This window comes from Paraburkholderia sp. NMBU_R16 (genome assembly GCF_013282575.1).
In the GTDB taxonomy this organism is placed as follows: Bacteria; Pseudomonadota; Gammaproteobacteria; order Burkholderiales; family Burkholderiaceae; genus Trinickia.
This window is the reverse complement of the sequence record NZ_JAAAYE010000016.1, coordinates 1-55,940: the sequence shown is the minus strand read 5'-3', so window position 1 is coordinate 55,940 and position 55,940 is coordinate 1. Positions and strand designations below refer to the sequence as shown.

The window sequence follows — 55,940 nt, the reverse complement described above, 5'->3', positions numbered from 1 at the left end:
TCGCAGCCCGGCGCCGCGCCCACCGCGGGGCCCGCCGACGAAGGGCAGCGCGTCATGAATCTGCTGGACGGCCACTGATACGGGCGTCGACAAGACAATGCCGCCACGACTCACCGCCCCTAACCGCTGAGCGGTCCGCGCGAGCGGCGGGACCGCCATTCGTCGCGCTCAGCGGGCGGCGAACCTGACCGGCTCGCCGGCCTGCTGCGTCGCATAGTCGGAAAGCGCGGCATAGAACTCCGTGCCGTTGCGCGTATCGCGCCACTCGCCGTCGATATACCTGAAGTGAAAACCGCCGGCTTTGGCCGCGATCCAGACTTCTTGCATCGGCGGCTGCAGGTTGACGATGATCTTCGAGCCGTTCTCGAATTCGAGCGTGAGGACGTTGCCGTTGCGCTCGGCCTCGATGTCGGCGTCGATATCGTCGAGTGCCGCTTCGACGGCGGCCAGCACGGCCTCCGCGCGGCTCAGGTAGTCACTGTCGCTCATGCTAAACTCCGGCGCTTAAACCTATTTCACAGGCCAATTCAAAGACAGTCATGCGAGTCGTCTTCAGGATGAGCGCGATTGTAGCGGCTTTGGCCGTTGCGACAAGCGTGTCGATAGCGGGATGCGGGCAGCGCGGGCCGCTTTATTTGCCGACCGTCCCCCCGCTGCCGGCGAAACCCGTCGAGCATACCGAGCCGTACTCCGAACGCTCGCCCGACGCGCAGCCGGCACCGGACGATTGCGGATCGAAACCGTTGATGCTCGCACCGGCCGACCAACTCGGCGGCGCGGCTTCGGGCGCGCGCGCCCCGTCGCCCGCAAGCGCCGCCTCGGATACTGCCCCAGGCGCCAACCAGTAATACACCGATCCCACTCGTCGCATGTCAGATTCCGCCTTCCATTACGTCGATGGCGTGTTGCACGCCGAAGGCGTCAGCGCCGTCTCGCTCGCCGAGCAGTTCGGCACGCCGCTTTACGTCTATTCGCGCGCCGCGCTGACCTCGTCTTACGAAGCCTATGCCCGCGCCTGCGTCGGCCGTCGTGCCGCGATTCATGTGGCGGTCAAGGCCAACAGCAATCTGGCCGTACTGAATGTCTTCGCGCGGCTCGGCGCAGGCTTCGACATCGTCTCGGGCGGCGAGTTGGCCCGCGTGCTCGCCGCCGGCGGCGATGCCGCAAACGTCGTTTTTTCGGGTGTCGGCAAAAGTGTCGGAGAAATCCGCGAAGCGCTGGCCGCCGGCGTGAAGTGCTTCAACGTCGAATCGATCCCGGAACTCGATCGTCTCGATGCGGTCGCGGGCGAACTCGGCATGAAGGCACCGGTGTCGCTGCGCGTGAATCCCGATGTCGATCCGAAGACGCATCCGTACATCTCGACGGGGCTCAAGGCGAACAAGTTCGGTGTGGCGTTCGACGACGCCGTCGCAACCTACCGACGCGCCGCGGCCATGCCGAACCTCGAAGTGGTCGGCATCGATTGCCACATCGGTTCGCAGATCACCGAAATCGCGCCGTATCTGGATGCGCTCGACAAGCTGCTGGAACTCGTCGCGGCGATCGAAGCCGATGGCATTGTGATTCGTCATATCGACGTCGGGGGCGGCCTCGGGATCCGGTACGACGATGAGACACCGCCCGATACGACCGTTTTCGTGCGCACGCTGCTCGATCGGATCGATGCGCGCGGACACGGACATCGCGAGGTGTTCTTCGAGCCTGGCCGCTCGGTGACAGGCAACGCGGGGGTATTGCTCACGCGGGTGGAATTTCTGAAATCAGGCGCTGAAAAGAACTTCGCGATCGTCGATGCCGCGATGAACGACTTGGCGCGCCCCGCGATGTATCAGGCGTTTCACGCAATCGAACCTGTCGTTCGGCGCAGCGACGCGCCATGCGTCTACGATGTCGTCGGCCCCGTGTGCGAAAGCGGCGACTGGCTCGGGCGCGACCGTGCACTGGCTGTTGCGCCGGGCGATTTGCTCGCGATTCGCTCGGCCGGGGCATATGGTTTCGTGATGAGTTCGAATTACAACACGCGACCACGCGCGGCAGAAGTGATGGTGGATGCCGGCAATGCGTATCTGGTTCGCGCACGCGAGACCGTCCAGGCGCTTTTCAGCTCCGAGACGGTGCTTCCGCGTTAAAGGCTGAACGCGCAAAGACGGGCACGCGCACTGCATGGGTGCGAAACTCGCGCGGCCCGCTCAACGCGTACCGTGTCGCGCCACCCACTGCGCTCTCATCCAGGCAAGCAACCGCCAGCCCAGCAGCGCGAGCATGATCGCACCGTAAAGTTTCGGCAGCGCCAGATCGTGCTTGCCGGCCTTCATCCACCAAAAGTGCAGGATCGCGAGTGCGCCGATGACGTACACGGCGCGATGCAGTGTCTGCCAGCGCCGCCCCAGCTTGCGCACGGCGGCGCGCGGCGAGGTCGCCGCCAATAAGATCAACAGCACGAACGCGGCGAAGCCGACGGTGATGAACGGCCGCTTGCCGATATCCTTCGCCACCTCGGCAAGATCGAACCACTTGTCGAACCAGATATAGGTAATGAAGTGCAGGGTCGCGTAAAAGAACGCATAGAGCCCAAGCATGCGGCGAAACCGCTGTAGCGCATTGATGCCCGACAACTTGCGCAGCGGCGTCACGGCGAGCGTGATGCAAAGAAAAACGAGCGTCCATAATCCGGTCGACCATGTGATGAACCGGATCGGATCGGCTCCGAGCCCGTCGGTGAATCCCAAGAACATGAGTCGCAAGAGCGGATACCAGGCAGCGATGAACACTGCCGCTTTCGCGGGTGCGATCCAACGCTCGCCCTTGCGCGGCGATGCCGCGGCGCGTCGCGTCGCGCGCGTTGCCGTGGCGTCGGCGCGGCGGTTCAAGGTCGGAGTCTCGGTCGTCATGATGGTGGCATTCAGAAGTATTTGCGCAGGTCCATGCCCTGGTACATCGACGCGACGAGACTGCCGTAGCCGTTGAACATCAGCGTCTTGCGCTTCGGCGTGAAGAAACCATCCTCGCCGATGCGCCGCTCCGTGGCCTGACTCCAGCGCGGGTGATCGACGGTGGGATTCACGTTCGAGTAGAAGCCGTATTCGTTCGGCGCGTAGGTGTTCCAACTCGTCGGCGGCTGTTTCTCGACGAAACGGATCTTGACGATCGATTTTGCGCTCTTGAATCCATATTTCCAGGGCACGACAACGCGTATCGGTGCGCCGTTCTGGTTCGGCAGCACTTGCCCGTAAAGCCCAACGGTCAAAAGCGTGAGCGGATTCATCGCCTCGTCCATGCGCAGCCCCTCCGAATAGGGCCACTCGAGAATCGGATCAGCCAGCCCCGGCATCTGCGAGGCATCCGAAAGCGTGATGAATTGCACGTACTTCGCATTGCCCGTAGGCTGCGCCCGCTTCACGAGTTCGGCGAGCGGATAGCCGATCCAAGGAATCACCATCGACCACCCTTCCACACACCTGAGCCGGTACACGCGCTCTTCGAGCGGCGCGAGCTTGAGTAGCTCGTCGATGTCGTACACCTTGGCGTTCTTGACTTCGCCCTCGACGCTGACACGCCACGGATGGGGTCGCAGCGTACCGGCATTGCGCGAGGGATCGGCTTTATCCGTGCCGAACTCATAGAAATTGTTATAGGTCGTGATGTCTTTGTAGGACGTCGCTTTGTCCGGGACGACGAACTTTGCGTTCGTGACGGCCGCGAGCTTTCGGGCGCGGGCGTCAGGCGACGTATAGGCGGCGAGCGCATCCGCACTGATGCCGAGCAGACCGCCGGCCCCTGCCACACCCGCCGCCATGCCGGTCGCCGCCCGCAGGATCCGGCGCCGATTCTCAAACACGGCGCGCGGCGTAATCTCGCTCGGTGAAATGTCCTGACCGGCGACGAGAATGCGTTGCTGTCGTTTGATCCACACGATGACTGCTCCATGAAAGCGTCGGTCCGTCCGATCGGCCCGTCGCTTCTATATACCGTTCGCGCGCGCAACCGGATGCATCGAAATAAACGGACGATTTGCGCCGCATGAGCGCGAAGCGCCCGCCGAAGCACCCGCTCGGGGTCGAAAAAAAACCGCCGGTGAGCCACTCGGCGGTTTTTTCGAACCCAGCGGCGCACGCGCTTACACGCCTACAGTTTGCCGTAACTATGCAGCCCCGACAGGAACATATTGACGCCAAGAAATGCGAACGTCGTCACGATGAGGCCCGTCAACGCCCACCAGGCGGCAACCGAGCCCCGCAGCCCTTTCATTAGACGCATATGGAGCCAGGCGGCGTAGTTGAGCCAGACGATGAGTGCCCAGGTCTCCTTCGGGTCCCAACTCCAGTACCCGCCCCATGCCTCGGCGGCCCACAGCGCGCCGAGAATCGTCGCAATCGTGAAAAATGCGAAGCCGACCGCGATCGACTTGTACATGACGTCATCGAGCACCTCGAGCGCAGGCAGGCGATCGGCCAGCACGCCGCGCTCCTTGGCGAGATAAGCCACGCCGACCATGGCGGACAGCGCGAAGCTGCCATAACCGATGAAATTCGCCGGCACATGGATCTTCATCCACCAGCTTTGCAGCGCGGGCACGAGCGGCTGAATCTGCTGAGCGTCGCGCGCGATCGAATACCACATGAGAAATCCGACCGCGGCGCTGATGACGAGCAGCACGAACGAGCCGAGCGCTCGCGTGCCGTAATGCTGTTCGTAATACAGATAAAAGAGCGCGGTGATCAGACAAAACAGCACGAACACTTCATAGAGGTTCGAAATAGGAATGTGCCCGACGTCCGCACCGATCAGGTAGGACTCGTACCAGCGCACCATCATGCCGGTAAAGCCCATCAGCACCGCGAACCAGGTGAGCTTCGAGCCGATCGCCGCACCGGACGGCGAGCGCGAAAGCAGGCCGATCCAATAGAACAGCGTGGCGAGCACGAAAAGCGCGCTCATCCAGAGAATGGCGGACTGGCTCGATAGAAAATATTTGAGAAGGAACGCCCCCTCGGCACGTGTGAGATCGCCGTGATAGAGCGAGATCGACGACACCGCGAACACTGCGATGGCTGCCATCAAAAGCCGAGCGGGCTTCCAGCGCCACCCCAATACGACGAGTGCCGGCACCGCGCCGACGAGGACGAGCTTGTCGTAGTAGTTCATGAACGCGTGATAGCGCGAGAGCGCAAGTCCCGCGCCCGCGACGAGCGCGGCAGCGAACAACCAGTCGATGGCGGTGAGCCGTCGCAAAAACGAACGCTCGTCCAAGACATTGCCGGCAGGGCGAGCCGTTGCGGGCCGGGAGCGGGAAGCGTTGGTCAGATCCATGATGTTACCGAGTAAGATCGTCGGCACCGGGAGGCGGTGCGCTTGCTATATCGTGAGCGGCCGCGCCGAGCGTGGCGCCCACCGTATCGCGCGTTTGCGCGAATTCCTTGTCGAAGTCGAGCGTCTTGCGCGCGGTCGACATCGCCATGACCACGGACACGCCCGTGGACGTTTCCTTGAGCCAAAGCCAGAGCCGTCGCTCGCGGACATAGAACATCGAAAAGATGCCCACCACGAGCAACAGGCTGCCAAGATATACCACTTTCTTGCCCGGCGCGCGCGTCAGCTGGAACACCGACGCCTGCACCTGCTTGAACGAATCGAGCTGCAAATAGACCGGGGCGCCGTACAGGAAGCTGTCCGACAGCGCGTTGATGGAGCTTTGCACGAAGCGGCTCGCGGCGGCATCGGCGCTCGCATCGGGCTCGCCCGCACCTTCGCGCGCCAATTGCCAGAGCTCCCACATCGATCCCTCGAGCATGCGCAGCAACAGCGATGCGGCCTTTTCCTGCTCGCCTTTCGGCACCGACTGATCGATGAAAGTCGCGATGGCCTGAAAGCCCGCGTTCGCTTGACCTGCGGGCGTCTTGCCCCCGCCCTCGCCGGGCCCGGCAAACAGTGACAACACGCGCTGCGCGCTTTCCTGCAAGTGCTGGCGCAGTTCCGGGTTCTGATCCGCCACGGCCCGGCGCGCGAACCGTTCGGCTGCCTGGGTCCGCAGCGCAGGATTCTCGAGCGCGGCGCGCAGCATCATCCATTCCTTGACCGTGCCCGCCTGATCGGCCGGAATGCGCAAATAGCGGAACGGATCGTCGGGAGCGAGGCGCACCCCGGCAAGAAACATCCGCTCGCCGTCGACGTCCACCGGCAGCATGTAGTTGTTGAATTCACGCGCCTGACCATCGCTGCCCCGGACCTTGTACTGCACCGATGGGCCGACGTTGCGCAAGTTCACCGGCTTCGAGCTCTTTGCACCCGAGCCCAGCCGGTTCTCGAGAAACTGCTCGACCGGATGCTGAGCGGCGACACCGCGCACGTCCGTCTTGCCGGAGCCGTTGGTGACGTTTTCGACGTTGATCGCCCGAAAGTCGGAGAATTCGATCGTCTGGCCGGCCGCGTCGGGCATCGACGCAGGAAGCGGGGCCGAGCCCCCGATCGCGCCGTGCACCGGGACCGTCGCGACGGTTGCGCCGACCATCGGCCACGCCGTCATCGTCATCTGCGAGCCGCCGTCCTGGAAGCTCGACTGGTAGATCGAGACACCGTCGTACGCGAACGGCTTGTTGACTTCGATACGCGCCGGCACGCGTGCGCCGGTCTTATGGTCGATGATGACGATGTCGCTCGCGAACAGCTTCGGCATGCCGGTCGAGTAGTAATCGACGATGAACTTGTCGAGCTGGATCGAGAACGGCAGGTCCTGAATCAGCGAACCGTTGGGTTGGTTCAGGATCGCTGTGGACACATGTTGCCCCTCGGGCACCCACGCATAGCCGCGAAACGTGGGATTGCCGGTCGAGAGTCGATGCTCCGGTCCAATCTCGCTGATGGTGCTGTTGCTCGTGACCGGCGTCTTGCCGAAGAGCCACATCTGGAATTTGATCGGCAAGTTGCTGTCGAGCAATCCTCCGATACAGATCACGACGATCGCGAGGTGCGCAAAGATGTAGCCGATCTTCGCGAGCGAGCCTCGCTTGGCCGCAATCAGCGTGGCCTCGCCGCTCTCGCGTACGACGTACTTGTAGCCGATTCTGCCGAGCAACGCACCGAGAAGCCCGGCCGCTTCGGCGCGCGTACCGCCGCACGCGTATTCCGCCTTGTGATGAAACGCGCGCAGGCTACCCTCGCGCACTTTGTCTTTCCAGCTCTTCGCATCGGCAATCATCTTCGGCGCGTTGCGCACCACGCAAAGCGAAATCGAGACGATCAGAAAGCCCAGAATGAGCATGAACCACCACGCGCTATAGACCGTGTAGAGGCTCAGCCCGCGGAAGATATCGGCCCAGAACGGGCCGAACTGATTGACGTAGTTCGGGTAAGGGTCATCCTGCGTGAGCACCGTGCCGACGATGCTCGCGATCGCGAGCACGACAAGCAGCGCGATCGCGAAACGCATCGAGCTCACGAGCTCCACGGCGCTTCGCAGCGTGCGCCGTTCCGATTTCAATTCATAACCCGACGTGGTGACGCTCATTCCAACTCCAACTGCCAGCAAAAAAGGGTAGGGCCGCCGACGACACGACGCCCCCACCCTTTTTTTGTTCTTGCCGCGTCCCGCCGCGCGTGTCGCACAGCGGAGCGTCAAATGTAATGCGGCGCGTACGCGTCAATGCAGGCCGGCCATGTAATCCGCCACCGCTTTCATTTCGGTGTCGGTCAGCCGCGAGGCGATCGGCTGCATGACATCGTTCTTGCGCGTTCCTTGCTCGAACGCGGTGAGCTGCGCATGTGTGTAATCGGCCCATTGTCCCGACACGCGCGGAAATTGCACGGGAATGCCCTGCCCGGTGGGCCCATGGCAACTCGCGCAAGCGGGTACGCCCTTGTCTGCAACGCCGCCCCGGTAAATCTTCTGCCCCAACGCCACCGTCGCGGCGTCGCGCGCCGCGCCGCCCTTCGGCGTTTGCGAGGCGAAATACGCGGCGACGTTCGCCATATCCTGGTCCGACAGCGATGCGACGATGCCCGCCATCACCGGGTTTTGCCGCACCGCGGCTTTTTCGCCCGGCTTGACCTTGAAGTCCTTCAACTCCTTCAACAGGTACTGCTCGTGCTGCCCGGCCAGCTTCGGAAACGCCGCGCTGGCACTGTTACCGTCCGCTCCATGGCACGCTACGCACACGCTCGTTGCGATCGCCTGCCCCTTGTTGGCATCGGGCTTGAGCGCTTCCGCCGCGCTTGCTCCGGTCGCCACACCCATCAAACCTGCCGCTACGACTTCAAGGACCACCAAAGACTTGCACAGTCGATTCATTCGCACACCCGGTTTCGTCTTTTGAGAATTGAGTGTCCCGAAGCCCATTCGCGGCGCAAGCAAGCAATCTCCCCTTGGGGCTGCAAGCGGTTGCCCAGCGGCCCGGTCAGTTCCTCGAGAGGTTTCGGAAAAACGACGGCGACCGTCATTTCCGCCGCAAAAAAACGCCTGCAGCGTCATGTCCATACGGGCTCGAAAGGCCGTGCGAAGCGCGTGCTGGCGGCCTCGTCCGGTCTTCGGCCAAACCGTCGTATTGTACAATACCTCGCTATGCGCCAAGACGCCAGTCGGCTGCACCCTGGGCGCTTGCCCCCACTTTTCGGTCTCGCTCGACCGCCCACCTCTTCCGCCATGGCCTTTTTGCTGCATCAAGCCCGCTTTTTCACGACCGTCAACCATCTGCGCGACCTGCCCAGCACAGTCACGCCGGAGATCGCGTTCGCCGGCCGCTCCAACGCCGGCAAGTCGACGGCCATCAACGTCCTTTGCAACCAGAAGCGGCTTGCCTTCGCGAGCAAGACGCCCGGGCGGACGCAGCATATCAATTATTTCGGCGTCGGGCCCGCCGACGAACCCGTGGGCTATCTCGTCGATCTGCCCGGCTACGGCTACGCCGAAGTGCCCGGAGCCGCGAAGGCCCATTGGGAGGCGCTGCTCGCCAGCTACTTGCAAAGCCGCGCCCAGTTGCGCGGCATGATCCTCATGATGGATTCGCGGCGTCCGCTGACCGAGCTCGATCGCCGCATGATCGAGTGGTTCGCGCCGACCGGCAAACCGATTCACACGCTGCTCACGAAGTGCGACAAATTGACGCGCCAAGAGGGCACCAATGCGCTGAGGGCCACGCAAAAAGGGCTCGCCGAATATCGCGACGCGGGCTATCGCGGTGAGCTCACCGCGCAACTCTTTTCGGCGCTGAAACGGACGGGGCTCGAAGACGCTCATGTCGTCATCGAGGGTTGGCTGGCGGCATCCGAACGAAGTTCGTAGAAGTTCGTAGAAGCCGCCTTGCGCGGCGCTATCTCAAAACCAGAAAAAAACCCGCCGGACCTCGGCGGGTTAAACAGCCTAATCGAAAAACGACAGGCACCCGCTCAGGGAGGAGAAGCGGGGAGCTCCGCGCCAGGCGCGTTACTCGATCGCTATCATATACCATCGTGCAAAGACTAGCGTCCGGGCAGGCTCGCGCTCCCTGCAAACTGTCCGAAAAACGATTGGGGCCGGTTTTCCCGGGATTTAGACGAACTTCGAAGCGGTTCTCGACAAACACCATGAGCTTTTATCCGCATCATCGTCCGCGCCGGATGCGACGGGACGACTTCTCGCGCCGCCTCATACGCGAGACCGTATTGACGACCAACGATCTCATTTACCCGGTATTCATCGTCGAAGGTTCGAACGTCAGGCAGGCGGTGCCATCGATGCCGGGCGTCGAACGCCTATCGGTCGATCTGCTGCTCGATGTGGCGCACCGGTGCGTCGAACTGGGCGTGCCCGTGCTGTCGCTTTTTCCGGCCATCGAGCCTTCGCTCAAAACGCCGGACGGCCGCGAAGCGGCGAATCCGGAAGGATTGGTTCCGCGCGCGGTGCGGGAGATCAAGGCCCGCTTCCCCGAACTCGGCGTGCTGACCGATGTCGCGCTCGATCCGTACACGAGCCACGGCCAAGACGGCGTACTCGACGAAGCGGGTTACGTGCTCAACGATGAGACGGTCGAAATCCTCGTCGAACAGGCCCGCACCCAGGCCGAGGCCGGTGTGGACATCCTTGCACCGTCCGACATGATGGACGGCCGCATCGGCGCACTGCGCGAGATGCTCGAAAGCGAGGGTCGCATCCACACTCGGATCATGGCCTACGCGGCGAAGTACGCATCGGCCTTCTACGGGCCGTTCCGCGACGCCGTCGGCTCGGCGACCAACCTCGGCAAGAGCAACAAGATGACGTACCAGATGGACCCGGCGAACTCGGACGAAGCGTTGCGCGAAGTCCGCCTCGATATCGAGGAAGGTGCCGATATGGTGATGGTGAAACCCGGTATGCCTTATCTGGACATCGTGCGGCGTGTGAAAGACGAGTTTCGCTTCCCCACCTATGTCTATCAAGTGAGCGGTGAATACGCGATGCTGAAAGCCGCTGCACAAAACGGCTGGCTCGATCACGACAAGGTGATGATGGAGTCGCTGCTCGCATTCAAGCGCGCAGGCGCCGACGGTGTGCTGACTTACTTCGCGCTGGACGCCGCTCGGTTGCTGCGGGATCAGCGCTAGCCGATCCGAGTTGCGCTACCGGATCGTCAGCGCGACTGACGATCCGCTCACCGGGAACGCCCGGTCCAGGCTGCGCAGAAATTTGTCGGCCGACTCATAGCCGACGACCCGCAAAACTTCCTTGCCGCCCGCATCGAAGAAAATGATCCCGGGCGGCCCGAATAGCGAAAAGCGCTTGAGAAGGGCCTGATCGTCGGCGTTATTGGCTGTCACGTCGGCGCGCAGCAGTTGCAACTGAGCAAGGCGCGCGCGGACCCGGGGATCGGCGAAGGTGAAGCGCTCCATTTCCTTGCAGCTGACGCACCAATCCGCATAGAAATCGAGCATCGCGGGACGTCCCGCCGCCTTGATCGATCGATCGAGCTCGGCCGAGCTTCGCACGGCTTGAAACGAGCGATCCAATGGCTGCTCCGTCGCCGCGGCAGAAGCACCGACACGCGCGGCGAGTACCGCAAGCGGGCGCAATGGGTCGGTGGATCCTGCGGCGAGCCCGACGATGAGCGCGGCCGCCCAGATGGCAAATGCGGCGCCGATGCCGCGTCCAAGACGCCGCCAGATCGAGACGGCGCTCGCATGCGGCGAAAAAAGACCGAGCGTCGCCGCGGCAAACAGCAGCCAGAGCGCGCCAAGCAGCATCTGCGCCGTCGCCGGCAAAACGGGCCAGACGATCCACAGCGCGGCCGCCAGCAATACGACACCGAAGAAGACCTTGATGCCCTCCATCCATCCGCCCGCGCGCGGCAGGAGTGCGCCGGCACCCAGGCCGACGATCAAAAGCGGCACGCCGAGCCCGATCCCCATCGAAAAGAGCGCCACCCCGCCAAGCAACGCGTTGCCTGTGTGGGCTATGAATGCGAGCACCGCAAACAGCGGCGCCGTCATACACGCACCCACTACCAGGGCCGACAAGGCGCCCATTGCGGCGACGGCGGCCAACTTGCCTCCCGGTCGCCGGTTCGATGTTTCGGATATCCGGTCATGCCAGCGCTGCGGCAACGCAATGTCGAGGCCGGCGATCAACGACAAGGCGAACAATGTCAGCAGCAGCGCAAAGGCGCCGAGGACCCACGGATTTTGCAACCACGCTCCAAGGCTCTGCCCGACGAGCGCCGCGGCGATACCGAGCGCCGTATAAACGAGCGCCATGCCGATCACATATGACAGCGACAGCGCAAATCCGCGCGCGTGCGTGACGCGATGCCCCTCCCCGATGATGATCGCCGAGAGGATCGGGATCATGGGATACGAGCAAGGCAGCAGACTCAGCACGAGACCCGCGAGAAAGTAGAGGCCGACCGTTGCCGCGAAGCCACCGCCTTGCAGCAGCGAGTCCGCATAGTCCGCGCTCGTGAGCCGGTCATACCAGGAAGACGACCCGCCGTTTCCAGCGGTGCCCACGGGCGCGGGTGCGACCGTTGTGCCCGCGCCCGGTGCGCCCGACTGCAAGGCTGCGCCGCTCACCCGATAGACGTGCGTATCGGGCGGATAGCAGATCCCGGCGTCCGCACAGCCCTGCGAGGTCACTGCCAATTCGAACGGCCCACTCGCCGCTTTCACCGGCACATGAACGACGACGCTTTGCCGATAGGTTTCGACGTTCTTCTGGAAGGTCTGGTCGAATTTGACATGGCCGGCGGGCAATTGCGGTTCGCCGAGCGTCGCGGTTCCGCTCTTCACCGCAAACGCGAAGCGCTCCCGGTACAGGTAGTAGCCATCGGCAATCTGGAAACGAACGTCGACTGCGCCCGGTACCTCCGATGCGCTGAAACGAAACGCGGCCGACGGATCGAGAAAATCATCGGCGTGCACCGACGTGCCGAAGCTTGCCATCAAGCAAGCGGCCAGCGCGAGCGGAATCAGGAAGAGGAAGCGCGCGAGCGATCGTGCATGCGCGCCGGGCGATCTAAACATGGATTGGTCGATGAGTTTCGGCCACCACCCATTGCCCGTAAGCCGTCGAGGCGCTTGCCGGCCACGATACGATCTCGGGCGTCTCATAGGGATGGTGCTCCGCAATGAATTGCTCGAGCTCGAGCGCACGCGCGACGCTGGTCTTGAAGAGCAACTGGATTTCTTGAGCCGATTCCTTCTGCCCCTTCCAGCGATAACGCGAACGCAGCGGAGCCGATTCGGCAACGCACGCAGCCAACCGCGCATCGAGGACGGCATCCGCCAGCGCCTGCGCCGATGCGGCGTCTGGCAGCGTGGTCAGCATCAGAACGATTTCGACAGACACGGTCTCTCCAACAACGGCATACATGCTCGCATAATCGTACCACTGGCCGCTGTTCACCCGTCGATCGGCGCCGCACGCTCAGCCTTCGCACCGGGCGCGCGATAAAAAAAGGGCCAAGCTTCGCTTGACCCCTTTTTATCGCTGCCGCAATAGCTTCGCGGCGAAGCGTTGACGGACGGTTTATTCCGCGTCTTGCACTTCTTCGGCTTCCACCGGTTCCGGACGGTCGAGCAGCTCGACGAGCGCCATCGGCGCATTGTCGCCGACGCGGAACCCGAACTTCAGGATGCGCAGATAGCCGCCCGGGCGGTTCGCGAAGCGCGGACCGAGCACGTCGAACAGCTTCGTGACCGAATCGCGGTCGCGCAGGCGGTTGAACGCGAGGCGGCGGTTGGCGAGCGAAGGCTTCTTGCCGAGCGTGATGAGGGGCTCGACGACCTTGCGCAGTTCTTTTGCTTTCGGCAGCGTCGTCTTGATGACTTCGTGCTCGATCAGCGAGTTGGACATGTTACGGAGCATTGCCAAACGGTGGCTGCTCGTGCGGTTCAGTTTCCGCAGACCATGACGGTGACGCATCTCAGTTTCCTTGATTCGAAGTTTTGATCCAGCTCTTCTATCGTCGCGGCTTTCTCGAAGAAAAAGCCTGAGACACGGGCCGGTATGAAAAAGCAAGACGCGGATTTTAAAGGAAAATCCGCGCCGTTGCCAGTCAGCTTACTTGTCGAGACCGGCCGGCGGCCAGTTTTCGAGCTTCATGCCGAGCGTGAGACCGCGCGACGCGAGTACTTCCTTGATCTCGTTGAGCGACTTGCGACCGAGGTTCGGGGTCTTGAGCAGCTCGTTTTCGGTGCGCTGGATCAGATCGCCGATGTAGTAGATGTTCTCGGCCTTCAGGCAGTTCGCGGAACGCACCGTCAGTTCGAGATCGTCCACCGGACGCAGCAGGATCGGATCGATCTGCGGCGCACGCGACGGCGCTTCGGCCGCAGCTTCCGTTCCTTCCAGTGCAGCGAAGACGGCAAGCTGGTCGACCAGAATGCGAGCCGATTGACGAATCGCTTCCTCGGGCGAGATCACGCCGTTGGTTTCGATGTTCATCACGAGCTTGTCGAGGTCCGTACGTTGTTCGACACGCGCGCTCTCGACCGCATAGCTCACACGGCGAACCGGGGAGAACGATGCGTCGAGCACGATGCGGCCGATGATCTTCGCCGTTTCCTCGCCATACCGGCGCACGTTGCCAGGCACATAGCCGCGGCCCTTTTCGACCTTGATCTGCACGTCGAGCTTGCCGCCCTTCGAGAGGTGGGCAACCACATGGTCGGGATTGATCACTTCGCAGTCGTGCGGCAATTCGATATCGCGCGCCGTCACGAGGCCTTCGCCTTCCTTGCGCAACGTGACCGTCACTTCATCCCGGTTGTGCAGCTTGAATACGACACCCTTCAAGTTCAGCAGCAGATTGACGACGTCCTCTTGCACACCATCGAGCGTCGAATACTCATGCACGACGCCTGCGATCGTCACTTCGGTCGGCGCGTAGCCGATCATCGACGACAGCAGCACGCGCCGAAGCGCGTTGCCCAAAGTGTGGCCATAACCGCGTTCAAACGGTTCCATGACCACTTTCGCGTGGTTCTCGCCAAGCGATTCCACGGCGATGATCTTGGGCTTCAACAAACTGGTTTGCATAGGTTTTCCTTTTCAATACCCTCGGCTCGTTACACCGATAAGGCTGACCGGTAACAACCTGAAAATGAACAGCCGAGGCGCCCCCTTGCCTGACGCAATCGGGGTACCCCGGCCGTAAATCCGATTAGCGCGAATACAATTCGACGATCAGGCTTTCGTTGATATCGCCACCAATGTCGGCGCGCTCGGGCATCTGCTTGAACGTACCTTCGTACTTCTTGGTATCGACCGCGACCCAGCTCGGCAGACCGCTTTGCTCGGCGAGCGAAACGGCTTCGAGAATGCGAGCCTGCTTCTTGGCCTGCTCACGCACCGCGACGATGTCACCGGCCTTCACTTGCAGCGAAGGGATGTTCGCGACCTGGCCATTGATCGTGATGGCCTTGTGGCTCACGAGCTGGCGCGCTTCCGCGCGCGTGGAGCCGAAGCCCATGCGGTAGACGACGTTATCGAGGCGCGACTCGAGCAATTGCAACAGGTTTTCGCCCGTGTTGCCCTTGCGGCGATCCGCTTCCGCGAAGTAGCGGCGGAATTGGCGCTCGAGCACACCGTACATGCGCTTCACTTTTTGCTTTTCGCGCAGCTGGGTGCCATAGTCCGACGTACGTGCGCCGGAGGTGCGGCCGTGCTGGCCGGGCTTGCTGTCCAGCTTGCACTTGTCGGCGAGCGAGCGACGCGCGCTCTTCAGGAAGAGATCGGTGCCTTCACGGCGAGACAGCTTGGCTTTGGGGCCGGTATAGCGTGCCACTTTGCGTTCCTTCTGGGTTTGATCACGCGGACATGAAACTTTCCGCGCTAGTCCGGACTCGTCGGTCCGAACGGTGGACTTAGGATATCGAGATGCAAACAGCCTGCTGGCGCGATGAAGCGCCAACAGGCGTCGTACTTTCGCTCGCCTTAGATACGGCGGCGCTTCGGCGGACGGCAGCCGTTGTGCGGAACCGGCGTCACGTCCGAGATCGCGGTGATCTTGATGCCAAGACCATGCAGTGCGCGCACTGCCGACTCGCGACCCGGGCCGGGACCCTTGATCCGCACTTCGAGGTTCTTCACGCCGTATTCCATCGCCACGCGGCCAGCCGACTCTGCCGCAACCTGCGCCGCGAACGGCGTGGACTTGCGCGAGCCCTTGAAGCCTTGGCCACCCGAGGTCGCCCAGGCAAGCGCGTTGCCCTGACGATCGGTGATCGTGATGATGGTGTTGTTGAACGACGCGTGAACGTGAACCACGCCCTCGGCGACGTTCTTCTTGACCTTCTTGCGAACGCGTTGCGCCGCGGTGTTGTTCGAAGCCTTAGCCATTACGTTTTCCTGTAACTGTCAGTCCCGCTTACTTCTTCAGCGATTGCGCGGCACGGCGCGGACCCTTGCGCGTACGGGCATTCGTGCGCGTACGCTGGCCACGCAGGGGCAGCCCCTTGCGATGACGCACGCCGCGGTAGCAGCCGAGATCCATCAGGCGCTTGATGTTCATCGTCACTTCGCGGCGCAGATCGCCCTCGACGACAAACTTGCCGACTTCGTCACGCAGCTTTTCGAGATCCGCGTCCGTCAGGTCCTTGACCTTCTTCGAGTAGTCGACACCCGCCGCCTCGCAAATCCGGCGCGAGCGCGTGCGGCCGACACCGAAGATCGCCGTGAGGCCGATTTCGGCATGCTGGTGGTTCGGGATGTTCACCCCTGCAATACGAGCCATTGTTTTTCCTCAAACAAAAAGCGCAAGCAAAAGCGTCGGCGTTAGCCTTGACGCTGTTTGTGGCGCGGATCAGAGCTGCAAATCACGCGCACAACGCCTTTGCGCTTGATGATCTTGCAATTGCGGCAAATGCGCTTAACCGATGCCATCACTTTCATGATATTACCCTTTTTTCAAATCACTTCGCCCGGAACACGATCCGCGCACGCGACAGATCGTAAGGCGTCAACTCAACCGTCACCTTGTCGCCCGGCAGAATACGGATGTAGTGCATCCGCATCTTGCCCGAGATATGTCCCAATACGACATGGCCGTTTTCCAGCTTCACGCGGAAGGTCGCATTGGGCAGGTTCTCGATCACCTCGCCCTGCATCTGGATTACATCGTCTTTGGCCATAAGTCCTTTCAACGCATCGGGATGTTGCTGCCCTTGAAATTGGCTTTCTTGAGCAGCGATTCATACTGTTGCGACATAACGTACGACTGCACCTGCGCCATGAAGTCCATCGTGACGACGACAATGATCAGCAGCGACGTTCCGCCAAAATAAAACGGCACGTTCCAGCGCAGCACCAGAAACTCGGGCAGCAGACAGACGAACACGATATAAATCGCACCGGCCAGCGTCAGCCGCGTGAGGATGCGGTCGATATAGCGTGCGGTCTGATCGCCAGGACGAATCCCTGGAACGAAAGCACCGCTTTTCTTCAGGTTGTCGGCCGTTTCTCTGCTGTTGAACACCAGCGCGGTGTAGAAAAAGCAGAAAAACACGATCGCCAACGCATACAACAACACGTAGACGGGCTGCCCAGGCTTCAGCGCCTCCGCTACGTTGTGCAACGTCTGGTTGAACCAGCCGCCGCGCGAGCCCGAGCTGAACCAGTTCAGGATCGTGGCCGGGAACAGGATGATCGACGATGCGAAGATCGGCGGAATCACGCCCGACATATTCAACTTCAGCGGCAGGTGCGACGACTGCCCACCGTAAATCTTGTTACCGACCTGGCGCTTCGCGTAGTTCACGAGAATCTTGCGCTGACCGCGCTCGATGAACACGACGAGATAGGTCACGCCCGCAATCAGTGCCACGACGATGATCGCGGAAATGATGCTCATCGAACCCGTGCGCACCAGCTCGAAGAGCCCGCCGATGGCATTCGGAAAACCGGCCGCGATCCCACCGAAGATGATGATCGAGATGCCGTTGCCGAGCCCGCGCTCGGTGATCTGCTCACCGAGCCACATCAGGAACATCGTGCCCGTCACGAGCGTCACGACCGTCGTCAGCCGGAAGACCATGCCGGGATCGATCACGAGGCCCGGCTGGTTTTCGAGCGCAACGGCGATGCCGAACGCCTGGAACGTCGCCAGCAATACCGTGAAGACCCGCGTGTACTGCGTGATCTTCCGCTGCCCGGCCTGCCCTTCCTTCTTCAGCGCTTCGAGCTGCGGCGAAACGATCGCAAGCAGCTGCATGATGATCGACGAGGAGATGTACGGCATGATCCCCAACGCGAACACCGTGAACCGCGACAGCGCGCCACCCGAGAACATGTTGAACATGCCCAGGATGCCGCCGGATTGGCTTTGGAACAGCTTCGCCAACTGATCCGGGTCGATGCCCGGCACCGGAATATGCGCGCCGATTCGATAAACGACGAGCGCCAGCAGCAGAAAAACTGCTCGCCGGCGCAGGTCGCCGAACTTCGCTGCGCTTTTCCCGGTTTTTGCGAGACTCGGGCTGTTAGCCAAGTACCTTCTCCGATGCAAATACCATGACCGGCAATCGGCTTCTCACGCGAGCGAAAGCCAATTACTCGGCAAACGAGCCGCCGGCTGCCTCGATGGCCGCGCGAGCGCCCTTCGTTGCACCCAGACCCTTCACGACGATCTTGCGCTTGATTTCGCCCGTGGCGATGATCTTGGCGCTCTTCGTCAGCTCGTTGACGAGACCGGCTTGCTTGAGCGCGAGCAGGTCGATTTCGTCGACGGGCAGCGCTTGCAGATCGGCGAGACGCACTTCACCGACGAATTCCTTCGTCAGCGAGGTGAAGCCGCGCTTCGGCAAACGACGCTGCAGCGGCATCTGACCGCCTTCGAAGCCGACTTTGTGAAAGCCGCCCGAACGCGATTTCTGACCCTTGTGGCCGCGACCCGCAGTCTTGCCGAGGCCCGAGCCGATACCGCGACCGACGCGGCGCTTGGCGTGCTTCGCGCCTTCGGCCGGCTTCAGGTTATTCAATTCCATATTCAACTCCTCGAGTCCCTGGTCCGCGCTCAGTCGACGACCTTAACAAGGTAAGAAACCTTGTTGATCATGCCGCGCACGGCGGGCGTATCTTGCAGAACGCTAACCGAGTTGAGTCGGCGCAGGCCCAGGCCGCGCACCGTGGCACGGTGCGTTTCGCGGGTCCCAATCAGGCTCTTGACGAGCTGAACCTTGACAGTTTTTTCAGACATGGTGACCACCCAGGCATTAGCCCAAAATTTCTTCGACCGACTTGCCGCGCTTGGCCGCAATGTCACCCGGCGTCGACTGCTTGCGCAGACCGTCGAGCGTCGCACGAACGAGGTTGTAAGGGTTCGTCGAACCGTGGCTCTTGGCCACGACGTTCTGAACACCCATCACGTCGAACACGGCGCGCATCGGGCCGCCGGCGATCACGCCGGTACCGTCCTTCGCCGGAGCGAGGAGGACCTTCGATGCGCCATGCTTGCCGTGCACTTCGTGCTGCAGCGTGCCGTTCTTGAGCGGCACCTTGAACATGTTGCGGCGAGCCTGCTCCATTGCCTTTTGCACGGCAACGGGCACTTCCTTCGCCTTGCCCTTGCCCATGCCGACGCGGCCATCGCCGTCGCCAACCACGGTCAGTGCGGCGAAACCGAGAATCCGGCCACCCTTCACGACCTTGGTCACGCGGTTGACCGAAATCATCTTTTCGCGAAGGCCGTCGTCGCGTTCGTCAGCCTGAACTTTCGCTTGCATCTTTGCCATGACGAATTCTTCCCTTAGAACTTGAGCCCGGCTTCGCGCGCCGCATCAGCCAGCGCCTTCACGCGGCCGTGGTAGCGGAAACCCGAGCGGTCGAAGGCGACGGATTCGATGCCGGCAGCCTTGGCTTTCTCCGCGATGCGCTTGCCGATCAGCGTGGCAGCGGCAACGTTGCCACCCTTGCCCGACTGGTCGGCCAGCTGAGCACGCACTTCGGCCTCGAGCGTCGACGCGCTGGCGAGCACCTTCGTGCCGCAGGGCGAAAACACTTGCGCGTAGATATGCGTGTTCGTGCGGTGCACGGCGAGCCGTGCGACCTGCAGTTCGGCGATCTTGATACGCGTCTGACGAGCGCGGCGCAGGCGAGATTGAGTCTTATCCATGATTGCGCACCCTTACTTCTTCTTCGTTTCTTTGAGGATCACCACCTCGTCGGCGTAGCGCACACCCTTGCCCTTGTAGGGCTCAGGCGGGCGATAGCCGCGCACTTCGGCAGCGACTTGGCCGACTTGCTGCTTGTCGATCCCCTTGATCACGATTTCCGTTTGCGAGGGCGTTTCCGCCTTCACGCCTTGAGGCATCTGGTGCACCACCGGGTGCGAGAAGCCCAGCGACAGGTTCAGCTTGTCGCCTTGCGCTTGCGCACGATAACCGACGCCCACGAGCGTCAGCTTGCGCTCGAAACCTTTGGTGACACCGTGCACCATGTTCGCGACGATGGCGCGCATCGTGCCAGACATCGCATTGGCTTCACGGCTTTCGCCGACCGGCTCGAACTTCAGGAAGCCGCCGTCGACGACGATGTTCACGAGCTTGTTCAGCGCTTGCGAAATCGTGCCGAGCGGGCCCTTCACCGTGACGAAGCCATCGGCGACCTTCACTTCGGCGCCGTTCAGCGCGACCGGGCTTTTACCTACTCGAGACATGTTTCTTCTCCTCTTTCGGCGTTAAGCGACGTAGCAGATGACTTCGCCGCCGACGCCATTGGCGCGCGCCTTGCGGTCCGTCATCACACCCTTGGGCGTCGAGACGATCGCCACACCGAGGCCATTCATGACCTGCGGAATGTCGTTGCGACCGCGGTACACGCGCAGACCAGGCTTCGAGACGCGTTCGAGGCGCTCGATCACCGGACGGCCCGCGTAGTACTTCAGCCCGATATGCAGATTCGACTTCACACCGTCCGACTTCACAGCGAAGTCTTCGATATAGCCTTCGTCCTTCAGGACCTGCGCAATCGCCACCTTCACTTTCGACGAGGGCATCGTCACCGAGACTTTCTCGACCATCTGCGCATTGCGGATGCGAGTCAGCATATCGGCGATAGGATCACTCATGCTCATTTATGTTTCTCCTATTACCAGCTCGCCTTGGTGAGGCCGGGGATCTCGCCGCGGAACGCGATTTCACGAATCTTGTTACGCGCCAGTCCGAATTTGCGGAACGTGCCGCGCGGCCGACCCGTGATCGCGCAGCGATTGCGCTTGCGCGTCGGGTTGGCGTTGCGGGGCAGTTGCTGCAGCTCGAGGCGAGCCGCATAGCGCTCTTCTTCCGACTTGCTTTGGTCGTCGATGATCGCCTTCAGCGCCGTGCGCTTCGGTGCGAACTTCGCCGCAAGGCGGGCGCGCTTCTTTTCACGTTCGATCAGTGCCAGTTTAGCCACGGTAACCTCAATTTCTGAACGGGAACTTGAAGCTGGCGAGCAGTGCCTTGGCTTCGTCGTCAGTCTTCGCAGTCGTCGTGATGCTGATGTTCAGCCCACGCAGCGCGTCGATCTTGTCGTAGTCGATCTCGGGGAAAATGATCTGCTCTTTCACACCGATGTTGTAGTTGCCGCGACCGTCGAACGCGCGGCCCGAGATACCGCGGAAGTCGCGCACGCGCGGCAGCGCCACCGTGACGAAACGATCGAGGAATTCGTACATCGCGCGGCCGCGCAGCGTGACCATCGCGCCGATCGGATAGCCCTGGCGGATCTTGAAGCCAGCGATAGCCTTGCGCGCTTTCGTCACGACAGGCTTTTGCCCCGCGATCTTGGTCAGATCGCCGACGGCGTTCTCGATGATCTTCTTGTCAGCGACGGCTTCACCCAGACCCATGTTCAGCGTGATCTTGGTGATGCGCGGCACTTCCATGACGGACTTGTAACCGAACTTCTCGATGAGGCCGGGTACAACCTTTTCTTTGTAAAACTCTTGCAAACGAGCCATTTTTTCACTCCGCAGCGTCAGGCACCGAGCACGATACCGGTCGTCTTCAGGAAGCGGACTTTCTTGCCGTCCTCGACCTTGATGCCAACGCGCGAGGCCTTGCCGTTCGCGTCGACGAGCGCGACATTCGAAATATGCAGCGGCATCGTCTTGGCTTCCACACCGCCCGTCGTACCCTTCATCGGGTTCGGCTTCACGTGTTTCTTGACGAGGTTGATGCCTTCCACCGTCACGTTGTCGCCGCCAACGGCGAGTACGACACCGCGCTTGCCTTTGTCCTTGCCGGTAATGACGACGACTTCGTCACCCTTGCGAATCTTGTTCATCGCGACTCCTTACAGCACTTCCGGCGCGAGCGAAACGATCTTCATGAACCGTTCGCTACGCAACTCACGCGTGACCGGCCCGAAGATACGGGTGCCGATGGGCTCGAGCTTGTTATTCAAAAGCACGGCGGCGTTACCGTCGAACTTGATCAGCGAGCCGTCCTGGCGACGCACGCCCTTGGCCGTACGCACGACCACGGCGTTGTAGATTTCGCCTTTCTTCACGCGCCCGCGCGGCGTTGCCTCTTTGACGCTCACCTTGATGATGTCGCCGATGTTGGCGTAACGACGCTTCGAGCCGCCGAGCACCTTGATGCACATGACTTCACGCGCACCCGTGTTGTCGGCCACTTCAAGCCGAGATTCGGTCTGGATCATGGTTTACCTTTCCCAACTTAATCCGCCTGCACCACCATGGTTCAGCCGGTCAGTCTTGGTCCCGTCAGCCGCGCCGCTGTTACTACTAGGCCGCTTGGCTGTTTGGGTTGGAACAGCAGCAACGGCATCGGAAACCGCCATCGCAATCGAGTGAATCCTTCGCAACAGGCTGGCGCCCGCCGCCTCCCTTCCGGTTGGATCCGCCTCGCCCGCAACGGATCCCAAAAAGAGGGAAGACCGAGATTATATCAAACAATCCCGGCCTTGCAAGCTAAATTTGCTGCACTTTCAACGACTTCCGCAGCAGCCGCGGTGAGGCCTTCACAACCACCTCCCCGCCGGCCTGGCGTTCGGGCCCGATGTCTTGCGCCACTGGGTCCGACCGCCCGCGCCGAAGCGCGGTACTGCTTCGCTGCTTTAGATCACGCGGGCAGCTTCGACAAGACGCGACACAGCCCAGGCTTTCGTCTTCGAGATCGGACGCGTTTCCTGGATTTCGACGAGGTCGCCCTCGTTGTACGTGTTCGCATCGTCGTGTGCGTGGTACTTCTTCGAGCGCACGACGTACTTGCCGTAGATCGGGTGCTTCACGCGGTGCTCGACCAGCACGGTAACCGTCTTGTCCATCTTGTTGCTGACGACCTTGCCGATCAGCGTCCGCTTGAGCGAGGTTTTCACGCTATCGTTCATTTCTGGTTCGCCTTCTCAGTCAGGACGGTCCGCACGCGTGCGATATCGCGACGAACCTTCTTCAGCTGGCTCGTATTCGTGAGCTGCTGCGTCGCGAGCTGCATGCGCAGGCCGAATTGCGCTTTCAACAGGTCCGACAGCTCCTTGTTGAGCGCGGCCTTGTCTTTCTGGTGAAGTTCTGAAGCCTTCATCACTTGCTCCTTAGGCGCCCAGCTGGCGAACGATGAACGTCGTCTTCAGCGGCAGCTTGGCTGCGGCCAGACGGAACGCTTCACGCGCCAGCTCTTCGGTTACGCCATCCATTTCATACAGCATCTTGCCCGGCTGGATCTCGGCGACATAGTACTCAGGGTTACCTTTACCGTTACCCATCCGTACTTCAGCCGGCTTTTGCGAGATCGGCTTGTCCGGGAAAATGCGAATCCAGATGCGGCCGCCACGCTTGATGTGACGCGTCATGGCACGACGCGCCGCTTCGATTTGACGTGCGGTCAAACGGCCGCGACCGATAGCCTTCAGGCCGAATTCACCGAACGACACGGCATTGCCGCGCGTCGCGACACCGGTGTTGCGGCCCTTTTGCTCTTTGCGATACTTCCTGCGTTTCGGTTGCAGCATCGTTATTCTCCAGTCTTGCCGTCGCCACCGGCACCACCACGACGCGGTGCGCCACGGCGGGCACCCGAGGGCGCGCCACCTTCGCCGTCACGGCGGGGACGGCGCTCGCCCGGACGCGCATTGCGGCGCGGACGCTTTTCCTCGACGGGCTCTTCGACGACCGGAGCATCGTTGCGGCCGAGCGTGTCGCCCTTATAGACCCACACCTTGACGCCGATGATGCCGTACGTCGTCTTCGCTTCCGACGTTGCGTAATCGATGTCGGCACGCAGCGTATGGAGCGGTACGCGACCCTCGCGATACCATTCGGTACGCGCGATTTCGATACCATTCAGGCGGCCGGCGCTCATGATCTTGATGCCCTGGGCACCGAGACGCATGGCGTTTTGCATCGCACGCTTCATCGCGCGGCGGAACATGATCCGGCGCTCGAGCTGCTGCGTGATCGAATCCGCGATCAACTGAGCATCGGTTTCCGGCTTGCGGATTTCCTCGATGTTGACGTGGACCGGCACGCCCATGCGGCGTTGCAGCTCCGACTTCAACAGCTCGATATCCTCACCCTTCTTGCCGATGACGACGCCAGGACGCGAGCTGTAAATCGTGATGCGCGCGTTCTTCGCCGGACGCTCGATGACCACACGGCCCACCGAAGCGTTCTTCAGCTTCTTCTTCAAATACTCACGAACACCGATGTCTTCCTGGAGCATCGCCGCGAAATTGTTGTTGTTCGCGTACCAACGCGACGCCCAATTGCGGCTGACGGCCAGACGGAAGCCAGTCGGATGAATTTTCTGTCCCATCGTATGACCCCTTAATTCCCGACCGTCACAGTGATGTGACAGGATTGCTTCTCGATGCGGTTGCCGCGACCCTTCGCGCGCGCGGTGAAGCGCTTCAGCGAAGCAGCCTTGTCGACGTAGATGCTCTTGATCTTGAGCTCGTCGATATCGGCGCCTTCGTTGTGCTCCGCATTCGCGATCGCCGACAGCACGACCTTTTTCACGATGCCTGCCGCCTTCTTCGGCGAGAACGTCAGAACGTTCAGCGCCTTGTCGACCGGCAAACCGCGGATCTGGTCGGCCACAAGGCGCGTTTTCTGCGCCGAGATGCGGGCACCGCGATGAATTGCTTTCACTTCCATCTTGATTGCCCCTTATTTCTTGGCCTTCTTGTCGGCCGCGTGACCCTTGAACGTACGGGTCAATGCGAACTCGCCAAGTTTGTGGCCGACCATGTTTTCCGAGATGTACACCGGAACGTGCTGACGACCGTTGTGGACAGCGATCGTCAAGCCGATGAAGTCCGGAAGGATCGTCGAGCGACGCGACCAGGTCTTGATCGGCTTCTTGTCGCGCGAAGCTGCAGCCGCCTCAACTTTCTTCAGCAAATGGGCGTCGCAGAACGGACCTTTTTTTACAGAACGTGCCATTGTCTGCTCCTTAACGCTTGTGACGGCGCTGGACGATCATCGTCGTCGTGCGCTTGTTGCTGCGGGTGCGATAGCCCTTCGTCTGCTGGCCCCACGGGCTCACCGGATGACGGCCTGCCGCTGTACGACCCTCACCACCACCGTGCGGGTGATCGACCGGGTTCATCGCAACGCCACGCACCGTCGGGCGGATACCGCGCCAGCGGTTCGCACCGGCCTTGCCGATTTGACGCAGGCTGTGTTCTTCGTTGCCCACTTCGCCGATCGTCGCGCGACACTCGATATGTACGCGGCGGATTTCACCCGAACGCAGACGAACCTGCGCGTAGGTGCCTTCACGCGCCAGCAGCATCGCCGAGGTACCGGCCGAACGCGCCATTTGCGCGCCCTTGCCCGGCAGCATCTCGATGCAGTGGATCGTCGTACCGACCGGGATGTTGCGGATCGGCAGCGTGTTGCCTGCACGAATCGGCGCTTCCGAGCCGGACATCAGCTGTTGACCGACCGTCATGCCCTTCGACGCGATGATGTAGCGACGTTCGCCGTCGGCATACAGCACGAGCGCGATGTTCGCGCTACGGTTCGGGTCGTACTCGATACGCTCGACCTTCGCGGGAATGCCGTCCTTCGTGCGACGGAAATCGATCACGCGATAGTGTTGCTTGTGACCGCCACCCTTGTGACGCGTCGTGATGTGACCGTTGTTGTTACGGCCGGCGGTCGAGGTCTTCTTATCGACGAGCGCCGCGAACGGCTTGCCCTTGTGAAGATCCTTGTTGACCACCTTGACCATCGCGCGGCGTCCGGGCGAGGTCGGTTTAACTTTCACGAGTGCCATGATTACTTGGCCTCCGCTTCGAAGTTGATTTCCTGGCCCGGCTTCAGGCAGACATAAGCCTTCCTGACGTCCTTGCGGCGACCCATGAACCGGCCGAAGCGCTTCGCCTTGCCCTTCACGTTGAGGACGTTGACCGAATCGACTTCCACCTTGAACAGCAGCTCGACAGCAGCCTTGACTTCCTGCTTCGTCGCGTCGGGCGCGATTTCGAACACCACTTGCTCGTTCTTGTCGGCCACCAGCGTCGCCTTCTCGGAGATCACCGGCGCGAGCAGGACCTGCATCAAACGATGATCGTTCTTGCGATTCTCGCTCATGACAGCAACTCCTCGATCTGGGCGACCGCAGCCTTCGTGATCAGTACTTTCTTGAAGTAGATCAGCGAGAGCGGGTCCGCGTAACGCGGCTCGACAACCGCCACATGGGCGAGGTTGCGCGACGCGAGGTACAGGTTCTCGTCGACCGTGTCCGTAATCACGAGCACGGATTCGAGCCCCATGGCCTTGAATTTCTCGGCCAACAGCTTCGTCTTCGGTGCTTCGAGAGCGAGGTCCTCGACGACCGACAGACGGCCTTCGCGGGCGAGCTGCGAGAAGATCGAGCAGAGACCTGCGCGATGCATCTTCTTGTTGACCTTGTGCGAGAAGTTCTCTTCGGGCGAGTTCGGGAAGATCCGACCACCGCCACGCCACAACGGGCTCGACGACATACCGGCACGGGCACGGCCCGTACCCTTTTGGCGCCACGGCTTCTTCGTCGTGTGCTTGACCTGCTCGCGATCTTTCTGCGCGCGGTTGCCGCTGCGCGCGTTCGCTTGATAAGCGACGACGATCTGATGAATCAGGGCTTCGTTGTAGTCACGGCCGAACACGACGTCCGATGCGTTGACCGTCGCGCCTTCCTGTCCATTCGCATTCAGGAGCTTCAGTTCCATTATTTCGCTCCTTTCACGGCGCGCGCCTTCACAGCCGGCGTCACGAAAACCTTGCCACCCTTCGCGCCGGGAACGGCACCCTTGACGAGCAGCAGCTTGCGATCCGCATCGATGCGAGCGATTTCGAGATTTTGCACCGTGACCGTATCGTCACCCATGTGACCGGTCATGCGCTTGCCAGGGAACACACGACCCGGATCCTGCGCCATACCGATCGAACCCGGCACGTTGTGCGAACGCGAGTTACCGTGCGAGGCACGGCCCGAGGCGAAGTTGTAGCGCTTGATGGTACCGGCGTAGCCCTTACCGATCGACACGCCTTGCACGTCGATCTTCTGGCCCACTTCGAAGATATCGACACCGATCACGGCGCCGGCGCTGAGCTCGGCCGCCTTGGCGGCATCGATTTTGAATTCCTTGAGGATTTCACCGGCTTCGACGCCGGCTTTGGCGAGGTGACCTGCCAGCGGCTTCGTCACGCGCGACGCACGGCGCGTACCGAAAGCCACTTGAACGGCGGTATAACCATCCGTTTCAACGGTCTTGATCTGCGTCACGCGGTTGTCGGACACGTCCAGCACGGTCACGGGAATCGAATCCCCTTCGGCCGTGAAGATACGGGTCATGCCAACCTTGCGACCTACGAGTCCAAGGCTCATCGTTTTCTCCATTCCCGACTGCGATTGGCCGGGGCTAATTTACAAAATGCCAGAGCCTTTCAACCCGCAATCCCGCGCCAGCAAAGGCTGCCAGGGATCGACAGGGGACCTGAACGGCTCCAGCTTTTTTACGCAAATGCGTGAAAAGCCTTGCATTATAGCGAGGCCCTTCGTTTTTCGCAAGCAATCAAAGACTTACCGCCACCCGTGAGCAAGGTGGCGGCGCAAACCTTATTGCAGCTTGATTTCGACGTCCACGCCGGCCGGCAAATCGAGCTTCATCAGCGCGTCGACGGTCTTGTCCGTCGGATCGACGATGTCCATCAGACGCTGGTGCGTGCGGATTTCCAGCTGATCGCGCGACGTCTTGTTGACGTGCGGCGAGCGCAGGATGTCGTAGCGCTGGATGCGAGTAGGCAGCGGCACGGGGCCACGGACGATTGCACCGGTCCGCTTCGCCGTCTCGACGATCTCGGCAGCCGACTGATCGATCAGACGATAGTCGAACGCCTTGAGGCGAATACGGATTTTCTGCTTTTGGATCTGCTGCATGACGATTCCTTGGAAAGAGCGAGGCGGCTTTGCACCGCCGGATTGGTAAAGAACGAGGGGTTGGACTCCCGCCAGGAAGCCGGTGCCCAACCCCGGACACGACTACTTCGTACAACTGCGCGCCAATGCTGACCGCGTTGGCGCGAAGCCGACGATTTTACTCGATGATCTTCGCAACGACACCTGCGCCGACGGTACGGCCGCCTTCGCGGATAGCGAAGCGCAGGCCTTCTTCCATGGCGATCGGTGCGATCAGCTTGACCGTGATCGCCACGTTATCGCCCGGCATCACCATTTCCTTGTCCTTCGGCAACTCGATCGAGCCCGTCACGTCCGTCGTACGGAAGTAGAACTGCGGACGGTAGTTGTTGAAGAACGGCGTGTGACGGCCGCCTTCGTCCTTGCTCAGCACGTACACCTCGGCCGTGAAGTGCGTGTGCGGCGTGATCGAACCCGGCTTGGCCAACACTTGGCCGCGCTCCACGTCTTCGCGCTTCGTGCCGCGCAGCAGGATACCCACGTTGTCGCCCGCTTGACCTTGGTCCAGCAGCTTGCGGAACATCTCCACGCCCGTGCACGTCGTCTTCACCGTCGGCTTGATACCGACGATTTCGATTTCCTCGCCAACCTTGATCACGCCCCGCTCCACGCGGCCCGTCACCACCGTGCCGCGACCCGAGATCGAGAACACGTCTTCCACCGGCATCAGGAACGCACCGTCCACCGCGCGCTCCGGCGTCGGAATGTACGTGTCCAGCGCATCGGCCAGGTTCATGATCGCCACTTCACCGAGCTCGCCCTTGTCGCCTTCCAGCGCCAGCTTGGCCGAACCCTTGATGATCGGCGTTTCGTCGCCCGGAAAGTCGTACTTCGAGAGCAGCTCGCGCACTTCCATTTCCACCAGCTCGAGCAACTCCGCGTCGTCCACCATGTCGCACTTGTTCAGGAACACGATGATGTACGGCACACCGACCTGACGCGCCAGCAGGATGTGCTCACGCGTTTGCGGCATCGGGCCGTCCGCGGCCGAGCACACCAGGATGGCGCCGTCCATCTGCGCCGCGCCCGTGATCATGTTCTTCACGTAGTCCGCGTGGCCCGGGCAATCGACGTGCGCATAGTGACGGTTCGCCGTCTCGTACTCCACGTGCGCCGTGTTGATCGTGATGCCGCGCGCCTTTTCTTCCGGCGCCGCGTCGATCTGGTCGTACGCCTTTGCCTCGCCGCCGAACTTCGCCGTCAGCACCGTCGTGATTGCCGCCGTTAGCGTGGTCTTGCCGTGATCCACGTGACCGATCGTGCCGACGTTCACGTGCGGCTTGGTCCGTTCGAATTTACCTTTAGCCATGATTCTCTTCTTTCAATAAGTGGTCGATTAGAAGGATTCGCCGTACGCGGCTTACTTCGACTTTGCGCTGATGATGGCGTCCGCCACGTTACGCGGCGCCTCAGCGTAATGCTTGAACTCCATCGTGTACGTTGCGCGGCCTTGCGTCAGCGAGCGCAGCGACGTCGAGTAGCCGAACATTTCCGACAACGGCACTTCGGCGCGAACGATCTTGCCCCCGCCGACCATGTCTTCCATGCCCTGAACGATGCCGCGACGGCCCGACAGGTCACCCATCACGTTACCCATGTAGTCTTCCGGCGTTTCGACTTCCACGGCCATCATCGGTTCGAGGATGACCGGGCTTGCCTTGCGCATCGCTTCCTTGAAGGCCATCGAGCCGGCCATACGGAACGCGTTTTCGTTCGAGTCCACATCGTGGTACGAACCGAACGTCAGGTGCACCTTGACGTCGACGACCGGGAAGCCCGCGAGCACGCCGCTCTTGAGCGTTTCCTGAATACCCTTGTCGACCGCGGGAATGTATTCGCGAGGAATGACACCGCCCTTGATCTCGTCGAGGAATTCATAGCCCTTGCCCTGCTCGTTCGGCTCGAGCGTGATGACCGCGTGACCGTACTGGCCGCGACCGCCCGATTGCTTGACGAACTTGCCTTCGACATCGGACGCCGTCGCGCGGATCGTTTCGCGATACGCCACTTGCGGCTTGCCGACCGTCGCTTCCACGTTGAATTCGCGCTTCATCCGGTCGACGAGAATTTCGAGGTGCAGCTCGCCCATGCCCGAAATGATCGTCTGTCCCGACTCTTCGTCCGTTTGCACGCGGAACGACGGATCTTCCTGCGCCAGACGGTTCAGCGCCAGGCCCATCTTTTCCTGGTCGGCCTTGGTCTTCGGCTCGACGGCCTGCGAGATCACCGGCTCCGGGAAGACCATGCGCTCGAGCACGATCGGGTGCTGCGGATCGCACAGCGTGTCGCCCGTCGTCGCTTCCCTCAAGCCGACGGCCGCGGCGATGTCGCCCGCGCGCACTTCCTTGATTTCTTCGCGCTGATTCGCGTGCATCTGCAGAATCCGGCCCAGACGCTCCTTCTTGTCCTTCGTCGAATTCAGCACCGTATCGCCCGAGTTGACGACACCCGAGTAGACGCGGAAGAAGATCAACTGGCCGACGAACGGGTCCGTCATGATCTTGAACGCGAGCGCCGAGAACTTCTCGTCGTCCGACGCCCTACGCTCGGCCGATTCGCCACTCTCGAGCTCACCCTTGACCGGCGGAATATCGACCGGCGACGGCAGGAAATCGATCACGGCGTCGAGCATGCGCTGTACGCCCTTGTTCTTGAACGCGGTGCCGCAGAGCATCGGCTGGATTTCGCAGGCGATCGTGCGGTCGCGCAGCGCCTTGACGATTTCCGCTTCCGTGAGCTCTTCACCGCCGAGATACTTCTCCATCAGTTCTTCACTGGCCTCGGCAGCCGATTCGATCATCTTCTCGCGCCACTCGTTGCAGGTGTCGACGAGTTCGGCCGGGACGTCCACGTAGTCGAACTTCGTGCCTTGCGACGCTTCGTCCCAAATGATCGCCTTCATCTTCAGGAGGTCGACGACGCCCTTGAAGTTCTCTTCCGAGCCGATCGGCACGACGACGGGCACCGGGTTCGCCTTCAGGCGGGTCTTCAGCTGGTCGTAGACCTTGAAGAAGTTCGCGCCGGTCCGGTCCATCTTGTTCACGAACGCAAGGCGCGGCACCTTGTACTTGTTCGCCTGACGCCACACCGTTTCCGATTGCGGCTGCACGCCGCCCACGGCGCAATACACCATGCAGGCGCCATCGAGCACGCGCATCGAACGCTCCACTTCGATCGTGAAGTCGACGTGACCCGGCGTGTCGATGATGTTGATGCGGTGTTCCGGATAGTTACCGCCCATGCCCTTCCAGAAGGCAGTCGTCGCGGCCGACGTAATGGTGATGCCGCGCTCTTGCTCCTGCTCCATCCAGTCCATGGTTGCAGCGCCGTCGTGAACCTCGCCGATCTTGTGGTTCACGCCGGTGTAAAACAGAATGCGCTCGGTCGTCGTCGTTTTGCCGGCGTCGATGTGAGCGCTAATACCGATGTTGCGGTAGCGCTCGATAGGAGTCTTGCGAGCCACTTTTATCCTCTATTGGATCGCACAACGCATCTGATGAAAGGCGTTGCGCCCTAACACAAACGGGCGAGGCGCTGAAAAGCGCACCCGCCCGGAATTTTTTCCGATTGAGCCAGCGATGAGCGGCTTAGAAACGGAAATGCGAGAACGCCTTGTTGGCCTCGGCCATCCGGTGCACTTCGTCACGCTTCTTCATTGCACCGCCGCGGCCTTCCGCGGCTTCTTGCAACTCACCGGCGAGACGCAACGCCATCGACTTCTCGCTGCGCTTTTTCGCGGCCTCGCGCAACCAACGCATCGCCAATGCCATACGACGCGACGGACGCACTTCGACCGGAACCTGATAGTTGGCTCCACCAACGCGGCGGCTCTTCACTTCGACCACCGGCTTCACGTTGTTGAGCGCAACCGTGAACACTTCCAGCGGGTCCTTGCCACCCTTGGTCTGGATTTGTTCGAAAGCGCCATACACGATGCGCTCGGCAACCGACTTCTTGCCCGAGAGCATCAGGACGTTCATGAACTTTGCAACATCAACGTTACCGAACTTCGGATCCGGCAACACTTCCCGCTTGGGGACTTCGCGACGACGCGGCATGTTTCTTTCCTTTACTTTTCAGTTGGAGCGCTGCTTTCACTGACGCTCCGCGGCCACCAACTAACCCGATCCACCTAATGACAAACCAGCTTGGCCGGGTGACCACTTACTCGACAGCACCGACGATTTCGGCACCACCGCCCTTGTTGAATCCGAAAAACCGGTTACTTGCCGGCCTTCGCGCGCTTCGCACCGTATTTCGAGCGAGCCTGCTTACGGTCCTTGACGCCTTGCGTATCGAGCGAGCCGCGAACCATGTGGTAGCGCACACCCGGCAAGTCCTTCACGCGACCGCCGCGGATCAGCACAACCGAGTGTTCCTGCAGGTTGTGGCCTTCACCGCCGATATACGAAATGACTTCGAAGCCGTTCGTCAGACGAACCTTGGCGACCTTACGGAGCGCCGAGTTAGGCTTCTTCGGCGTCGTGGTGTACACGCGTGTGCACACACCGCGACGCTGAGGACAGTCCTGCAAGGCCGGGCTCTTGCTCTTCGCCGTTTCCGACGTGCGGCCTTTGCGAACCAGTTGATTGATGGTTGGCATTGTGTATTCCCGAAATTGAAAAAAGCGACGCACCTCCGGCCGGGCAAAGCGGACAGCGATACGCCTGACGCATCCTGGATGGAGTAGCCCGGACGGGCATTCCACGGACAGGAACCCGGCATGATATTGCGAAAAGGTCAAGCGCGTCAATAGTTTGCGAGGATTGGGCCGACGGGACCGTCCACGCCGCCTCAATCCGCCCCGACAACCTCGAGCAACTCGTCCCCAAAGCGCTCGAGCTTGCGCGCGCCGATTCCAGGGATATGACGCAAATCGTGGATCGAATCAGGCGCCGCCCGCGCGATTTCAGCCAGCGTAGCGTCATGAAAGATGACATAGGCCGGCACGCCATCACGCTTGGCCGTATCGGTGCGCCATGTGCGCAGCCGCTCCCATCGCGCGCGCTCACGTGGCCCGAGGCCGGCGGCCGGATCGACTCGCTGGGCCGAGCGCCCAGCGGACTGCCGGCTGCGAACCGGCTTGACGTAGCGCCGCAACGTCACGGTCGTCTCGCCCTTGAGAACTGGCTTGCTAGCCTCCGTCAAAACGAGCGCGCCGAATCCGTCGTGATCGACCGCGAGGTAACCGAATGCCACCAGTTGTCGAAAGACAGCCCGCCATTCGGCATCGGACAACTCTCCGCCGATCCCGAAGGTGCTGAGCGCCTCATGGCCGCGCTGCAGAATTTTCTCGGTTCGATTGCCACGCAGAATGTCGATCAGATGGCCGGCGCCGAAGTTGAATCCGCTCGCGCGCTGCGCCCGGAACACACATGACAGTGCCATTTGCGCCTCACGCGTCGCATCCCACGACGCCGGCGGTTCCAGACAGGTATCGCAATTCCCGCACGGCTCGCTCGCCTCGCCGAAATAAGCCAGCAAGCGCACACGCCGGCATGTCGCTGTTTCGCATAATCCAAGCAACGCATCGAGTTTGCCCGTCTGCACGCGCTTGTGAGCTTCGTCGGCATCGGACTCGTCGATCATCTTGCGCTGTTGCACGACATCGCCGAGCCCATACGCCATCCACGCATTCGCAGGCAGACCGTCGCGCCCCGCACGGCCCGTCTCCTGATAGTAGCCCTCCACGCTTTTGGGCAGATCCAGATGGGCGACGAAGCGCACGTCCGGTTTGTCGATACCCATACCGAATGCGATCGTCGCGCACATGACGATGCCCTCTTCGCGCTGGAACATCTCCTGATGACGCTGCCGCGTTTCGAACTCCATGCCGGCGTGATACGGCAGCGCGCGCAGCCCCTGCGCCTTCAGCCATTCCGCCGTTTCCTCGACTTTGCGGCGCGACAGGCAATAAACGACGCCGGCGTCGCTCGTGCCGTCGCTATTCGTGTGCTCCGCGCGAATGAAGTCGATGAGCTGCGCACGCGCATTGTCCTTTTCGACGATCCGATAGCGGATGTTCGGCCGATCGAAGCTCGATACGAAAATGCGCGCATCGTCGAGCGCCAGGCGATGGACGATCTCATCACGGGTGATCGCATCGGCCGTCGCCGTCAACGCGATTCGCGGTACGCGCGGAAAACGCTCATGCAGCACCGACAGCTGAATGTACTCGGGCCGGAAATCGTGCCCCCATTGCGACACACAGTGCGCCTCGTCGATCGCGAAAAGACCGATGCGGGCGCGCTCGAGCAACTCGAGAAAACGCGACGTCATCAGCCGCTCCGGCGCGACGTACAACAGATCGATCTGGCCCTCGCGCAGCGCGCGCTCGGTCGCCGCGGCCTCGGCACCTGAAAGCGTGGAATTCAGAAACGCCGCGCGCACGCCCACTTCCGTCAGCGCCGCGACTTGGTCCTGCATCAGCGCGATCAATGGGGAAACGACGATGCCGGCCCCGAGTCCGGCCTCGCGGCGCACGAGCGCGGGTATCTGATAACACAGCGACTTGCCGCCGCCGGTGGGCATCAGCACGAGGCAATCGCCGCCCGCGGCTACATGCTCGACGATGTCGTGCTGCTGTCCTCGAAAGGCGGGATAACCGAATACCTCATTGAGGATTTCAAGAGCACGCGACATGAGCGATGGGAGCAGGCGAAGGAGCTGACGTCCCCGAATTCTACCAACGGACCGCCCCGCCGCATCGGCAAGATTGCCGCGTTGGCCGATCGGACAGCGTGTTTCGGATACCCTGCGCCAAGTTCGGAGCGACGCCCGCGCACACCCGAGAAGGGCCTAGGCTTGCATCGCCCATTCCTCGATACCGAGCTCAGCATTCGACGATGTCGATTTCGCCCACCGGCCGCGGCTCATGCGGGGAAGAACCGCAGCGTTTGCCCGACGACCGATCGCCTTCGAACGACGTTTCGGGCGACAAACCGCCGGACGGTTCGCCCGCGCACAGTCCGCTTGACGACCTCGGACGCTTGAACACTGAGCGAACAGCCGCGCGCGCCACGTTTCGCGCGAAGCAGGCTCCCCGCATCGAGCCGATCTTCACTGCGCCTGGGCCGGACGCGCTTGCGTCCATCGATGCAACGCAGCTCATCGCCAAATGGGCAGCCGACAGCCGCCTGCGGCGTGCAACCGACCTTGCTGTCGATGCCTTGCTTGCCCCTGCGACGCTTACGTTGCTGGCCGGCGCAAGTATCGCGCTGGCGCTCGAAGGCAAGGTGGGGACCGTCCGATTCCATTCCCCGCGTGTTGGCATGAACCACGAGATATTTCTGATGCGCAAGCTCCGCACGCTGCTCGGTGGTGATCAATCCGACAGCAGTTCGGGTGCCCACGACCCGCGTGCGACGAAAGTCGGCGACTTTCTGCGCAAGTACATCATCGACGAAATGCTCACGCTTCCGACCAATGTCGTGAAGGGCCAGATGCAGCTCGTGGCACATCGGCCCCTAGTGCCGGAAGATCTCGAGATAATGAGCGAAAGGCTGCGCCCGGAGGACAATCACATTTGGCATGCCGTGTATGGCGCCGAGCCCCCCGGTTTCCTGAGCGCATTCGGCAATTTGAGCCCGTTTCTCGATGCCGAATCGGACGAATACCTGCGCGCGCGTGCGGTACTCGACGTCTGGCAGGCAATCAATGCGGGGCCGGCCTTGTCGCGGCGGATCATCGCCGATACGGTCCGCATCGGCCTTGGCAAGATCAAGGATCCGTCTCAGCTCGCAGGCTACCGCGAAACCCACGGCGCTCGGAGCCTGGCGTTAGCCGCATGAACGCCGCGCTCGCGCGTCGAGTCCGCCGATGCGCCGCCAACCGCGTGCAATAATCCCTTCTTGCCCGCGATGCTTGTTTTCCGACGGAGGTGCTCATGAGCGCGTCAACCGCTGTGCTAGCAATTCTCGCCGCATTATTCCTGGGCGCGATGATTCCCGGGCCGAGCTTCGTCATCGTTGCCCGCAATGCAATCGGTCTGTCGCGCAGCGATGGATTGGCCACCGCACTCGGAATGGGCGTCGGCGGCATCTTTTTCGGCAGCATTGCATTGGCAGGGCTCTACACGGTGCTGCAGGCCGTCGAATGGCTATACATCGGCCTCAAGATCGCGGGCGGCGCATATTTGGTTTTTGTCGCGTCGAAGATATGGCGCGGAGCAGGCCACGCCATCGCGATGGACAAGGAATTCGACGCGAGACCGGCCAACCCGCGCCGCTCTTTCTGGATGGGCCTGACCACGCAATTGAGCAATCCGAAGACAGCGATCTGGTACGGCAGCATTTTTGCCGCGCTGCTGCCGCAGCATCCGCCCGTATGGTGTTACTTCTTACTGCCGCCGCTCGTGTTTGCCGTCGAATGCGGCTGGTACACGGTCGTGGCGCTCGGCTTTTCGAGCCGTGGCCCACGCGAAATGTATCTGCGCGCCAGGAAGTGGATCGATCGGATCGCGGCCGGCGCAATCGCTGCACTGGGCCTGCGCCTGATCCTCACGGCGCCGAAAGCCGGCATTTGACGGGCCCATGAACAGCAGCAGCAATCCGATCCCCGCGACCGTCACGGGGGAGCCCAAAACAGGCTCGCGATGGGGGCAGGACAGAAGACTCGAGTTCATCGACTTTCGGCTGCAGTGGGACGGCAGGCTCAACCGCAGCGATCTGACGGACTTCTTCGGTATCTCGGTGCCGCAGGCATCGCTCGACATCGCGCGCTATCAGGAGGTGCGGCCGGGGAACATGGAATACGACCGCAGTTCGCGAGTCTATGTCGCAACGCCCGCTTTTTCGCCCGTATTTCCGGTCAGCCACCCATCGCGCTATCTCAACGAACTGCTGGCCGCCGCGACGGGTGTACTGCCCCGAGACGCCACGTTCGTGGGCTGGTGGCCGCCGGTTGGAATCGCGCCGATGCCCGCTCACACGCTCGACGTCGCGGTGCTGACTGCGTTGCTGCGCGCCATGCGGGACCGAACGGGCTTGCGCATCCGCTACCAGTCGACGGCCTTTTGCGATCCGCAGAGCCGGGCGATGACGCCGCATGCACTGACGTTCGACGGCTTGCGGTGGCATGTGCGCGCGTTCTGCCATCTCGAGAGCCGCTTTCGCGATTTCCCGATCACACGCATGTCGAAGGTGGAAGGCGAAGAGGCGGCAGGCTTGGGCGCGGCGGAAGACGCCGAGTGGCAGACCGTCGTGACACTCGTGCTCGCACCCAACCCCGCGCTTGGAAAGCAGCGCGCTCGCGTCGTCGAACTCGATTACGGCATGATCGAGGGCGAGCTGCATCTGTCATGCAGGCAGGCATTGCTTTTCCATACCCTCAGGCAGCTGGGCCTGTGCAACGGCTCGGCCGCCAAACCCGAGGACTTACCGCTCGTTCTCGTCAACCGCGACGAGGTCGAATCGCTGCTGCCGGCATAGCGCCGGGCTCAACCGCACCGGCGCGCGACATCTCGGAAAACCGATCCGGCAGGTGTTTTCGGCTATGCCGTACGGGCTTCGCAGGGCGGGTTCCGTCGCGCCATTTTCCCAATAGCATGGCGCATCCGTCGACAATCGCGCATCGAAATGAACGGCAACTGGAATATTGGCGGCTCGGGCGACTTCGACCGCTCGCCTTACGCACACGGCTCGGGCGCACAAACGCCTGACCGGCGCGACGGCGAGGCCGCGTCTAGTCGGTCCCCCGCAGGCTCCCCGGCTGCGCGAGCGCCGTTCGGACCGCTCGCCCCCTACGGCCGTCAGCCGGCGCCCGACCAGCGCGAGCGACCACGACGGTCCGGAGCCCTCGCCCATGACCCCACCGGATTCAGCCCCGAATCCCCCAAGCTTGCCTATCCCCCGCTGCGCCTCGACGGGCTCGAGCATCTCTGGGATTTGCCCGGCCCCCGGCCGCGTGCCGTTTACAGGGACGCGGATGACGTTCGATGGACGCTCACGCAGCTTCCGCCCGCAATCTGCGACGAATGGGTCATTGCCAGCCTCATCTACCGCTTCGTGGGTGCGCCTGCCGCGGAATGCCGCCACGTGTGGCGCTACGATGGCAAATCCACCGTCGCATTGAGGCAAATCGCGGGAGACCTCGATCATTCGATGGAACGGTTGACTCAGCACGAGCTCTCGAAACGAAACGGGGTCTACGAGTGGCACCCGATCGATAAGCTCCTTGGCAACGACGCGGTAGGGGCAACGCTCGGCATCCATCGCGAAAGCGGGATCGCCGTTCGCGCGTCCTTCGAAGGGGTGCTCCTGCACGATTTCGACGGAAACCCCAAACCTGAGTTCGGAACAGGAATCTGGGGATTCGGGCTCGATAGTGCGCCGATGGTAGACGTCAAGACCGCAGAGATCTTTCGTCGCGTCCCGGAGGAGTTCATCGCGAGAGGAGCGGACCTGTTGGCCAGATTGGATGATCGCGTGCTGCAGATCGTCGTCGATTCGAATATGCATCACAGCATCGGCAAACGCGACCCGCTGATCACGACGTTGATCGAGCGTCGCAACACGATGACGAGCGATATCCGGCGCAGCGGGCGCGTGCGGCCGCCCATCGGGCCGATGAAGTCGTCAGTCGCTCAGGACGATCCCGCAATCGAGTATCTGCGTCACGCGACGTGGCCCCCGCGCGCCGCCCTCGAGTTCATCGCCGCGCAGTTCCCGGAGGCCGTTTTCTACGTCGATACGGACGGAACCCGACAAATCATCTCATCGGCCTCTCAGCGAGATCAGGCACAGGCGTACAACACCTTTGGTTTCGAGGTGGAAGACGATCCGCGCTTCATCCGCGTGTATACCGATATCGATGCAGTCGCGACGATGTTGCTGCGCTTTCACGGCACGGCCGGCTGGGCGACCGACAATGCCAAACCTGGATCGACGCCAGTTCATTGCGCGTCCGAGCCCACGCTGATCGCGGCAGGTGAACCTCGGGCGCGGCCCGCCTACGTCTACGCATTCGTGCCGGACAAGGAGCGGACATCGTTCCAGGCGGATCCGTATTTGCGACGCGCGTTGCGCACGGACCGCCCATTCGTGCCGCTGATCTGTATCCAGGCAACCGCGAAAGAGCTGATGCCCGACCTTTACCTCCTCCCCGAATTCATCGATGGCAGCCATCCTCACTATTGGCAAAGGCGGCTCGCGGGAACGACGCCCAAGCATGCGCTGATGGTCTCTCCTTCGAGCCCGATTCCGGCAGAGCTGTACGGCGTTCCATTTACGCCGGTCGAAGAGGAAGCGCTCCGCGCCCTTCGGCTGCCGCACGCGGCGATCCATGCGTCGATCGACGCGCGGCACCCTTATCCACACGTACCCGCCGCGCTGCACGAAGCAGGCGCGGTCATGATCGAGCCGAACGGGATGGTGTGGCTCGTGCAGCAGCCCGGCGGCAATGGATGGGCCCTACCCAAGAGACGCGTTGCGTCCGGCGCGCTGCGCCCCGATGCCGCGCTCGACGCCGTCAACGGACAACTGGGCCTGCATGGTCCTCTGCTTGGGTACGTCGACGATTTCGACGATCCGCATTCGAGTTGCAGGACCCGCTATTTCGTCGGGCGTCGGCATGCCGGCTCTCCGCTCGGCAAGTCCGCGGCACTTGTCAGCATCGATGACGCGTTGAAACTCGTGCGCGATAACACCGACGTTCAGGCGTTGTCGCGTATCCGCGCCGCACTGCATCCGGCTTCCTGGCGCGATCAGGCGACGAACGATGAGCTTGCGCTGCGTCGCGACCCGCAGGCGCTCAGCGCATTGCCGACAAAAGACGTGACGCATCCCTTCGTGCAATTGCGCATGGGCGTATCCCGAGTTCACGAGACGAACAGGATCGCGCGCCCGCCCAAAATCTGGCGCGCGGAAACGGTCCTCGACGGCAAGGAGACACCCTACACGGCCCGGCGAAGTGAGCTCTATGTGTCGCTACCGGGCAAACCCGCGATCAAGATGACATCGCTCGAGTTCGAACGAGCGGGAGCGCCCCCGGACGAGCCGACGGTCGTCATTCAAGGAGGCGGCCCCGGGGCGAGCCCTGCCTGGTACCTGGGCGGCGGGCTCGGACCGATCATCGTCAATGAGCGAAACGAGGTTGTGCCGAATCCCGAGTCGCTGCTTTCATGCGCCCGCCTGCTGTTCCTCGATGCGCCCGGCACGGGCGACAGTTACATGAGCGATCGCTCCCATGAAAAGTATTTCAATCTTGAAGACGACGCGAACGTCCACGCGGAATACCTGATGCAGTATCGCGGGCGGGAGCCGGAGCGCCTCGGTGCAAGTCCGATCTTCGCGATGGGCACCTCTTACGGAGTGCATCGATGGACGCGCGCCATGGACCGGCTGTCGGATCATCGTGTGCCGCTCGGCGGCCTATTTCTGGTTTCGGGTCACCTCAGCGCCGCGCTCACCGATTTCGCCCCTGAATCGATCACCTCCTACGCGGGCGCGATCGTGCCGTTCGCAGCGACGGCGCGGCAGCATTTTCCGGAGATGCAGCGCCGCTATCCCGACGAGACGGAGTTCCTGCGTGAAGTCGATCGGTTCGCATCCTACGAATACATGTTGGCCATTGCGCGCGGTAATGCCCTGCTTCGGGAGGACCCCGAACGTTTCGATCGCGTCGCGCGAAAGCTTGCCGAGTTCATTCATCTCGACGTTGATTACGTCAAGGAAAAACGCCTCCAAATTTCGCCGCTCGAGTTCTGCTCGTCACTGCTGCCCGGGCAAACGATCGCGGCGCTCGACGCCCGCATGAAAACCACCGCAGTGCCTACCGAACCCGGCGCCGATCCGTTCGCCTACGTGCTGAAGGACATGGCGTCGAACTTTCAGACGGCACTCACCGCCTTTATGAGGCGCGACCTCGATTACTGGCCGACCGACGACCTCGCGCGGCCGTACGTCGTGCTCGACGTCTCGTACGATCGGTGGGGATGGGGGCCCTACCAGAATTCGCCGACGCGCTCGCAGAACCATCTCATGGATATGCTGCGCAAGAACCCGAAAGTCAACGTGTTCGCCGCGGCCGGCCGATATGACGTGCGCTCGCCCTTCACGCAGCACACCTACGCATTCAATCACTTGCCGCGCGAAGTCGCCGCGCGGATTTCCTTTCGCACCTATGCGGGCGGCCACATGTTCTACATGACGGATTCCGACTCGCGCGAGCAATTCATCGGCGATATGCGCGAGTTCATCGCGCAACAGAAGGCCGCCGTCGTGCGCAACGCTTAGCGCGCACATGACAGCCACGAAAGCCGCACCAAGAGCACCGCAACCGCCGCGTTGCTCTGCATTGGGCCTCAGCAAGCGCTGAAGCGCTAACTGTGGCCGTTGCTCTGCATTGGGCCTCAGTAAGCGCTGAAGCGCTAACTGTGGCCGTTGCTCTGCATTGGGCCTCAGTAAGCGCTGAAGCGCTAACTGTGGCCGTAAAAAAAAAACCCACTGCACATCGTGCCGTGGGTTTCGATCCAGCACCGTCGCGCACCGGCCTCGAGAGGCGCCTGCGCAACGCTGCGGAAGAGGCGGCGCATCGCGCCGCCCGTGCATCACTCCGCCGGATGCTGTTGCTGCTGCTCGTCCGCAGGCGTCTCGGGCGGACCGAACTCGAACGCTTCTTCCGCGGCGATCTGATCGTAACGCTCGCGGTCCGAAGCCTCCTTGTTCTTGCGCGCCTTGTGGAACGCAAGACCGGTACCGGCCGGAATCAAGCGGCCGACGATCACGTTTTCCTTCAGCCCGCGCAGATCGTCGCGCTTGCCCATGATCGCCGCTTCGGTCAGCACGCGCGTCGTTTCCTGGAACGATGCGGCCGAGATGAACGAATCGGTCGACAGCGATGCCTTCGTGATACCGAGCAGCACGTTCTCGTACGTCGCCGGGCGCTTGTCTTCCGCCGTCATCCGGTCGTTCTCGTCGAGCATGTCCGACCGCTCGACTTGTTCGCCCGGAATGAAGCGCGTATCGCCGTTATCGACGATCTGCACACGGCGCAGCATCTGACGCACGATCACTTCGATGTGCTTGTCGTTGATCTTCACGCCCTGCAAACGGTACACGTCCTGCACTTCATCGACGATATAGCGCGACAGCGCCTCGACACCCTGCAAACGCAAGATGTCGTGCGGATCGGCCGGACCGTCCACGATCATTTCGCCCTTGTTGACGACCTGACCATCATGGACGAGCACCTGCTTTTCCTTCGCGATCAGGAACTCGTGCTGCTCGCCTTCGAGGTCCGTGATGACGAGACGCTGCTTGCCCTTCGTATCCTTACCGAACGAGACCGTACCGGTGACTTCCGCGAGAATGCCGGCGTCCTTCGGCGAACGCGCTTCGAAAAGCTCCGCCACACGCGGCAGACCGCCGGTAATGTCACGCGTCTTCTGCGATTCCGTCGGGATACGCGCAAGCACTTCACCGACCTGCACTTGCTGTCCGTCCTTCACCGTGATCAGCGCGCCGACCTGGAAGCCGATCTGCACCGAATGCTCCGTGCCGGGGATCTTGACTTCCTCGCCGCTCGCATCGAGCAGCTTCACCTGCGGACGGACCGTCTTCGAGGCTTGCGAGCCGCGGCGCTTCACGTCGATCACGACGAGCGTCGACAAGCCCGTCACATCGTCGATCTGCTTCGCGACCGTCACGCCTTCCTCGACGTTCTCGAACTTCACCGTACCGCCGTACTCGGTGATGATCGGACGCGTGAGCGGATCCCACGTCGCCAGTTGCGTACCGGCCTTGATCTGCGCGCCGTCGAGCTGCAACAGCGTCGCGCCGTAAGGCACCTTGTGACGCTCGCGCTCGCGGCCATGATCGTCCGTGATCATCGCCTCGCCCGAACGCGAAATGACGATCTGCTCGCCCTTCGCGTTGGTCACGTAGCGCATCGTCGAGGTGAAGCGCACCGTACCGTTGCTCTTCGCTTCGACCGACGAAGCCACCGCCGCACGCGATGCCGCACCGCCGATGTGGAACGTCCGCATCGTCAGCTGCGTACCCGGCTCGCCGATCGACTGCGCCGCGATCACGCCGACCGCTTCGCCGACGTTCACGAGCGAGCCGCGACCCAAATCGCGGCCGTAGCACGAGGCACACAGGCCATAGCGCGTCTCGCAGGTGAGCGGCGTGCGCACCCGCACTTCATCGATGCCGAGACGCTCGATTTCCTCGACCGCCACTTCATCGAGCAGCGTGCCGGACTCGTACAGCGTTTCCTGCGTCTCGGGGTTGACGACGTCGGCCGTCGCGACGCGGCCGAGAATCCGGTCGCGCAGCGCTTCGACGACTTCACCGCCTTCCACGAGCGCCTTCATCGCCACGCCATTGCTCGTGCCGCAATCTTCTTCCGTCACGACCAGATCTTGCGTCACGTCGACGAGACGGCGCGTCAGGTAGCCCGAGTTCGCCGTCTTCAGTGCCGTATCGGCCAGACCTTTACGTGCGCCGTGCGTCGAGATGAAGTACTGCAGCACGTTCAGGCCTTCGCGGAAGTTCGCCGTAATCGGCGTCTCGATGATCGAGCCGTCCGGCTTCGCCATCAGGCCGCGCATCCCGGCGAGCTGACGGATCTGCACCGCGGAGCCGCGCGCACCCGAGTCGGCCATCATGTAGATCGAGTTGAACGACTCCTGGCGGACTTCATTGCCGTCGCGATCGGTGACCGGCTCCGTCGAGAGCTGTTCCATCATCGCCTTGCCGACCGCTTCCGACGTTGCCGACCAGATGTCGACCACGTTGTTGTAGCGCTCTTGTGCAGTGACGAGACCCGACATGTACTGGCGGTCGTACTCCTTCACCTTCTTCGCGGCGTCGCCGACGATCACTTCCTTTTGCGGCGGCACGAGCATGTCGTCGACGCAGATCGAAATGCCCGCGCGCGTAGCCAGACGGAAACCCGACTGCATCAGTTGGTCGGCGAAAACCACCGTCGCGCGCAGACCGCACTTGCGGAACGCGGTGTTGATCAGGCGCGAGATTTCCTTCTTCTTGAGCGGCTTGTTCAGCACCGAAAAGGGCAGCCCCGGCGGCAGAATTTCCGACAGGATCGCGCGGCCGACCGTCGTCGCGTAAAGCGAGATCTTCGGCACGAACTGCGGCGCACCTTCCGACGTGTCTTCGTTCGCCACCATTTCGGTGATCCGGACGTTCACGCGCGAAGCCAGCTCGACTTCCTTGTTTTCATAGGCGCGCAACACTTCGGACACGCCCGTGAACGACATGCCTTCGCCCTTGCCGTTGACCGCTTCGCGCGTCGCGTAGTAAAGGCCGAGCACGATATCCTGCGACGGCACGATCGACGGATCGCCGTTGGCCGGGAACAGGATGTTGTTCGACGCGAGCATGAGCGTACGCGCTTCCATCTGCGCTTCGAGCGACAGCGGCACGTGCACGGCCATCTGGTCACCGTCGAAGTCGGCGTTGAACGCCGCGCAAACGAGCGGATGCAGCTGGATCGCCTTGCCTTCGATCAGCACGGGCTCGAACGCCTGGATGCCGAGGCGGTGCAGCGTCGGCGCGCGGTTCAGCATCACCGGATGCTCGCGGATCACCTCTTCGAGGATGTCCCACACCACCGGCGTCTGGTTCTCCACTTCCTTTTTCGCGGCCTTGATCGTCGTGGCCACACCCATCACTTCAAGCTTGTTGAAGATGAAAGGCTTGAAGAGTTCCAGCGCCATGAGCTTCGGCAGACCGCACTGGTGCAGCTTCAGCGTCGGACCGACCACGATGACCGAACGGCCCGAGTAGTCGACGCGCTTGCCGAGCAGGTTCTGACGGAAGCGGCCGCCCTTGCCCTTGATCATGTCGGCGAGCGACTTCAACGGACGCTTGTTCGCGCCCGTCATCGCCTTGCCGCGGCGGCCGTTGTCGAGCAGCGAGTCGACGGCTTCCTGCAGCATCCGCTTTTCGTTGCGGACGATGATCTCCGGCGCCTTGAGCTCGAGCAGACGCTTCAGGCGGTTGTTTCGGTTGATGACGCGACGATAGAGATCGTTCAGATCCGACGTGGCGAAACGACCACCATCGAGCGGCACGAGCGGACGCAACTCGGGCGGCAGCACCGGCAGCACTTCGAGCACCATCCATTCGGGCTTGATGCCCGAACGCTGGAAGGCCTCGAGCACTTTCAGGCGCTTGGCGAACTTCTTGATCTTCGCTTCGGAGCCCGTGTTCTTGAGTTCCGTGCGCAGCGTTTCGACCTGCTCGTCGATATTGATCGCGCGCAGCAGTTCGCGCACGCCTTCCGCACCCATCTCGGCGCGGAACTCGTCACCGTACTCTTCGACCTTGTTGTAGTAATCCTCCTCGGTCATGATCTGCCGCGCCTTGAGCGGCGTCATGCCTGGGTCGATCACTACGTATGCTTCGAAGTACAGCACGCGCTCGATGTCGCGCAGCGTCATGTCGAGCACCATGCCCAGACGCGACGGCAGCGACTTCAAGAACCAGATGTGCGCGACGGGCGAGGCCAACTCGATGTGGCCCATGCGCTCGCGGCGCACCTTGGCGAGCGTCACTTCGACGCCGCACTTCTCGCAGATCACGCCACGATGCTTCAGGCGCTTGTACTTGCCGCACAAGCATTCGTAGTCCTTGATCGGGCCAAAGATCTTCGCGCAGAACAAGCCGTCACGCTCGGGCTTGAACGTACGATAGTTGATCGTCTCGGGCTTCTTGACTTCACCGAACGACCACGAACGGATCTTGTCGGGCGAGGCCAGACCGATCTTGATCGCGTCGAAAACTTCTTCTTGTTGGACTTGCTTGAATAGATCGAGCAGAGCTTTCATTGCCTTCTCTCCGTAGTCCGATTAGTTGCGGTCGAGGTCGATGTCGATGCCGAGCGAGCGGATTTCCTTCACCAGCACGTTGAAGGATTCCGGCATGCCCGCGTCGATCACGTGGTCGCCCTTGACGAGGTTCTCGTACACCTTCGTCCGGCCCGTCACGTCATCGGACTTCACCGTCAACATTTCCTGCAGCACGTACGAAGCGCCATACGCTTCGAGCGCCCACACTTCCATTTCACCGAAGCGCTGACCACCGAATTGCGCCTTACCACCGAGCGGCTGCTGCGTGACGAGCGAGTACGGGCCCGTCGAACGCGCGTGCATCTTGTCGTCGACAAGGTGGTGCAGCTTCAGGTAGTGCATGTAGCCCACGGTAACGGGCCGCTCGAATGCTTCGCCGGTGCGGCCGTCGAACAGGCGAACCTGGTTCTTGGACGCAGTCATGCCGAGCTCTTGTGCGACGTCGTCGGGGAATGCGAGATCGAGCATCTTCGACATTTCCTCTTCCGTCGCGCCGTCGAACACCGGCGTGGCAAATGGCACGCCTTCGCGCAGATTCTTCGCGAGCTCGAGAATCTCGTCGTCGCCGAAGCCTTCGAGCTCCTCGGCACGACCCGACTCGTTGTAGAGCTTGGTCAGGAACACACGCAGCTCTTCGATCTTCGCCTGACGCTGCAACATCTCGCCGATGCGCCAGCCCAGACCCTTCGCGGCCCAGCCGAGATGTACCTCGAGCACCTGACCCACGTTCATCCGCGACGGCACGCCGAGCGGATTGAGCACCACGTCGGCCGGACGGCCGTCCGCCATGTAGGGCATGTCCTCGATCGGCACGATCTTCGACACGACGCCCTTGTTCCCGTGGCGGCCTGCCATCTTGTCGCCAGGCTGCAGGCGGCGCTTGACGGCCAGATACACCTTGACCATCTTGAGCACGCCCGGGGGCAACTCGTCGCCCTGCGTCAGCTTCTTGCGCTTTTCCTCGAAGGCGAGATCGAACTGGTGACGCTTTTGCTCGATCGAATCCTTGATGGCTTCGAGCTGTGCTGCCGCGTCCTCGTCCGCGAGGCGGATATCGAACCAGTGATAGTGGTCGAGATCCTCCAGGTACGCCTGGTCAATCTTCGTGCCCTTCGCCAGCTTCTTCGGACCGCCGTTCGCGACCTTGCCGACGAGCATGCGCGCAAGACGCTGGAAGGCGTCGCCTTCCACGATGCGCAGCTGGTCGTTCAAGTCGAGACGGTAGCGCTTGAGTTCATCGTCGATGATCTGCTGCGCGCGCTTGTCGCGCTGAATGCCTTCGCGCGTGAACACTTGCACGTCGATGACCGTGCCGCTCATGCCCGAGGGCACGCGCAGCGACGTATCCTTCACATCGGATGCCTTTTCACCGAAGATCGCGCGAAGCAGCTTTTCTTCCGGCGTCAACTGCGTCTCGCCCTTCGGCGTGACCTTGCCGACCAGCACGTCGCCCGCCTCGACTTCAGCGCCGATGTAGACGATGCCCGACTCGTCCAGACGCGAAAGCTGCACTTCCGCGAGGTTCGAGATATCGCGCGTGATTTCTTCCGGTCCGAGCTTCGTGTCACGAGCGACGACGTTCAACTCCTCGATGTGAATCGAGGTGTAGCGATCGTCCGCAACGACCTTCTCCGAGATCAGGATCGAATCCTCGAAGTTGTAGCCGTTCCACGGCATGAACGCGACGAGCATGTTCTGGCCGAGCGCGAGCTCGCCCAGATCCGTCGATGCGCCATCGGCCAGTACGTCGCCGCGCAAAACGCGATCGCCGACCTTGACGATCGGACGCTGGTTGATATTCGTGTTCTGGTTCGAACGCGTGTATTTGATCAGGTTGTAGATGTCGACACCCACATCGCCCGCGACCGCCTCGTCGTCGTTCACGCGAATGACGATACGCCCGGCATCCACATAATCGACCACGCCGCCGCGCAGCGCCTGAACCGTCGTGCCCGAGTCGACCGCGACCGTGCGTTCGATACCGGTACCGACGACCGGTTTTTCCGGACGCAGACACGGTACGGCCTGACGCTGCATGTTCGAGCCCATCAACGCCCGGTTCGCATCGTCGTGCTCGAGGAACGGGATGAGCGAGGCAGCAACCGAAACGATCTGCGACGGCGCCACGTCCATGTACTGGATGCGGTCCGGCGTCACCATCAGCGTCTCGCCCGCCTCACGCGACGACACGAGTTCGTCGGTGAGCGTACCGTCGTCGGCCACCGCCGCGTTCGCCTGAGCGATCACGTAGCGACCTTCCTCGATAGCGGACAGATAATCGATCTGGTCCGTCACCTTGCCGTCGACGACCTTGCGGTACGGCGTTTCCAAGAAGCCGTACTCGTTCAGGTGCGCATAGAGCGCGAGCGAGTTGATGAGGCCGATGTTCGGACCTTCCGGCGTTTCGATCGGGCACACGCGGCCGTAGTGGGTCGGGTGCACGTCGCGCACCTCGAAGCCGGCACGCTCGCGCGTCAGACCGCCCGGGCCCAATGCCGAGACGCGACGCTTGTGCGTGATCTCCGACAGCGGGTTCGTCTGGTCCATGAACTGCGAAAGCTGCGACGAGCCGAAGAACTCGCGAATCGCCGACGAAATCGGCTTCGAGTTGATCAGATCGTGCGGCATCAGGTTTTCGCTTTCCGCCTGGCCGAGACGCTCCTTGACCGCACGCTCGACGCGCACGAGACCGGCGCGGAACTGGTTCTCCGCCAGTTCGCCGACGCAACGCACGCGACGATTGCCGAGGTGATCGATATCGTCGACTTCGCCCTTGCCGTTGCGCAATTCGACGAGGATCTTGATCGTGGCCAGGATGTCGTCGTCTTGCAGCGTCATCGGGCCCGTGATCTCGTCACGGCCGACGCGGCGATTGAACTTCATGCGGCCGACCTTCGACAGGTCGTAGGCGTCTTCGCTGTAGAAAAGGCGATTGAACAGCGCTTCGACCGCTTCTTCGGTCGGCGGCTCGCCCGGACGCATCATGCGGTAGATGGCAATGCGCGCGGCCGTCTTGTCGGCCGTTTCGTCGATGCGCAGCGTCGAGGAGATGTACGGGCCTTGATCCAGATCGTTCGTATAGAGGGTCTGGATGTCCTTGACCTTCGCTTCGCGCAGCTTCTCGAGCGTGGTTTCGGTGATTTCCTCGTTCGCGTTGGCGATGACTTCGCCCGTTTCGCCGTCGACGACGTTCTTGGCGAGCACGCGGCCGAGCAGATAGTCCTCGGGCACGGAGATGAACTTCGTCTTCGCGTTGTCGAGGTCGCGAATATGCTTCGCGTTGATCCGCTTGTCCTTCTGGACGATCACGTTACCGTCGCGGTCCGTGATGTCGAAGCGCGCGACTTCGCCGCGCAGACGCTCGGGCACGAACTCCATCTGCGCGCCTTCGCCCATCAAGGTGAAGTTGTCGAAGACGAAGAAGTTGGCGAGGATCTGTTCGGGCGTAAGGCCGATCGCCTTGAGCAGGATCGTGACCGGCATCTTGCGGCGCCGGTCGACGCGGAAGTACAGAATGTCCTTCGGGTCGAATTCGAAGTCGAGCCACGAGCCACGGTAGGGAATGATCCGTGCCGAAAAAAGCAGCTTGCCCGAGCTGTGCGTCTTGCCCTTGTCGTGTTCGAAGAACACGCCCGGCGAGCGGTGCAGCTGCGAGACGATCACACGCTCGGTGCCGTTGATGACGAACGAGCCGGTCGGCGTCATGAGCGGAATTTCGCCCATGTAGACTTCCTGCTCCTTCACTTCCTTCACGACCGGCTTGCTCGGCGACTCTTTATCGAGCAACACCAGGCGTACCTTGGCGCGCAGCGCCGAGCAATAGGTGAGGCCGCGCTGCTGGCATTCCTTGATGTTGAATGCCGGCGGCGACAACGCGTAGCTCACGAACTCGAGGCGCGCGAAGCCGTTGTGCGAGACGATCGGAAAAACAGACGAAAACGCCGCCTGCAGGCCCTCGGGCTTGCGTTGCACGGTTGGCACGTCCGCTTGCAGAAACGTGCTGAATGATTCAAGCTGGGTGGCCAGCAGGAAAGGTACTTGGTGAACGATGGGGCGCTTCGCAAAGCTCTTGCGAATGCGCTTCTTCTCGGTGAAGGAATATTGCATACGATCTCCGAATCACGGCGGGCATTGTCGAGGCGAGATGCCTGGATCTGGGAACCCGAGTGTTCACCGACTGAGACCCGATGGCCGTCCTGAGGCTTGAACGAGCCTAGAAGCTTGGTGGTTGGCCGCTACCAACCGCTGGCTGACGGCTGCGGATGCCTGTGTTGCCCGCAGCCCGACCAAACTTGCCTTCTGCAGTCGCTTCAGAAGACAAAGAAAAATGTCGCTCGGCAGCACCGAGGGGCAATTTTCTTTGGCCTCTTCGTCCGGCCTCGTGGGGTTGCATCCGCCTCGCCCGAGCTGCGAAACGACGCAGCGAAAGGCACAGCAAAACGCAGTCCCCACAAAGCACAAAAAGGCCGGCGGTGAAAAACCGCCAGCCTTCGCTGAGCGAAGTCGATCGTTACTTGATCTCGGCCTTCGCGCCAGCGTCTTCCAGCTTCTTCTTCGCCTCTTCGGCAGCGGCCTTGGGCACCGCTTCCTTGACGGGCTTCGGTGCGCCGTCGACGAGGTCCTTCGCTTCCTTCAGGCCAAGGCCCGTCAGTTCGCGAACGGCCTTGATGACCGACACCTTGTTCGCACCGGCTTCGAGCAGGTTCACCGTGAATTCGGTCTGCTCTTCAGCCGCTGCGGCTGCGCCGCCACCCGCTGCCGGGCCAGCCACCGCGACAGCAGCAGCCGACACGCCAAACTTCTCTTCGAACGCCTTGACGAGTTCGTTCAGTTCCAGAACCGACATCGAGCCAACGGCTTCCAGAATGTCTTCTTTTGCGATTGCCATTTGAAATACTCCTAAATTGAATTCGGATACAGCCAGCGATCCTTGACGGACATTACGCTCGGCCGAAGCGCATCACGCGTAACCTGCCGAGCGAACTCAGGCGGCTTCGCCCTGCTTCTTCTCCGCGAGCGCAGCGAGTGCGCGCGCAAAGCCCGAAACAGGCGCTTGCATGACGAACAACAGCTTGGAGAGCAACTCCTCGCGGCTCGGGATGTTGGCGAGCGCTTGCACGCCAGCCTTGTCCATCACCTTGCCTTCGTAGGCACCGGCCTTGATGATCAACTTGTCATTGCCTTTGCTGAAGTCATTGACGACTTTGGCAGCAGCAATGGCATCTTCCGAGATGCCGTAGATCAGAGGACCGGTCATCTGATCAGCCAACGGAGCGAACGGGGTACCTTCCACGGCGCGACGCGCCAGCGTGTTCTTCAACACGCGCAGGTACACCTGTTGCTCGCGCGCTTTCGCGCGCAGCTTCGTCAGATCGCCAACCGCGATTCCACGATACTCCGCAAGCACCATGGTCTGGGCTTTCGCGACTTGCGCGGAAACCTCAGCCACGACGGCCTGCTTATCTTCTTTATTGAGTGGCACGGTTAACCTCCAGATTCGGCATGATCGGCGGGGAGCTTCACATGCCGCGTTCAACAACGGCGTCCGAGGTGTTAGGAGTATTTCGGGCGGACCGCCTGCGCATCGCTGCACAAACAACCGACCTCATCACTGCAAAACTGTTTCGGGTTCGCCATCTGCGTTGGCTTGCATTAAGGGACCGCCCATGAAGCTGCGTTCCCGCCAACGGTCTTTGACAACCGGCCGCGTCAAGCGAACTGCCTTGCCGCGACCGCCCAAAGCCCTTTAAATCCGCGTCGGCGAACGAGACCGCCGACACGGTTCGATTCCTTACTGCGCGGCGAGCGTCGCTTGATCGACGCGCACGCCGACACCCATCGTGCTCGACAATGCGATCTTGCGCAGGTACACGCCCTTGCTCGTCGCCGGCTTCGCCTTTTGCAACGCCTCGACCAGTGCCGAAAGGTTCGTGCGCAGCGCGGTCGGCTCGAACGATGCACGTCCGATCGTCGCGTGGATGATCCCCGCCTTGTCGACGCGGAACTGGACCTGGCCAGCCTTCGCGTTCTTGACAGCCGTGGCGACATCCGGCGTAACCGTGCCGACCTTCGGGTTCGGCATCAGGCCACGCGGACCGAGGATCTGACCGAGCGTACCGACGACACGCATCGTATCGGGCGACGCGATGACCACGTCGAAATTCAGATTACCGGCCTTGATCTGTTCGGCGAGATCTTCCATGCCGACGATCTCGGCACCTGCGGCGCGAGCCTGCTCGGCCTTGTCGCCTTGCGCGAACACGGCGACGCGGACCGACTTGCCGGTACCGGCGGGCAGAACCACCGAACCGCGGACCACCTGGTCCGACTTCTTCGCATCGATGCCGAGTTGAACCGCGACGTCGATCGACTCGTCGAATTTGGCGGTCGCGCATGCCTTGACGAGGGCGAGCGCATCGTCGATCGGGTACAGTTTCTGGCGATCGACCTTGGACGCGAATGCTTGCAAACGCTTCGATACCTTAGCCATTTACACGCCCTCCACGGTGATGCCCATCGAGCGGGCGCTGCCAGCGATCGTGCGGACCGCGGCGTCCAAATCGGCTGCCGTCAGATCGGGCATCTTGGTCTTGGCGATCTCTTCGGCTTGCGCGCGCGTGATCTTGCCGACCTTGTCCGTATGCGGCTTGCTCGATCCCTTGTCGATCTTCGCTGCCTTCTTGATCAGAACCGTTGCCGGCGGCGTCTTCAGAATGAACGTGAAGCTCTTGTCGGCAAACGCGGTGATCACGACCGGAACCGGCAGACCCGGCTCCATCGATTGAGTCTGCGCGTTGAACGCCTTGCAGAACTCCATGATGTTCAGGCCACGCTGACCCAGTGCCGGACCGACCGGCGGCGACGGATTGGCTTTACCTGCAGGGATCTGCAGCTTGATAAAGCCGATGATTTTCTTTGCCATTTCGACAACCTCGTTGGAACGCGAAGATACTGCGTTCGGTGAGTAGTAACGCGCGTTCGCCCGATCGATCCAAGGCTACTGACGCTCCTCAACGGTCATGACGCGGACCGTAAGCGCGGAAAGACGGAGCGCTCGCGAACGAGCGATCCGTTGATATTCGATTACAACTTCTCGACCTGCCCGAATTCGAGCTCCACAGGCGTGGCGCGCCCGAAGATCGTGACCGACACGCGAACGCGCGACTTCTCGTAATTCACTTCCTCGACCGTGCCATTGAAGTCCGTGAACGGGCCTTCCTTGACGCGAACCATTTCGCCGACCTCGAACAATGTCTTGGGACGCGGTTTTTCGACGCCCTCTTGCATCTGCGACATGATCTTTTCGACTTCGCGCGGCGAGATCGGGCTCGGCCGATTACGCGCACCGCCCACGAAGCCCGTGACCTTTGCCGTGTTTTTCACGAGGTGCCACGTTTCGTCGGTCATTTCCATTTCGACGAGCACGTAGCCGGGGAAGAAGCGTCGCTCGGTGACCGACTTATGGCCACCCTTCACTTCGACGACTTCTTCCGTAGGCACGAGAATCTGGCCAAACTTGTCTTGCATGCCCGCGCGCTCGATGCGCTCCTGAAGCGCGCGCTGCACGCTCTTCTCCATACCGGAGTAGGCATGCACGACGTACCAACGTTTACCGCTCGGAGATGCCGGAGTATCGCCACTCATATCATTTCCAACCCAGAATCACCGAGAAAATGACCCACTCGATGGACTTATCGCTGATCCAAAGGAGCACCGCCATGACGAGCACGAAGCCGAACACGACAAGCGTGGTCTGCGACGCTTCTTTGCGAGTCGGCCAGACCACCTTGCGGACTTCCTTGTAGGAATCCTTGGCGAACGCGATAAAACCCTTACCGGGGGAGGAGAGGAGACCGACCACAACACCCGCGACCACGCCAACCAACAGGGCTGCGCCGCGCACATACCATTCCTGGCCGCTGAGCCAGAAGAATCCTACGAATCCGGCCACGACCAGCAGTACGCCCGCGATAAGTATCAGTTTGTCGCTGGATGTATCCACAACTTCGACGGAAGGATTCGCCATAACACCTTAACGCGCGCATGACGCGCTGAAATTTTGGCAGGGGCAGAGGGAATCGAACCCCCAACCTTCGGTTTTGGAGACCGACGCTCTGCCAGTTGAGCTATACCCCTAAACCAGTTGGGGTTGGCTATGACGCCAACCCCGAAACCACAGACCACCGAGACTTGCTGGCTTACTCGATGATCTTCGCAACGACACCTGCGCCGACGGTACGGCCGCCTTCGCGGATAGCGAAGCGCAGGCCTTCTTCCATGGCGATCGGTGCGATCAGCTTGACCGTGATCGCCACGTTATCGCCCGGCATCACCATTTCCTTGTCCTTCGGCAACTCGATCGAGCCCGTCACGTCCGTCGTACGGAAGTAGAACTGCGGACGGTAGTTGTTGAAGAACGGCGTGTGACGGCCGCCTTCGTCCTTGCTCAGCACGTACACCTCGGCCGTGAAGTGCGTGTGCGGCGTGATCGAACCCGGCTTGGCCAACACTTGGCCGCGCTCCACGTCTTCGCGCTTCGTGCCGCGCAGCAGGATACCCACGTTGTCGCCCGCTTGACCTTGGTCCAGCAGCTTGCGGAACATCTCCACGCCCGTGCACGTCGTCTTCACCGTCGGCTTGATACCGACGATTTCGATTTCCTCGCCAACCTTGATCACGCCCCGCTCCACGCGGCCCGTCACCACCGTGCCGCGACCCGAGATCGAGAACACGTCTTCCACCGGCATCAGGAACGCACCGTCCACCGCGCGCTCCGGCGTCGGAATGTACGTGTCCAGCGCATCGGCCAGGTTCATGATCGCCACTTCACCGAGCTCGCCCTTGTCGCCTTCCAGCGCCAGCTTGGCCGAACCCTTGATGATCGGCGTTTCGTCGCCCGGAAAGTCGTACTTCGAGAGCAGCTCGCGCACTTCCATTTCCACCAGCTCGAGCAACTCCGCGTCGTCCACCATGTCGCACTTGTTCAGGAACACGATGATGTACGGCACACCGACCTGACGCGCCAGCAGGATGTGCTCACGCGTTTGCGGCATCGGGCCGTCCGCGGCCGAGCACACCAGGATGGCGCCGTCCATCTGCGCCGCGCCCGTGATCATGTTCTTCACGTAGTCCGCGTGGCCCGGGCAATCGACGTGCGCATAGTGACGGTTCGCCGTCTCGTACTCCACGTGCGCCGTGTTGATCGTGATGCCGCGCGCCTTTTCTTCCGGCGCCGCGTCGATCTGGTCGTACGCCTTTGCCTCGCCGCCGAACTTCGCCGTCAGCACCGTCGTGATTGCCGCCGTTAGCGTGGTCTTGCCGTGATCCACGTGACCGATCGTGCCGACGTTCACGTGCGGCTTGGTCCGTTCAAACTTACCCTTGGCCATTTTCGACTCCTAAGAGGATTTTCCGTATGTTGCGCCGCACGCAAACAAACACTGACACCGCTGGTGCCCATGGGCAGGATCGAACTGCCGACCTCTCCCTTACCAAGGGAGTGCTCTACCACTGAGCCACATGGGCGCTACTTCTTGGCATTGGAGCGGGTGAAGGGAATCGAACCCTCGTCGTAAGCTTGGAAGGCTTCTGCTCTACCATTGAGCTACACCCGCTAAGGCTTCACGATCGTGCCTTCACGATTCCTGCTCTTCACTGCTGCTCGCAGCTTGCATTCTGGTGGAGGAGGTTGGATTCGAACCAACGTAGGCGTAAGCCAACAGATTTACAGTCTGCCCCCTTTAGCCACTCGGGCACCCCTCCGCAGAGAACGGGTGATTATGATGGCAATGGTGCGCAAAGTCAAGACCTGCGCCGGTACCAAGCCATTCAACGCTCTCATTTAATGGGTGCAGAGCGCGGTCGGGCGCGCAAAGCAAAAACCCCCGGTTCGCATGTTGCGAACCGGGGGTTTTCAATGGGGAGCCTGACGATTACCTACTTTCACACGGGCAATCCGCACTATCATCGGCGTGGAGTCGTTTCACGGTCCTGTTCGGGATGGGAAGGGGTGGGACCGACTCGCTATGGTCATCAGGCATGACTTGTTGCTGTGCGGCTTGGGCTGCACAGCCAATCTGGGAAGAAGCAGAGGTGTAATGGGGGGTAGTGACGTATCACTAGGGCAAAGCGCGGATCACAACCTGGGCATATAAAACGCTCCGGTTATAGGATCAAGCCGTACGGGCAATTAGTATCGGTTAGCTGAACGCATTACTGCGTGTACACACCCGACCTATCAACGTCCTGGTCTCGAACGACCCTTCAAGGGGATCAAGTC

At 61.6% G+C, this 55,940-nt stretch carries 60 protein-coding genes, 4 tRNA genes and 2 rRNA genes (1 of these 66 running past the window's edge); 9 read left to right on the top strand and 57 right to left on the bottom strand.

The genetic code is table 11. The annotated features are described in order from the left end of the window. Positions 1–78, top strand: the 3' end of a protein-coding gene (locus GWC77_RS10610; RefSeq protein WP_173256865.1) for a penicillin-binding protein 1A. 2,361 nt of this gene lie to the left of the window's left edge; the window shows 78 of its 2,439 coding nt (coding positions 2,362–2,439); the start codon falls outside the window, past its left edge; its stop codon occupies positions 76–78. A 90-nt stretch (positions 79–168) separates the two neighbouring features. On the opposite strand, the gene cyaY is transcribed toward GWC77_RS10610, so the two are convergent. Beyond that, positions 169–489: an iron donor protein CyaY gene (gene cyaY / locus GWC77_RS10605; RefSeq protein ID WP_173256864.1), complete on the bottom strand. Its 321-nt coding sequence runs from the start codon at positions 487–489 to the stop codon at positions 169–171. A gap of 50 nt (positions 490–539) precedes the next feature. Here cyaY and GWC77_RS10600 point away from each other — a divergent pair, with 50 nt between their 5' ends. Together GWC77_RS10600 and lysA are read left to right on the top strand one after the other, a co-directional pair. Further along, entirely contained in the window at positions 540–848 is a 309-nt protein-coding gene (locus GWC77_RS10600; RefSeq protein WP_173256863.1) for a lipoprotein, read from the top strand. A gap of 21 nt (positions 849–869) precedes the next feature. Beyond that, positions 870–2,132, top strand: a complete 1,263-nt coding sequence (gene lysA, locus GWC77_RS10595) for a diaminopimelate decarboxylase (RefSeq protein WP_173256862.1) — start codon at positions 870–872, stop codon at positions 2,130–2,132. A 60-nt stretch (positions 2,133–2,192) separates the two neighbouring features. Here the strand turns inward: lysA and msrQ are convergent, their stop codons facing one another. The 5 genes from msrQ to GWC77_RS10570 form a co-directional block, all read right to left on the bottom strand. Beyond that, on the bottom strand, positions 2,193–2,894 hold the full coding sequence (gene msrQ / locus GWC77_RS10590) for a protein-methionine-sulfoxide reductase heme-binding subunit MsrQ (RefSeq protein ID WP_173256861.1): 702 nt from the start codon (positions 2,892–2,894) through the stop codon (positions 2,193–2,195). Positions 2,895–2,905: 11 nt separating this feature from the next. Continuing rightward, positions 2,906–3,916, bottom strand: a complete 1,011-nt coding sequence (gene msrP, locus GWC77_RS10585) for a protein-methionine-sulfoxide reductase catalytic subunit MsrP (RefSeq protein WP_173256860.1) — start codon at positions 3,914–3,916, stop codon at positions 2,906–2,908. 212 nt (positions 3,917–4,128) lie between these two features. Beyond that, on the bottom strand, positions 4,129–5,313 hold the full coding sequence (gene ccsB, locus GWC77_RS10580; RefSeq protein WP_173256859.1) for a c-type cytochrome biogenesis protein CcsB: 1,185 nt from the start codon (positions 5,311–5,313) through the stop codon (positions 4,129–4,131). Between the two features lie 4 nt (positions 5,314–5,317). After that, the gene (locus tag GWC77_RS10575; protein ID WP_173256858.1) at positions 5,318–7,507 is read right to left on the bottom strand and encodes a cytochrome c biogenesis protein ResB; all 2,190 of its coding nucleotides are present in this window, start codon (positions 7,505–7,507) and stop codon (positions 5,318–5,320) included. 132 nt (positions 7,508–7,639) lie between these two features. After that, on the bottom strand, positions 7,640–8,287 hold the full coding sequence (locus GWC77_RS10570; RefSeq protein ID WP_173256857.1) for a cytochrome c: 648 nt from the start codon (positions 8,285–8,287) through the stop codon (positions 7,640–7,642). Positions 8,288–8,638: 351 nt separating this feature from the next. Here GWC77_RS10570 and yihA point away from each other — a divergent pair, with 351 nt between their 5' ends. Next, on the top strand, positions 8,639–9,277 hold the full coding sequence (yihA, locus tag GWC77_RS10565; protein WP_173256856.1) for a ribosome biogenesis GTP-binding protein YihA/YsxC: 639 nt from the start codon (positions 8,639–8,641) through the stop codon (positions 9,275–9,277). 281 nt (positions 9,278–9,558) lie between these two features. Then, on the top strand, positions 9,559–10,557 hold the full coding sequence (gene hemB / locus GWC77_RS10560; protein ID WP_173256855.1) for a porphobilinogen synthase: 999 nt from the start codon (positions 9,559–9,561) through the stop codon (positions 10,555–10,557). 15 nt (positions 10,558–10,572) lie between these two features. Here hemB and dsbD read toward each other — a convergent pair whose 3' ends face one another. The 36 genes from dsbD to recQ all read right to left on the bottom strand — a co-directional run bounded on the left by dsbD (position 10,573) and on the right by recQ (position 34,491). Beyond that, the gene (dsbD, locus tag GWC77_RS10555; protein WP_173256854.1) at positions 10,573–12,468 is read right to left on the bottom strand and encodes a protein-disulfide reductase DsbD; all 1,896 of its coding nucleotides are present in this window, start codon (positions 12,466–12,468) and stop codon (positions 10,573–10,575) included. After that, the gene (cutA, locus tag GWC77_RS10550; RefSeq protein WP_173256853.1) at positions 12,461–12,817 is read right to left on the bottom strand and encodes a divalent-cation tolerance protein CutA; all 357 of its coding nucleotides are present in this window, start codon (positions 12,815–12,817) and stop codon (positions 12,461–12,463) included. The genes dsbD and cutA overlap by 8 nt, the downstream gene beginning before the upstream one ends. A 156-nt stretch (positions 12,818–12,973) precedes the next feature. Further along, positions 12,974–13,369, bottom strand: coding sequence for a 50S ribosomal protein L17 (gene rplQ / locus GWC77_RS10545; RefSeq protein WP_173256852.1), 396 nt, complete (start codon positions 13,367–13,369; stop codon positions 12,974–12,976). A gap of 138 nt (positions 13,370–13,507) precedes the next feature. Then, positions 13,508–14,485 carry a DNA-directed RNA polymerase subunit alpha gene (rpoA, locus tag GWC77_RS10540; protein ID WP_173256851.1) on the bottom strand — a complete coding sequence of 326 codons (978 nt, stop codon included), beginning with the start codon at positions 14,483–14,485 and terminating at the stop codon, positions 13,508–13,510. A 124-nt stretch (positions 14,486–14,609) separates the two neighbouring features. Further along, complete coding sequence (gene rpsD, locus GWC77_RS10535) at positions 14,610–15,233, bottom strand: 30S ribosomal protein S4 (protein WP_173256850.1); 624 nt, start codon at positions 15,231–15,233, stop codon at positions 14,610–14,612. 149 nt (positions 15,234–15,382) lie between these two features. Further along, entirely contained in the window at positions 15,383–15,787 is a 405-nt protein-coding gene (rpsK, locus tag GWC77_RS10530) for a 30S ribosomal protein S11 (protein ID WP_017777173.1), read from the bottom strand. A 28-nt stretch (positions 15,788–15,815) separates the two neighbouring features. Further along, a complete protein-coding gene (gene rpsM / locus GWC77_RS10525) occupies positions 15,816–16,181 on the bottom strand; it encodes a 30S ribosomal protein S13 (protein WP_173256849.1) in 366 nt (121 codons plus the stop codon). Between the two features lie 41 nt (positions 16,182–16,222). After that, positions 16,223–16,339: a 50S ribosomal protein L36 gene (gene rpmJ, locus GWC77_RS10520; RefSeq protein WP_004199844.1), complete on the bottom strand. Its 117-nt coding sequence runs from the start codon at positions 16,337–16,339 to the stop codon at positions 16,223–16,225. 20 nt (positions 16,340–16,359) lie between these two features. Next, entirely contained in the window at positions 16,360–16,578 is a 219-nt protein-coding gene (gene infA, locus GWC77_RS10515) for a translation initiation factor IF-1 (protein WP_004521905.1), read from the bottom strand. A gap of 8 nt (positions 16,579–16,586) precedes the next feature. Next, entirely contained in the window at positions 16,587–17,933 is a 1,347-nt protein-coding gene (gene secY / locus GWC77_RS10510; protein WP_173256848.1) for a preprotein translocase subunit SecY, read from the bottom strand. A gap of 61 nt (positions 17,934–17,994) precedes the next feature. After that, positions 17,995–18,429, bottom strand: coding sequence for a 50S ribosomal protein L15 (gene rplO / locus GWC77_RS10505; protein WP_173256847.1), 435 nt, complete (start codon positions 18,427–18,429; stop codon positions 17,995–17,997). Between the two features lie 29 nt (positions 18,430–18,458). Continuing rightward, on the bottom strand, positions 18,459–18,641 hold the full coding sequence (rpmD, locus tag GWC77_RS10500) for a 50S ribosomal protein L30 (RefSeq protein ID WP_217283238.1): 183 nt from the start codon (positions 18,639–18,641) through the stop codon (positions 18,459–18,461). 16 nt (positions 18,642–18,657) lie between these two features. Further along, positions 18,658–19,176, bottom strand: coding sequence for a 30S ribosomal protein S5 (gene rpsE / locus GWC77_RS10495; RefSeq protein WP_173256845.1), 519 nt, complete (start codon positions 19,174–19,176; stop codon positions 18,658–18,660). Between the two features lie 14 nt (positions 19,177–19,190). Beyond that, positions 19,191–19,556 (bottom strand): 50S ribosomal protein L18, encoded by a 366-nt coding sequence (gene rplR, locus GWC77_RS10490; RefSeq protein ID WP_008923336.1) that lies wholly within the window; start codon positions 19,554–19,556, stop codon positions 19,191–19,193. Between the two features lie 12 nt (positions 19,557–19,568). After that, the gene (rplF, locus tag GWC77_RS10485; RefSeq protein ID WP_173256844.1) at positions 19,569–20,099 is read right to left on the bottom strand and encodes a 50S ribosomal protein L6; all 531 of its coding nucleotides are present in this window, start codon (positions 20,097–20,099) and stop codon (positions 19,569–19,571) included. A 21-nt stretch (positions 20,100–20,120) separates the two neighbouring features. Next, complete coding sequence (gene rpsH, locus GWC77_RS10480) at positions 20,121–20,516, bottom strand: 30S ribosomal protein S8 (RefSeq protein WP_173256843.1); 396 nt, start codon at positions 20,514–20,516, stop codon at positions 20,121–20,123. A 14-nt stretch (positions 20,517–20,530) separates the two neighbouring features. Next, positions 20,531–20,836 carry a 30S ribosomal protein S14 gene (gene rpsN, locus GWC77_RS10475; protein ID WP_173256842.1) on the bottom strand — a complete coding sequence of 102 codons (306 nt, stop codon included), beginning with the start codon at positions 20,834–20,836 and terminating at the stop codon, positions 20,531–20,533. A 7-nt stretch (positions 20,837–20,843) separates the two neighbouring features. After that, on the bottom strand, positions 20,844–21,383 hold the full coding sequence (rplE, locus tag GWC77_RS10470; protein WP_173256841.1) for a 50S ribosomal protein L5: 540 nt from the start codon (positions 21,381–21,383) through the stop codon (positions 20,844–20,846). A gap of 17 nt (positions 21,384–21,400) precedes the next feature. Further along, entirely contained in the window at positions 21,401–21,709 is a 309-nt protein-coding gene (rplX, locus tag GWC77_RS10465; RefSeq protein ID WP_173256840.1) for a 50S ribosomal protein L24, read from the bottom strand. Between the two features lie 9 nt (positions 21,710–21,718). Beyond that, a complete protein-coding gene (gene rplN, locus GWC77_RS10460) occupies positions 21,719–22,087 on the bottom strand; it encodes a 50S ribosomal protein L14 (RefSeq protein WP_026229630.1) in 369 nt (122 codons plus the stop codon). A 417-nt stretch (positions 22,088–22,504) separates the two neighbouring features. Further along, entirely contained in the window at positions 22,505–22,777 is a 273-nt protein-coding gene (gene rpsQ, locus GWC77_RS10455; RefSeq protein WP_173256839.1) for a 30S ribosomal protein S17, read from the bottom strand. Then, on the bottom strand, positions 22,774–22,968 hold the full coding sequence (gene rpmC, locus GWC77_RS10450) for a 50S ribosomal protein L29 (RefSeq protein WP_075159014.1): 195 nt from the start codon (positions 22,966–22,968) through the stop codon (positions 22,774–22,776). Before rpmC ends, rpsQ begins: the two co-directional genes overlap by 4 nt. Positions 22,969–22,978: 10 nt before the next feature. Next, positions 22,979–23,395, bottom strand: a complete 417-nt coding sequence (gene rplP, locus GWC77_RS10445) for a 50S ribosomal protein L16 (protein WP_173256838.1) — start codon at positions 23,393–23,395, stop codon at positions 22,979–22,981. A 2-nt stretch (positions 23,396–23,397) separates the two neighbouring features. Next, on the bottom strand, positions 23,398–24,198 hold the full coding sequence (gene rpsC, locus GWC77_RS10440) for a 30S ribosomal protein S3 (protein WP_173256837.1): 801 nt from the start codon (positions 24,196–24,198) through the stop codon (positions 23,398–23,400). A gap of 11 nt (positions 24,199–24,209) precedes the next feature. After that, positions 24,210–24,539 carry a 50S ribosomal protein L22 gene (gene rplV, locus GWC77_RS10435; RefSeq protein ID WP_004199272.1) on the bottom strand — a complete coding sequence of 110 codons (330 nt, stop codon included), beginning with the start codon at positions 24,537–24,539 and terminating at the stop codon, positions 24,210–24,212. A 12-nt stretch (positions 24,540–24,551) separates the two neighbouring features. Next, positions 24,552–24,827, bottom strand: a complete 276-nt coding sequence (gene rpsS, locus GWC77_RS10430) for a 30S ribosomal protein S19 (RefSeq protein WP_004199273.1) — start codon at positions 24,825–24,827, stop codon at positions 24,552–24,554. Between the two features lie 10 nt (positions 24,828–24,837). Beyond that, positions 24,838–25,665 (bottom strand): 50S ribosomal protein L2, encoded by an 828-nt coding sequence (gene rplB, locus GWC77_RS10425; RefSeq protein WP_173256836.1) that lies wholly within the window; start codon positions 25,663–25,665, stop codon positions 24,838–24,840. Between the two features lie 2 nt (positions 25,666–25,667). Beyond that, on the bottom strand, positions 25,668–25,982 hold the full coding sequence (rplW, locus tag GWC77_RS10420) for a 50S ribosomal protein L23 (protein ID WP_173256835.1): 315 nt from the start codon (positions 25,980–25,982) through the stop codon (positions 25,668–25,670). Beyond that, positions 25,979–26,599 carry a 50S ribosomal protein L4 gene (gene rplD, locus GWC77_RS10415; RefSeq protein WP_173256834.1) on the bottom strand — a complete coding sequence of 207 codons (621 nt, stop codon included), beginning with the start codon at positions 26,597–26,599 and terminating at the stop codon, positions 25,979–25,981. Before rplD ends, rplW begins: the two co-directional genes overlap by 4 nt. Continuing rightward, positions 26,599–27,258, bottom strand: coding sequence for a 50S ribosomal protein L3 (gene rplC / locus GWC77_RS10410; protein WP_173256833.1), 660 nt, complete (start codon positions 27,256–27,258; stop codon positions 26,599–26,601). Before rplC ends, rplD begins: the two co-directional genes overlap by 1 nt. A gap of 231 nt (positions 27,259–27,489) precedes the next feature. After that, positions 27,490–27,801, bottom strand: a complete 312-nt coding sequence (gene rpsJ / locus GWC77_RS10405; protein WP_173256916.1) for a 30S ribosomal protein S10 — start codon at positions 27,799–27,801, stop codon at positions 27,490–27,492. 166 nt (positions 27,802–27,967) lie between these two features. Next, positions 27,968–29,158, bottom strand: coding sequence for an elongation factor Tu (gene tuf / locus GWC77_RS10400; protein ID WP_173256817.1), 1,191 nt, complete (start codon positions 29,156–29,158; stop codon positions 27,968–27,970). Between the two features lie 51 nt (positions 29,159–29,209). Continuing rightward, positions 29,210–31,312, bottom strand: coding sequence for an elongation factor G (fusA, locus tag GWC77_RS10395; protein WP_173256832.1), 2,103 nt, complete (start codon positions 31,310–31,312; stop codon positions 29,210–29,212). Between the two features lie 124 nt (positions 31,313–31,436). Then, complete coding sequence (gene rpsG, locus GWC77_RS10390; RefSeq protein ID WP_008343817.1) at positions 31,437–31,907, bottom strand: 30S ribosomal protein S7; 471 nt, start codon at positions 31,905–31,907, stop codon at positions 31,437–31,439. Positions 31,908–32,071: 164 nt separating this feature from the next. Next, positions 32,072–32,452 carry a 30S ribosomal protein S12 gene (gene rpsL / locus GWC77_RS10385; RefSeq protein WP_173256831.1) on the bottom strand — a complete coding sequence of 127 codons (381 nt, stop codon included), beginning with the start codon at positions 32,450–32,452 and terminating at the stop codon, positions 32,072–32,074. A 191-nt stretch (positions 32,453–32,643) separates the two neighbouring features. Continuing rightward, on the bottom strand, positions 32,644–34,491 hold the full coding sequence (recQ, locus tag GWC77_RS10380; protein ID WP_173256830.1) for a DNA helicase RecQ: 1,848 nt from the start codon (positions 34,489–34,491) through the stop codon (positions 32,644–32,646). A gap of 203 nt (positions 34,492–34,694) precedes the next feature. Between recQ and GWC77_RS10375 the strand changes: the two genes are divergently transcribed. The 4 genes from GWC77_RS10375 to GWC77_RS10360 all read left to right on the top strand — a co-directional run bounded on the left by GWC77_RS10375 (position 34,695) and on the right by GWC77_RS10360 (position 41,081). Continuing rightward, positions 34,695–35,639, top strand: coding sequence for a sugar transferase (locus GWC77_RS10375; RefSeq protein WP_173256829.1), 945 nt, complete (start codon positions 34,695–34,697; stop codon positions 35,637–35,639). A 95-nt stretch (positions 35,640–35,734) separates the two neighbouring features. After that, complete coding sequence (locus GWC77_RS10370; RefSeq protein WP_173256828.1) at positions 35,735–36,373, top strand: LysE family translocator; 639 nt, start codon at positions 35,735–35,737, stop codon at positions 36,371–36,373. Positions 36,374–36,380: 7 nt separating this feature from the next. After that, positions 36,381–37,277, top strand: a complete 897-nt coding sequence (locus tag GWC77_RS10365) for a YafY family protein (RefSeq protein ID WP_173256827.1) — start codon at positions 36,381–36,383, stop codon at positions 37,275–37,277. A gap of 147 nt (positions 37,278–37,424) precedes the next feature. Then, positions 37,425–41,081 carry a hypothetical protein gene (locus GWC77_RS10360; protein ID WP_173256826.1) on the top strand — a complete coding sequence of 1,219 codons (3,657 nt, stop codon included), beginning with the start codon at positions 37,425–37,427 and terminating at the stop codon, positions 41,079–41,081. A gap of 314 nt (positions 41,082–41,395) precedes the next feature. Here GWC77_RS10360 and rpoC read toward each other — a convergent pair whose 3' ends face one another. The 15 genes from rpoC to GWC77_RS10285 form a co-directional block, all read right to left on the bottom strand. Beyond that, the gene (gene rpoC / locus GWC77_RS10355) at positions 41,396–45,640 is read right to left on the bottom strand and encodes a DNA-directed RNA polymerase subunit beta' (protein WP_173256825.1); all 4,245 of its coding nucleotides are present in this window, start codon (positions 45,638–45,640) and stop codon (positions 41,396–41,398) included. Between the two features lie 21 nt (positions 45,641–45,661). Beyond that, positions 45,662–49,768 (bottom strand): DNA-directed RNA polymerase subunit beta, encoded by a 4,107-nt coding sequence (gene rpoB, locus GWC77_RS10350; RefSeq protein WP_173256824.1) that lies wholly within the window; start codon positions 49,766–49,768, stop codon positions 45,662–45,664. 403 nt (positions 49,769–50,171) lie between these two features. Next, a complete protein-coding gene (gene rplL, locus GWC77_RS10345; protein WP_173256823.1) occupies positions 50,172–50,549 on the bottom strand; it encodes a 50S ribosomal protein L7/L12 in 378 nt (125 codons plus the stop codon). A gap of 96 nt (positions 50,550–50,645) precedes the next feature. Next, on the bottom strand, positions 50,646–51,143 hold the full coding sequence (gene rplJ / locus GWC77_RS10340; protein WP_367949032.1) for a 50S ribosomal protein L10: 498 nt from the start codon (positions 51,141–51,143) through the stop codon (positions 50,646–50,648). 309 nt (positions 51,144–51,452) lie between these two features. Next, entirely contained in the window at positions 51,453–52,151 is a 699-nt protein-coding gene (gene rplA, locus GWC77_RS10335; RefSeq protein WP_173256821.1) for a 50S ribosomal protein L1, read from the bottom strand. Next, complete coding sequence (gene rplK / locus GWC77_RS10330) at positions 52,152–52,583, bottom strand: 50S ribosomal protein L11 (protein WP_173256820.1); 432 nt, start codon at positions 52,581–52,583, stop codon at positions 52,152–52,154. A gap of 161 nt (positions 52,584–52,744) precedes the next feature. Beyond that, a complete protein-coding gene (nusG, locus tag GWC77_RS10325; RefSeq protein WP_173256819.1) occupies positions 52,745–53,305 on the bottom strand; it encodes a transcription termination/antitermination protein NusG in 561 nt (186 codons plus the stop codon). 1 nt (position 53,306) lies between these two features. Further along, on the bottom strand, positions 53,307–53,687 hold the full coding sequence (gene secE / locus GWC77_RS10320) for a preprotein translocase subunit SecE (protein WP_173256818.1): 381 nt from the start codon (positions 53,685–53,687) through the stop codon (positions 53,307–53,309). Between the two features lie 34 nt (positions 53,688–53,721). Next, positions 53,722–53,797 (bottom strand) — tRNA-Trp (locus GWC77_RS10315). A 62-nt stretch (positions 53,798–53,859) separates the two neighbouring features. Next, positions 53,860–55,050 carry an elongation factor Tu gene (tuf, locus tag GWC77_RS10310; RefSeq protein ID WP_173256817.1) on the bottom strand — a complete coding sequence of 397 codons (1,191 nt, stop codon included), beginning with the start codon at positions 55,048–55,050 and terminating at the stop codon, positions 53,860–53,862. 61 nt (positions 55,051–55,111) lie between these two features. Beyond that, positions 55,112–55,186: transfer RNA gene (locus GWC77_RS10305), tRNA-Thr, on the bottom strand. A 15-nt stretch (positions 55,187–55,201) separates the two neighbouring features. After that, positions 55,202–55,275: transfer RNA gene (locus GWC77_RS10300), tRNA-Gly, on the bottom strand. Positions 55,276–55,337: 62 nt separating this feature from the next. After that, positions 55,338–55,423 (bottom strand) — tRNA-Tyr (locus GWC77_RS10295). 161 nt (positions 55,424–55,584) lie between these two features. Next, a 5S ribosomal RNA gene (gene rrf, locus GWC77_RS10290) occupies positions 55,585–55,698 on the bottom strand. A gap of 131 nt (positions 55,699–55,829) precedes the next feature. Next, positions 55,830–55,940: ribosomal RNA gene (locus GWC77_RS10285) — 23S ribosomal RNA — on the bottom strand; the annotation flags it as partial.

Excerpts from the sequence above, each read along its gene's own strand:
- cyaY (WP_173256864.1), bottom strand. The coding sequence starts at position 489 with ATGAGCGACAGTGACTACCTGAGCCGCGCGGAGGCCGTGCTGGCCGCC.
- GWC77_RS10600 (WP_173256863.1), top strand. The coding sequence starts at position 540 with ATGCGAGTCGTCTTCAGGATGAGCGCGATTGTAGCGGCTTTGGCCGTT.
- lysA (WP_173256862.1), top strand. The coding sequence starts at position 870 with ATGTCAGATTCCGCCTTCCATTACGTCGATGGCGTGTTGCACGCCGAA.
- msrQ (WP_173256861.1), bottom strand. The coding sequence starts at position 2,894 with ATGACGACCGAGACTCCGACCTTGAACCGCCGCGCCGACGCCACGGCA.
- ccsB (WP_173256859.1), bottom strand. The coding sequence starts at position 5,313 with ATGGATCTGACCAACGCTTCCCGCTCCCGGCCCGCAACGGCTCGCCCT.
- GWC77_RS10575 (WP_173256858.1), bottom strand. The coding sequence starts at position 7,507 with ATGAGCGTCACCACGTCGGGTTATGAATTGAAATCGGAACGGCGCACG.
- GWC77_RS10570 (WP_173256857.1), bottom strand. The coding sequence starts at position 8,287 with ATGAATCGACTGTGCAAGTCTTTGGTGGTCCTTGAAGTCGTAGCGGCA.
- yihA (WP_173256856.1), top strand. The coding sequence starts at position 8,639 with ATGGCCTTTTTGCTGCATCAAGCCCGCTTTTTCACGACCGTCAACCAT.
- hemB (WP_173256855.1), top strand. The coding sequence starts at position 9,559 with ATGAGCTTTTATCCGCATCATCGTCCGCGCCGGATGCGACGGGACGAC.
- dsbD (WP_173256854.1), bottom strand. The coding sequence starts at position 12,468 with ATGTTTAGATCGCCCGGCGCGCATGCACGATCGCTCGCGCGCTTCCTC.
- cutA (WP_173256853.1), bottom strand. The coding sequence starts at position 12,817 with ATGTATGCCGTTGTTGGAGAGACCGTGTCTGTCGAAATCGTTCTGATG.
- rplQ (WP_173256852.1), bottom strand. The coding sequence starts at position 13,369 with ATGCGTCACCGTCATGGTCTGCGGAAACTGAACCGCACGAGCAGCCAC.
- rpoA (WP_173256851.1), bottom strand. The coding sequence starts at position 14,485 with ATGCAAACCAGTTTGTTGAAGCCCAAGATCATCGCCGTGGAATCGCTT.
- rpsK (WP_017777173.1), bottom strand. The coding sequence starts at position 15,787 with ATGGCTAAGGCTTCGAACAACACCGCGGCGCAACGCGTTCGCAAGAAG.
- rpsM (WP_173256849.1), bottom strand. The coding sequence starts at position 16,181 with ATGGCTCGTATTGCAGGGGTGAACATCCCGAACCACCAGCATGCCGAA.
- rpmJ (WP_004199844.1), bottom strand. The coding sequence starts at position 16,339 with ATGAAAGTGATGGCATCGGTTAAGCGCATTTGCCGCAATTGCAAGATC.
- infA (WP_004521905.1), bottom strand. The coding sequence starts at position 16,578 with ATGGCCAAAGACGATGTAATCCAGATGCAGGGCGAGGTGATCGAGAAC.
- rplO (WP_173256847.1), bottom strand. The coding sequence starts at position 18,429 with ATGGAATTGAATAACCTGAAGCCGGCCGAAGGCGCGAAGCACGCCAAG.
- rpmD (WP_217283238.1), bottom strand. The coding sequence starts at position 18,641 with ATGTCTGAAAAAACTGTCAAGGTTCAGCTCGTCAAGAGCCTGATTGGG.
- rpsE (WP_173256845.1), bottom strand. The coding sequence starts at position 19,176 with ATGGCAAAGATGCAAGCGAAAGTTCAGGCTGACGAACGCGACGACGGC.
- rplR (WP_008923336.1), bottom strand. The coding sequence starts at position 19,556 with ATGGATAAGACTCAATCTCGCCTGCGCCGCGCTCGTCAGACGCGTATC.
- rplF (WP_173256844.1), bottom strand. The coding sequence starts at position 20,099 with ATGTCTCGAGTAGGTAAAAGCCCGGTCGCGCTGAACGGCGCCGAAGTG.
- rpsH (WP_173256843.1), bottom strand. The coding sequence starts at position 20,516 with ATGAGCATGAGTGATCCTATCGCCGATATGCTGACTCGCATCCGCAAT.
- rplE (WP_173256841.1), bottom strand. The coding sequence starts at position 21,383 with ATGGCTCGTTTGCAAGAGTTTTACAAAGAAAAGGTTGTACCCGGCCTC.
- rplX (WP_173256840.1), bottom strand. The coding sequence starts at position 21,709 with ATGAACAAGATTCGCAAGGGTGACGAAGTCGTCGTCATTACCGGCAAG.
- rplN (WP_026229630.1), bottom strand. The coding sequence starts at position 22,087 with ATGATCCAGACCGAATCTCGGCTTGAAGTGGCCGACAACACGGGTGCG.
- rpsQ (WP_173256839.1), bottom strand. The coding sequence starts at position 22,777 with ATGAACGATAGCGTGAAAACCTCGCTCAAGCGGACGCTGATCGGCAAG.
- rpmC (WP_075159014.1), bottom strand. The coding sequence starts at position 22,968 with ATGAAGGCTTCAGAACTTCACCAGAAAGACAAGGCCGCGCTCAACAAG.
- rplP (WP_173256838.1), bottom strand. The coding sequence starts at position 23,395 with ATGCTGCAACCGAAACGCAGGAAGTATCGCAAAGAGCAAAAGGGCCGC.
- rpsC (WP_173256837.1), bottom strand. The coding sequence starts at position 24,198 with ATGGGACAGAAAATTCATCCGACTGGCTTCCGTCTGGCCGTCAGCCGC.
- rplV (WP_004199272.1), bottom strand. The coding sequence starts at position 24,539 with ATGGAAGTGAAAGCAATTCATCGCGGTGCCCGCATCTCGGCGCAGAAA.
- rpsS (WP_004199273.1), bottom strand. The coding sequence starts at position 24,827 with ATGGCACGTTCTGTAAAAAAAGGTCCGTTCTGCGACGCCCATTTGCTG.
- rplB (WP_173256836.1), bottom strand. The coding sequence starts at position 25,665 with ATGGCACTCGTGAAAGTTAAACCGACCTCGCCCGGACGCCGCGCGATG.
- rplW (WP_173256835.1), bottom strand. The coding sequence starts at position 25,982 with ATGAGCGAGAATCGCAAGAACGATCATCGTTTGATGCAGGTCCTGCTC.
- rplD (WP_173256834.1), bottom strand. The coding sequence starts at position 26,599 with ATGGAACTGAAGCTCCTGAATGCGAATGGACAGGAAGGCGCGACGGTC.
- rplC (WP_173256833.1), bottom strand. The coding sequence starts at position 27,258 with ATGAGCCTTGGACTCGTAGGTCGCAAGGTTGGCATGACCCGTATCTTC.
- tuf (WP_173256817.1), bottom strand. The coding sequence starts at position 29,158 with ATGGCTAAAGGTAAATTCGAACGGACCAAGCCGCACGTGAACGTCGGC.
- rpsG (WP_008343817.1), bottom strand. The coding sequence starts at position 31,907 with ATGCCGCGTCGTCGCGAAGTCCCCAAGCGGGAAGTGTTGCCGGATCCG.
- rpsL (WP_173256831.1), bottom strand. The coding sequence starts at position 32,452 with ATGCCAACCATCAATCAACTGGTTCGCAAAGGCCGCACGTCGGAAACG.
- recQ (WP_173256830.1), bottom strand. The coding sequence starts at position 34,491 with ATGTCGCGTGCTCTTGAAATCCTCAATGAGGTATTCGGTTATCCCGCC.
- GWC77_RS10375 (WP_173256829.1), top strand. The coding sequence starts at position 34,695 with ATGTCGATTTCGCCCACCGGCCGCGGCTCATGCGGGGAAGAACCGCAG.
- GWC77_RS10370 (WP_173256828.1), top strand. The coding sequence starts at position 35,735 with ATGAGCGCGTCAACCGCTGTGCTAGCAATTCTCGCCGCATTATTCCTG.
- GWC77_RS10365 (WP_173256827.1), top strand. The coding sequence starts at position 36,381 with ATGAACAGCAGCAGCAATCCGATCCCCGCGACCGTCACGGGGGAGCCC.
- GWC77_RS10360 (WP_173256826.1), top strand. The coding sequence starts at position 37,425 with ATGAACGGCAACTGGAATATTGGCGGCTCGGGCGACTTCGACCGCTCG.
- rpoC (WP_173256825.1), bottom strand. The coding sequence starts at position 45,640 with ATGAAAGCTCTGCTCGATCTATTCAAGCAAGTCCAACAAGAAGAAGTT.
- rpoB (WP_173256824.1), bottom strand. The coding sequence starts at position 49,768 with ATGCAATATTCCTTCACCGAGAAGAAGCGCATTCGCAAGAGCTTTGCG.
- rplL (WP_173256823.1), bottom strand. The coding sequence starts at position 50,549 with ATGGCAATCGCAAAAGAAGACATTCTGGAAGCCGTTGGCTCGATGTCG.
- rplA (WP_173256821.1), bottom strand. The coding sequence starts at position 52,151 with ATGGCTAAGGTATCGAAGCGTTTGCAAGCATTCGCGTCCAAGGTCGAT.
- rplK (WP_173256820.1), bottom strand. The coding sequence starts at position 52,583 with ATGGCAAAGAAAATCATCGGCTTTATCAAGCTGCAGATCCCTGCAGGT.
- nusG (WP_173256819.1), bottom strand. The coding sequence starts at position 53,305 with ATGAGTGGCGATACTCCGGCATCTCCGAGCGGTAAACGTTGGTACGTC.
- secE (WP_173256818.1), bottom strand. The coding sequence starts at position 53,687 with ATGGCGAATCCTTCCGTCGAAGTTGTGGATACATCCAGCGACAAACTG.
- tuf (WP_173256817.1), bottom strand. The coding sequence starts at position 55,050 with ATGGCCAAGGGTAAGTTTGAACGGACCAAGCCGCACGTGAACGTCGGC.